Source organism: Ramlibacter paludis (assembly GCF_022012305.1).
Taxonomy (GTDB): domain Bacteria; phylum Pseudomonadota; class Gammaproteobacteria; order Burkholderiales; family Burkholderiaceae_C; genus Ramlibacter; species Ramlibacter paludis.
Map to the genome: position 1 here is coordinate 55,159 of NZ_JAKLTM010000005.1, position 53,098 is coordinate 108,256.

The 53,098-nt window shown below is 67.2% G+C and carries 60 protein-coding genes (2 of these 60 running past the window's edge); 36 read left to right on the forward strand and 24 right to left on the reverse strand.

Going from position 1 to position 53,098, the window contains the following annotated elements; all coding sequences use genetic code 11:
• Positions 1-684: the 3' portion of a LysR substrate-binding domain-containing protein gene (locus LZ009_RS17245; protein WP_275699200.1), read on the forward strand. It extends 207 nt beyond the left edge of the window; 684 of the gene's 891 nt are visible here — the last part of the coding sequence; its start codon lies off the left edge, out of view; it ends in the stop codon at positions 682-684.
• Here the strand turns inward: LZ009_RS17245 and LZ009_RS17250 are convergent.
• Positions 679-2,679, reverse strand: coding sequence for an acetoacetate--CoA ligase (locus tag LZ009_RS17250; RefSeq protein ID WP_275699201.1), 2,001 nt, complete (start codon positions 2,677-2,679; stop codon positions 679-681). The two genes, LZ009_RS17245 and LZ009_RS17250, sit on opposite strands and share 6 nt — an antisense overlap.
• A 54-nt stretch (positions 2,680-2,733) precedes the next feature.
• On the opposite strand from LZ009_RS17250, the gene LZ009_RS17255 reads away from it, so the two are divergent.
• The 4 genes from LZ009_RS17255 (at position 2,734) to LZ009_RS17270 (ending at position 6,249) form a co-directional block, all read left to right on the forward strand.
• Entirely contained in the window at positions 2,734-3,336 is a 603-nt protein-coding gene (locus tag LZ009_RS17255; RefSeq protein WP_275699202.1) for a TetR/AcrR family transcriptional regulator, read from the forward strand.
• A 196-nt stretch (positions 3,337-3,532) separates the two neighbouring features.
• Positions 3,533-4,417, forward strand: coding sequence for an alpha/beta hydrolase (locus tag LZ009_RS17260; protein ID WP_275699203.1), 885 nt, complete (start codon positions 3,533-3,535; stop codon positions 4,415-4,417).
• Positions 4,418-4,479: 62 nt separating this feature from the next.
• Positions 4,480-5,817, forward strand: coding sequence for a solute carrier family 23 protein (locus LZ009_RS17265; protein ID WP_275699204.1), 1,338 nt, complete (start codon positions 4,480-4,482; stop codon positions 5,815-5,817).
• A gap of 9 nt (positions 5,818-5,826) precedes the next feature.
• On the forward strand, positions 5,827-6,249 hold the full coding sequence (locus tag LZ009_RS17270; protein WP_275699205.1) for a hotdog fold thioesterase: 423 nt from the start codon (positions 5,827-5,829) through the stop codon (positions 6,247-6,249).
• 6 nt (positions 6,250-6,255) lie between these two features.
• Here the strand turns inward: LZ009_RS17270 and LZ009_RS17275 are convergent, their stop codons facing one another.
• Entirely contained in the window at positions 6,256-6,816 is a 561-nt protein-coding gene (locus LZ009_RS17275) for a cob(I)yrinic acid a,c-diamide adenosyltransferase (protein ID WP_275699206.1), read from the reverse strand.
• A 140-nt stretch (positions 6,817-6,956) separates the two neighbouring features.
• On the opposite strand from LZ009_RS17275, the gene LZ009_RS17280 reads away from it, so the two are divergent.
• Entirely contained in the window at positions 6,957-7,490 is a 534-nt protein-coding gene (locus tag LZ009_RS17280) for an EF-hand domain-containing protein (RefSeq protein ID WP_275699207.1), read from the forward strand.
• A gap of 31 nt (positions 7,491-7,521) precedes the next feature.
• Entirely contained in the window at positions 7,522-8,946 is a 1,425-nt protein-coding gene (locus LZ009_RS17285; protein WP_275699208.1) for an FAD-binding oxidoreductase, read from the forward strand.
• 31 nt (positions 8,947-8,977) lie between these two features.
• Here the strand turns inward: LZ009_RS17285 and LZ009_RS17290 are convergent, their stop codons facing one another.
• Positions 8,978-9,751 carry a hypothetical protein gene (locus LZ009_RS17290; RefSeq protein ID WP_275699209.1) on the reverse strand — a complete coding sequence of 258 codons (774 nt, stop codon included), beginning with the start codon at positions 9,749-9,751 and terminating at the stop codon, positions 8,978-8,980.
• A gap of 105 nt (positions 9,752-9,856) precedes the next feature.
• On the opposite strand from LZ009_RS17290, the gene LZ009_RS17295 reads away from it, so the two are divergent.
• Both LZ009_RS17295 and LZ009_RS17300 read left to right on the forward strand, forming a co-directional pair.
• On the forward strand, positions 9,857-10,576 hold the full coding sequence (locus LZ009_RS17295; RefSeq protein WP_275699210.1) for a GntR family transcriptional regulator: 720 nt from the start codon (positions 9,857-9,859) through the stop codon (positions 10,574-10,576).
• A 3-nt stretch (positions 10,577-10,579) separates the two neighbouring features.
• Entirely contained in the window at positions 10,580-11,950 is a 1,371-nt protein-coding gene (locus LZ009_RS17300; protein WP_275699211.1) for an MmgE/PrpD family protein, read from the forward strand.
• Positions 11,951-11,953: 3 nt separating this feature from the next.
• Here LZ009_RS17300 and LZ009_RS17305 read toward each other — a convergent pair whose 3' ends face one another.
• From LZ009_RS17305 to mnmG, 6 genes are read right to left on the reverse strand one after another with little or no spacing between them, the layout of a single operon-like run.
• The gene (locus tag LZ009_RS17305; protein ID WP_275699212.1) at positions 11,954-12,877 is read right to left on the reverse strand and encodes a ParB/RepB/Spo0J family partition protein; all 924 of its coding nucleotides are present in this window, start codon (positions 12,875-12,877) and stop codon (positions 11,954-11,956) included.
• A 4-nt stretch (positions 12,878-12,881) separates the two neighbouring features.
• On the reverse strand, positions 12,882-13,421 hold the full coding sequence (locus tag LZ009_RS17310) for an RBBP9/YdeN family alpha/beta hydrolase (RefSeq protein WP_275699213.1): 540 nt from the start codon (positions 13,419-13,421) through the stop codon (positions 12,882-12,884).
• Between the two features lie 33 nt (positions 13,422-13,454).
• Positions 13,455-14,255 (reverse strand): ParA family protein, encoded by an 801-nt coding sequence (locus LZ009_RS17315; RefSeq protein ID WP_275699214.1) that lies wholly within the window; start codon positions 14,253-14,255, stop codon positions 13,455-13,457.
• Between the two features lie 6 nt (positions 14,256-14,261).
• Positions 14,262-14,876 (reverse strand): LysE family translocator, encoded by a 615-nt coding sequence (locus tag LZ009_RS17320; protein ID WP_275699215.1) that lies wholly within the window; start codon positions 14,874-14,876, stop codon positions 14,262-14,264.
• A gap of 30 nt (positions 14,877-14,906) precedes the next feature.
• A complete protein-coding gene (rsmG, locus tag LZ009_RS17325) occupies positions 14,907-15,581 on the reverse strand; it encodes a 16S rRNA (guanine(527)-N(7))-methyltransferase RsmG (RefSeq protein ID WP_275699216.1) in 675 nt (224 codons plus the stop codon).
• Complete coding sequence (gene mnmG / locus LZ009_RS17330; RefSeq protein WP_275699217.1) at positions 15,578-17,536, reverse strand: tRNA uridine-5-carboxymethylaminomethyl(34) synthesis enzyme MnmG; 1,959 nt, start codon at positions 17,534-17,536, stop codon at positions 15,578-15,580. The genes rsmG and mnmG overlap by 4 nt, the downstream gene beginning before the upstream one ends.
• Positions 17,537-17,636: 100 nt before the next feature.
• On the opposite strand from mnmG, the gene LZ009_RS17335 reads away from it, so the two are divergent.
• Together LZ009_RS17335 and LZ009_RS17340 are read left to right on the forward strand one after the other, a co-directional pair.
• Entirely contained in the window at positions 17,637-17,891 is a 255-nt protein-coding gene (locus LZ009_RS17335; protein ID WP_275699218.1) for a YkgJ family cysteine cluster protein, read from the forward strand.
• A gap of 64 nt (positions 17,892-17,955) precedes the next feature.
• Entirely contained in the window at positions 17,956-18,714 is a 759-nt protein-coding gene (locus tag LZ009_RS17340) for a class II aldolase/adducin family protein (RefSeq protein ID WP_275699219.1), read from the forward strand.
• 94 nt (positions 18,715-18,808) lie between these two features.
• On the opposite strand, the gene LZ009_RS17345 is transcribed toward LZ009_RS17340, so the two are convergent.
• Together LZ009_RS17345 and LZ009_RS17350 are read right to left on the reverse strand one after the other, a co-directional pair.
• Entirely contained in the window at positions 18,809-19,666 is an 858-nt protein-coding gene (locus LZ009_RS17345; protein WP_275699220.1) for a transglutaminase-like domain-containing protein, read from the reverse strand.
• A gap of 96 nt (positions 19,667-19,762) precedes the next feature.
• Positions 19,763-21,037 carry an AsmA family protein gene (locus tag LZ009_RS17350; protein WP_275699221.1) on the reverse strand — a complete coding sequence of 425 codons (1,275 nt, stop codon included), beginning with the start codon at positions 21,035-21,037 and terminating at the stop codon, positions 19,763-19,765.
• A gap of 99 nt (positions 21,038-21,136) precedes the next feature.
• On the opposite strand from LZ009_RS17350, the gene gstA reads away from it, so the two are divergent.
• Together gstA and LZ009_RS17360 are read left to right on the forward strand one after the other, a co-directional pair.
• On the forward strand, positions 21,137-21,742 hold the full coding sequence (gene gstA / locus LZ009_RS17355) for a glutathione transferase GstA (RefSeq protein ID WP_275699222.1): 606 nt from the start codon (positions 21,137-21,139) through the stop codon (positions 21,740-21,742).
• Positions 21,743-21,852: 110 nt separating this feature from the next.
• A complete protein-coding gene (locus tag LZ009_RS17360) occupies positions 21,853-22,959 on the forward strand; it encodes an alkene reductase (protein WP_275699223.1) in 1,107 nt (368 codons plus the stop codon).
• Positions 22,960-22,963: 4 nt separating this feature from the next.
• Here the strand turns inward: LZ009_RS17360 and LZ009_RS17365 are convergent, their stop codons facing one another.
• Positions 22,964-25,168: a heavy metal translocating P-type ATPase gene (locus LZ009_RS17365; RefSeq protein WP_275699224.1), complete on the reverse strand. Its 2,205-nt coding sequence runs from the start codon at positions 25,166-25,168 to the stop codon at positions 22,964-22,966.
• 71 nt (positions 25,169-25,239) lie between these two features.
• Between LZ009_RS17365 and LZ009_RS17370 the strand changes: the two genes are divergently transcribed.
• Together LZ009_RS17370 and cueR are read left to right on the forward strand one after the other, a co-directional pair.
• Positions 25,240-25,437: a heavy-metal-associated domain-containing protein gene (locus LZ009_RS17370; RefSeq protein WP_275699225.1), complete on the forward strand. Its 198-nt coding sequence runs from the start codon at positions 25,240-25,242 to the stop codon at positions 25,435-25,437.
• On the forward strand, positions 25,434-25,835 hold the full coding sequence (gene cueR / locus LZ009_RS17375; protein ID WP_275699226.1) for a Cu(I)-responsive transcriptional regulator: 402 nt from the start codon (positions 25,434-25,436) through the stop codon (positions 25,833-25,835). The genes LZ009_RS17370 and cueR overlap by 4 nt, the downstream gene beginning before the upstream one ends.
• Positions 25,836-25,848: 13 nt before the next feature.
• Here the strand turns inward: cueR and LZ009_RS17380 are convergent, their stop codons facing one another.
• On the reverse strand, positions 25,849-26,202 hold the full coding sequence (locus tag LZ009_RS17380; RefSeq protein WP_275699227.1) for a hypothetical protein: 354 nt from the start codon (positions 26,200-26,202) through the stop codon (positions 25,849-25,851).
• Positions 26,203-26,412: 210 nt separating this feature from the next.
• On the opposite strand from LZ009_RS17380, the gene LZ009_RS17385 reads away from it, so the two are divergent.
• Entirely contained in the window at positions 26,413-26,940 is a 528-nt protein-coding gene (locus tag LZ009_RS17385) for a Spy/CpxP family protein refolding chaperone (RefSeq protein ID WP_275699228.1), read from the forward strand.
• A 79-nt stretch (positions 26,941-27,019) separates the two neighbouring features.
• Here LZ009_RS17385 and LZ009_RS17390 read toward each other — a convergent pair whose 3' ends face one another.
• Positions 27,020-27,430: a hypothetical protein gene (locus tag LZ009_RS17390; protein ID WP_275699229.1), complete on the reverse strand. Its 411-nt coding sequence runs from the start codon at positions 27,428-27,430 to the stop codon at positions 27,020-27,022.
• Between the two features lie 257 nt (positions 27,431-27,687).
• On the opposite strand from LZ009_RS17390, the gene LZ009_RS17395 reads away from it, so the two are divergent.
• From LZ009_RS17395 to LZ009_RS17415, 5 genes are read left to right on the forward strand one after another with little or no spacing between them, the layout of a single operon-like run.
• Positions 27,688-28,455, forward strand: a complete 768-nt coding sequence (locus LZ009_RS17395; protein ID WP_275699230.1) for an endonuclease/exonuclease/phosphatase family protein — start codon at positions 27,688-27,690, stop codon at positions 28,453-28,455.
• Between the two features lie 7 nt (positions 28,456-28,462).
• Positions 28,463-29,686: a cardiolipin synthase ClsB gene (gene clsB / locus LZ009_RS17400; RefSeq protein WP_275699231.1), complete on the forward strand. Its 1,224-nt coding sequence runs from the start codon at positions 28,463-28,465 to the stop codon at positions 29,684-29,686.
• Complete coding sequence (locus LZ009_RS17405; protein WP_275699232.1) at positions 29,683-30,633, forward strand: lysylphosphatidylglycerol synthase domain-containing protein; 951 nt, start codon at positions 29,683-29,685, stop codon at positions 30,631-30,633. Before clsB ends, LZ009_RS17405 begins: the two co-directional genes overlap by 4 nt.
• A gap of 10 nt (positions 30,634-30,643) precedes the next feature.
• A complete protein-coding gene (locus LZ009_RS17410) occupies positions 30,644-31,315 on the forward strand; it encodes a DUF4130 domain-containing protein (protein ID WP_275699233.1) in 672 nt (223 codons plus the stop codon).
• Positions 31,316-31,337: 22 nt separating this feature from the next.
• Positions 31,338-31,925 carry a UdgX family uracil-DNA binding protein gene (locus tag LZ009_RS17415; protein WP_275699234.1) on the forward strand — a complete coding sequence of 196 codons (588 nt, stop codon included), beginning with the start codon at positions 31,338-31,340 and terminating at the stop codon, positions 31,923-31,925.
• Here the strand turns inward: LZ009_RS17415 and LZ009_RS17420 are convergent.
• On the reverse strand, positions 31,821-32,225 hold the full coding sequence (locus LZ009_RS17420) for a hypothetical protein (protein ID WP_275699235.1): 405 nt from the start codon (positions 32,223-32,225) through the stop codon (positions 31,821-31,823). The two genes, LZ009_RS17415 and LZ009_RS17420, sit on opposite strands and share 105 nt — an antisense overlap.
• Before the next feature lie 173 nt (positions 32,226-32,398).
• Here LZ009_RS17420 and minC point away from each other — a divergent pair, with 173 nt between their 5' ends.
• The 5 genes from minC (at position 32,399) to LZ009_RS17445 (ending at position 35,346) form a co-directional block, all read left to right on the forward strand.
• Positions 32,399-33,109 (forward strand): septum site-determining protein MinC, encoded by a 711-nt coding sequence (gene minC, locus LZ009_RS17425; RefSeq protein ID WP_275699236.1) that lies wholly within the window; start codon positions 32,399-32,401, stop codon positions 33,107-33,109.
• A gap of 14 nt (positions 33,110-33,123) precedes the next feature.
• Positions 33,124-33,939, forward strand: coding sequence for a septum site-determining protein MinD (gene minD, locus LZ009_RS17430; protein ID WP_275699237.1), 816 nt, complete (start codon positions 33,124-33,126; stop codon positions 33,937-33,939).
• A complete protein-coding gene (gene minE / locus LZ009_RS17435; protein WP_275699238.1) occupies positions 33,939-34,205 on the forward strand; it encodes a cell division topological specificity factor MinE in 267 nt (88 codons plus the stop codon). Before minD ends, minE begins: the two co-directional genes overlap by 1 nt.
• 325 nt (positions 34,206-34,530) lie before the next feature.
• Positions 34,531-35,019, forward strand: a complete 489-nt coding sequence (locus tag LZ009_RS17440; RefSeq protein ID WP_275699239.1) for an SRPBCC family protein — start codon at positions 34,531-34,533, stop codon at positions 35,017-35,019.
• A 99-nt stretch (positions 35,020-35,118) separates the two neighbouring features.
• On the forward strand, positions 35,119-35,346 hold the full coding sequence (locus LZ009_RS17445) for a hypothetical protein (protein WP_275699240.1): 228 nt from the start codon (positions 35,119-35,121) through the stop codon (positions 35,344-35,346).
• Positions 35,347-35,351: 5 nt separating this feature from the next.
• Here LZ009_RS17445 and LZ009_RS17450 read toward each other — a convergent pair whose 3' ends face one another.
• Both LZ009_RS17450 and LZ009_RS17455 read right to left on the reverse strand, forming a co-directional pair.
• On the reverse strand, positions 35,352-35,576 hold the full coding sequence (locus LZ009_RS17450; RefSeq protein ID WP_275699241.1) for a hypothetical protein: 225 nt from the start codon (positions 35,574-35,576) through the stop codon (positions 35,352-35,354).
• A gap of 37 nt (positions 35,577-35,613) precedes the next feature.
• Positions 35,614-36,426: an SDR family NAD(P)-dependent oxidoreductase gene (locus LZ009_RS17455; protein ID WP_275699242.1), complete on the reverse strand. Its 813-nt coding sequence runs from the start codon at positions 36,424-36,426 to the stop codon at positions 35,614-35,616.
• Between the two features lie 211 nt (positions 36,427-36,637).
• On the opposite strand from LZ009_RS17455, the gene LZ009_RS17460 reads away from it, so the two are divergent.
• Positions 36,638-36,901 carry a hypothetical protein gene (locus tag LZ009_RS17460; RefSeq protein WP_275699243.1) on the forward strand — a complete coding sequence of 88 codons (264 nt, stop codon included), beginning with the start codon at positions 36,638-36,640 and terminating at the stop codon, positions 36,899-36,901.
• Here the strand turns inward: LZ009_RS17460 and LZ009_RS17465 are convergent, their stop codons facing one another.
• The gene (locus tag LZ009_RS17465; RefSeq protein ID WP_275699244.1) at positions 36,902-37,492 is read right to left on the reverse strand and encodes an NnrU family protein; all 591 of its coding nucleotides are present in this window, start codon (positions 37,490-37,492) and stop codon (positions 36,902-36,904) included. It abuts the gene before it with no gap.
• A 371-nt stretch (positions 37,493-37,863) separates the two neighbouring features.
• Entirely contained in the window at positions 37,864-38,043 is a 180-nt protein-coding gene (locus LZ009_RS17470; RefSeq protein WP_275699245.1) for a hypothetical protein, read from the reverse strand.
• A 129-nt stretch (positions 38,044-38,172) separates the two neighbouring features.
• On the opposite strand from LZ009_RS17470, the gene LZ009_RS17475 reads away from it, so the two are divergent.
• Positions 38,173-39,051 (forward strand): LysR family transcriptional regulator, encoded by an 879-nt coding sequence (locus LZ009_RS17475; RefSeq protein ID WP_275699246.1) that lies wholly within the window; start codon positions 38,173-38,175, stop codon positions 39,049-39,051.
• Positions 39,052-39,060: 9 nt separating this feature from the next.
• On the opposite strand, the gene LZ009_RS17480 is transcribed toward LZ009_RS17475, so the two are convergent.
• The gene (locus LZ009_RS17480; protein ID WP_275699247.1) at positions 39,061-39,954 is read right to left on the reverse strand and encodes a Tim44 domain-containing protein; all 894 of its coding nucleotides are present in this window, start codon (positions 39,952-39,954) and stop codon (positions 39,061-39,063) included.
• A 130-nt stretch (positions 39,955-40,084) separates the two neighbouring features.
• On the opposite strand from LZ009_RS17480, the gene LZ009_RS17485 reads away from it, so the two are divergent.
• Positions 40,085-41,560: a flavin-containing monooxygenase gene (locus LZ009_RS17485; RefSeq protein WP_275699248.1), complete on the forward strand. Its 1,476-nt coding sequence runs from the start codon at positions 40,085-40,087 to the stop codon at positions 41,558-41,560.
• Positions 41,557-42,666, forward strand: a complete 1,110-nt coding sequence (locus LZ009_RS17490; RefSeq protein ID WP_275699249.1) for a CMD domain-containing protein — start codon at positions 41,557-41,559, stop codon at positions 42,664-42,666. Before LZ009_RS17485 ends, LZ009_RS17490 begins: the two co-directional genes overlap by 4 nt.
• Positions 42,667-42,774: 108 nt before the next feature.
• On the opposite strand, the gene LZ009_RS17495 is transcribed toward LZ009_RS17490, so the two are convergent.
• Positions 42,775-43,734, reverse strand: a complete 960-nt coding sequence (locus LZ009_RS17495; RefSeq protein WP_275699250.1) for a Bug family tripartite tricarboxylate transporter substrate binding protein — start codon at positions 43,732-43,734, stop codon at positions 42,775-42,777.
• A 118-nt stretch (positions 43,735-43,852) separates the two neighbouring features.
• Positions 43,853-44,125 (reverse strand): hypothetical protein, encoded by a 273-nt coding sequence (locus tag LZ009_RS17500; RefSeq protein WP_275699251.1) that lies wholly within the window; start codon positions 44,123-44,125, stop codon positions 43,853-43,855.
• A 102-nt stretch (positions 44,126-44,227) separates the two neighbouring features.
• On the opposite strand from LZ009_RS17500, the gene LZ009_RS17505 reads away from it, so the two are divergent.
• Both LZ009_RS17505 and LZ009_RS17510 read left to right on the forward strand, forming a co-directional pair.
• A complete protein-coding gene (locus tag LZ009_RS17505) occupies positions 44,228-45,931 on the forward strand; it encodes an MBL fold metallo-hydrolase (RefSeq protein ID WP_275699252.1) in 1,704 nt (567 codons plus the stop codon).
• 139 nt (positions 45,932-46,070) lie between these two features.
• Complete coding sequence (locus tag LZ009_RS17510; RefSeq protein ID WP_275699253.1) at positions 46,071-47,837, forward strand: DEAD/DEAH box helicase; 1,767 nt, start codon at positions 46,071-46,073, stop codon at positions 47,835-47,837.
• 35 nt (positions 47,838-47,872) lie between these two features.
• Here LZ009_RS17510 and LZ009_RS17515 read toward each other — a convergent pair whose 3' ends face one another.
• Complete coding sequence (locus LZ009_RS17515; RefSeq protein ID WP_275699254.1) at positions 47,873-48,934, reverse strand: NAD/NADP octopine/nopaline dehydrogenase family protein; 1,062 nt, start codon at positions 48,932-48,934, stop codon at positions 47,873-47,875.
• Positions 48,935-49,026: 92 nt separating this feature from the next.
• On the opposite strand from LZ009_RS17515, the gene LZ009_RS17520 reads away from it, so the two are divergent.
• Positions 49,027-49,947: a DnaJ C-terminal domain-containing protein gene (locus tag LZ009_RS17520; protein ID WP_275699255.1), complete on the forward strand. Its 921-nt coding sequence runs from the start codon at positions 49,027-49,029 to the stop codon at positions 49,945-49,947.
• On the forward strand, positions 49,944-50,288 hold the full coding sequence (locus LZ009_RS17525; protein ID WP_275699256.1) for a hypothetical protein: 345 nt from the start codon (positions 49,944-49,946) through the stop codon (positions 50,286-50,288). Before LZ009_RS17520 ends, LZ009_RS17525 begins: the two co-directional genes overlap by 4 nt.
• Positions 50,289-50,561: 273 nt before the next feature.
• Here the strand turns inward: LZ009_RS17525 and LZ009_RS17530 are convergent, their stop codons facing one another.
• Positions 50,562-51,617 carry a hypothetical protein gene (locus LZ009_RS17530; protein ID WP_275699257.1) on the reverse strand — a complete coding sequence of 352 codons (1,056 nt, stop codon included), beginning with the start codon at positions 51,615-51,617 and terminating at the stop codon, positions 50,562-50,564.
• A 1,035-nt stretch (positions 51,618-52,652) separates the two neighbouring features.
• Here LZ009_RS17530 and LZ009_RS17535 point away from each other — a divergent pair.
• Both LZ009_RS17535 and LZ009_RS17540 read left to right on the forward strand, forming a co-directional pair.
• Positions 52,653-52,946, forward strand: coding sequence for a hypothetical protein (locus tag LZ009_RS17535; protein ID WP_275699258.1), 294 nt, complete (start codon positions 52,653-52,655; stop codon positions 52,944-52,946).
• 23 nt (positions 52,947-52,969) lie between these two features.
• Positions 52,970-53,098, forward strand: partial view of a DNA cytosine methyltransferase gene (locus LZ009_RS17540; RefSeq protein WP_275699259.1) — the beginning only. The gene runs 1,068 nt beyond the window's last position; 129 of the gene's 1,197 nt are visible here — the first part of the coding sequence; it begins with the start codon at positions 52,970-52,972; the stop codon falls past the right edge of the window.

Below are 53,098 nucleotides of genomic sequence, written 5' to 3' on the forward strand. Positions count from 1 at the left end.
CGGCCCTTCGCGCAGCTGCGCGAGAGCGCGCAGGAGGCGCTGGCGCAAGGCGCCGCCGTGCAAGGCACGCTGCGCGTGGCGGCGCCCTACGAGTTCGGCGCCCACCATCTCGCCGCGGTGGCCTGCCGCGTGATGCAGGACCATCCGCTGCTGAAGGTCCACATCGACGTGGAACATGCGCGCGTCGCGCTGTTCGAGCGCAACTACGACCTGGTGTTCACCGCGCTGGAGCACAGTTTCGCGCCGGCGACCGTCGTCACGCGCAGCGTGTATGCGCTGCAGCGCGGCGTGTTCGCGGCGCCGGCGCTACTGGCACGCCATGGGGCTGCGGCAACGCCCGAAGAGCTGGAAGCGCTGCCGCTGCTGGCGGGTGCGGACGAAGCGTCCTGGACGTTCACCGATGCGTCCGGTGCTGCGGCGTCGCTTGAGATGCGCAACCCGCGCCTGCGCAGCGGCAACGCAGGCGTGCGGCTGCAGGCCGCGATCGCAGGACTGGGCGTCGCACGCATCACTTCGACCTTCTGCGCGCAGGCCGTTGCCGAAGGCAAACTCGTGGCGCTCTTGCCGCAATGGAAGTGCGAGCCGCTGAAGATCCATGCCTTGCTGCCGGGCCGGAAGATGGTGCCGGCGCGGGTGCGGGCCTTCCTGGAGCGCCTCGAGGACGAGGCGCACGGGACGCTATGAAGCGCGTGCGCGCGCAAACGCGACGTACCAGTCCATGCAGCCCGGATTGGCCATCGCGTCGCGGTTGACCACCTTCTCCAGCGGCTGCCCGAGCAGCAGCTTCTTGACCGGCAGCTCCTGCTTCTTGCCGGACAGCGTGCGCGGAACTTCCTCCACCTGCACGATCTCGTCGGGCACGAAGCGCGGGCTGAGCGCGGTGCGCACGGCACCCGCGATCTTCGCCTTCATCGCCGCGTCGAGTGCGACACCCGGCCGCAGCACGACGAAGAGCGGCATGTAGCTCTCGCGCCCCAGGTATTCCAGGTCCACGACCAGCGAATCGGTCACCTCGGGCAGCGCTTCGACCGCGCTGTACAACTCGCTGGTGCCCATGCGCAACCCGTGGCGGTTGATGGTGGCGTCGCTGCGGCCGTAGATGATGCAGCTGCCGCGCGGGGTGATCTTCAGCCAGTCGCCGTGGCGCCAGACGCCGGGATAGGTGTCGAAATAGCTGGAGAGATAGCGCTTCTTGCCTTCGTCGTTCCAGAAGTAGAGCGGCATCGACGGCATGGGCTGCGTGCAGACCAGTTCGCCGACCGCGTCGATGACTGGTTCGCCCTGTTCGTTCCACGCCTCCACGGCGCAGCCGAGCAGGCGGCACTGCATCTCGCCCGGCACCTGCGGCAGTTCGCGGTTGCCGCCGATGAAGGCGCCGGCGAAGTCGGTGCCGCCGGAGATGTTGCACCACCAGATGTCCGGCACGCCGAGCGCCGCGAACTGCTGCGTCCCCCAGCGCTGCGCTTCCTCGGACAGCGGCGATCCGGTCGTGCCCAGTGCGCGCACCGTGCGCAGGCCGGGCAGCTGCGTGAGGTCCACGCCCGCCTTCATGCAATTGGCGAAGAAGGCGGCGCCGGCGCCGAAGAAGGTGACGCCCAGTTCCGCGGCGAAGCGCCACAGCACCGTCCAGTCCGGCCGCTCCTTGCTGCCGCCCGGGTTGCCGTCGTAGATGCAGCAGGTGGTGCCCAGCAGCAGCCCGGCCATCTGCGCGTTCCACATCACCCAGCCCGTGGAGCTGTACCAGTGGAAGCGCTCGCCGAAGTTGTTGGGGTCGTAGCTGCAGCCGACGTCGTTGTGCAGGTGCGCCAGCGCCATCATCACCAGCATGGCGCCGCCCTGCCCGTGGACGATCGGCTTCGGCAGGCCGGTGGTGCCGCTCGAATAGACGATCCAGAGCGGATGCTCGAAAGGCAGCCACAGCGGCTCGAAGGCGTCGACGTCCGGCCCGCTGCGCGAGACCGCCTGCGCGTAGTCCTCGTGCGGCGGCAGCGCGGCGCCGCTGGTGCCACCGAGGTTGCGCACCACCATCACCTGGCGCACCGAAGGCAAGGCGGCCTGCAACTGCGCGACCACTTCGCCGCGATCGAAGTCGCGCCCGCCGTAGCTCACGCCATCGCAGGCGATCAGGACCGCCGGCTCGATCTGGCGGAAGCGATCGAGCACGGCGTTGGTGCCCATGTCGGGCGCGCAGATGCTCCAGACGCCGCCCAGGCTGCTGACCGCCAGGAAGGCAACCATCGCCTCGGGAATGTTGGGCAGGTAGGCCGCGACGCGGTCGCCGGGCTGCAGGCCGCGCGCCTTCAGGTGCAGCGCCAGCGAGGCCGCCTGGCGCCGCAGTTCGGGCCACGTGAGTTCGCGCTGCCGCCCTTTCTCGTCGCGGCTGATCAGCGCCGGCAGGCCGGCCGCGTCCGCCGCCTCGACGTGGCGGAACACCTGGCGCGCGTAGTTCACCTGGGCGCCTTCGAACCAGCGCGCATCGGGCATCTTTCCCGCGACGACCGAGCGATGCGGCGTTGGCGACTGCAGGCCGAGGTAATCCCAGACGCTTTGCCAGAAGGCCGGCAGGTCGCGCACCGACCACTCCCACAGGGCCTGGTAGTCGGCGAAGGCCAGCCCGCGCTCGGCGCGCAGCCAGTCCTGGTAGCGGCGGATCTGCGGAATGTTGGGTACTGCGCTCATGCACGGCAGGCTAACGCAACTTGCCTTTTCGCACATGCGTGCTAAGATGCACGCATGGACGCCAAGACCCAGAAGAGCGAACTGACGCGCGCCGCGATCGTCGGCGCCGCGCTGGATCTCGCCTCGGCCGAGGGCCTGGAGGCGATCTCGCTGCAGGGCGTGGCGGACCGCATCGGTCTCTCCAAGAGCGGCGTGTTCTCGCGGGTCGGTTCGCGCGAGGCCTTGCAGAAAGCCGTGATCGAGGAATTCGGTCGCCGCTTCATCGCCGACGTGTTCGTGCCCGCCATGCAGCAGCCCAAGGGCCTGCCGCGGCTGAACGAGATCATGCGCCGCTGGATCGTGCGCACCCGCGACGTCGACAGCCAGCAGGGCTGCCTCTACACGGCCGGTGCCTTCGAACTGGACGACCGGCAAGGGCCGCTGCGTGACCTGCTGCTGGAAGAAGTGACGCGCTGGCGTGCCGCCCTGCGCCGCACCGTCCTGCAGTGCGTGGAGGCCGGCCACCTGCAGCCGGACACCGACGCCGAACAGCTGGTGGGCGAGATGTACGCGCTGGTGATGGGACAGGTGCACGACACCCGCTTCCTGCGCGATCCCCGCGCCGCCGACCGGGCCCAGTCGACCTGGGCCCGCCTGCTCTCGACCTACCAGCGTTAGTTGCCCGCGAATGTCCCTGCGTGTTTTGCTTCGCCCTCATTTCGCACAAGCGTGCGAGGAAAGGAAAGTCCCATGGCCACCCTCCTCCTTCTCCTGATCGCCTACGGCGGCTGGCGCAGCGTGCGTGCCGCGCTGGCCACCTTGCGCGAGCTGCCGCGCAGCAACGAAGACATGGTCTTCTTCTAAAGGACTCCGCATGCCCCGAACTCCCGTCGAAGCCACCGCCGGCTACTACCAGGCCAGCACCGGCATCCGCCTGTTCCGCCTCGCGCTCACCACCTCCCAACGCGTGTGGCCTGCGCTCGCCGTGCGCGCCGCGGCGCGCCTGTTCGCCACGCCCTTGCCACCCAAATGGCTGAACCGGCGCACGGCTTGGGATGCCGATTGGCAGGTCGAACAGTGGCCCTTCGAAGAAGCGAGCCTCACGGTGTACGCCCAGCGCATCGCGCCGCAAGCGCCGGTGGCCTTGCTCGTGCACGGCTGGGGCGGGCATGCCGGCCAGCTGAAACTGATGGCGGAGGCGCTGGCCAGCCACGGCCTGCGACCGGTGCTGCTGGAGATGCCAGCGCACGGCCGCAGCGCCGGCACGGTGAGCAACCTGCCGCAGTTCGCGCGCGCCATCGAGTACGCGGTGGGGCGGCTGCGCCAGCAAGGGCATGAAGTGCGGCTGCTGGCTGCGCACTCGCTGGGCGCCAACGCGGCGGCCTTCGCCATCGCCCGCGGCGCGCCGGTGCAGCGCCTGGCCTTGCTGGCGCCGCCGGCTTCGCCGCGCGAGTACACGCGCTACTTCGCCCACGTGTTCGGCCTGAGCGAAACCACGCGCGCCGCGATGCAGCGCCGCTTCGAGGAGCGCGAGGCGATCCTGATGCCGCAGTTCGAGCCGGACAGCGTCGCCCCGCGGATCCGCCAGCCTGCGCTGGTGGTGCATGACCGCGGCGACAGCGTCAATCCCTTCCGCGACGGCCAGGCGTTCGCGCATGCGATCCGCGGGGCGACGCTGGTGGCGACGGAGGGCCTGGGCCACCGGAAGATGCTGAAGGACCCGGGCGTGATCGCACGCGTGGTTGCCTTTGCCCTTTGATCGCCTTGCCTCCCGCGCCCAATCCTCCTAGCATCCGGGCACTTCAAAACGAGGAGAGTGCGATGGGGATGTTCGACTGGACGGAACGGCCCGCGGCCGTGTTGCAGCAAGGCGGCGTGATCGCGCCGGACGAGCGGCTGCCCTGGCCGCAGACGGCGGCGATGGGCGTGCAGCACGTGATCGCGATGTTCGGCGCCACGGTGCTGGCGCCCATCCTCATGGGCTTCGACCCCAACATCGCCATCCTCATGAGCGGCGTGGGCACGCTGCTGTTCTTCCTGGTGACCGGCGGCAAGGTGCCGAGCTATCTCGGTTCCAGCTTCGCCTTCATCGGCGTGGTGATCGCCGCGACGGCCTACGCGGGCACGGGCCCCAACGGCAACATCGGCGTGGCCTTGGGCGGCATCATCGCCTGCGGCATCGTCTACGCCCTCATCGGCTTCATCGTGCATGCCGTGGGCACCGGCTGGATCGAGCGCTTCATGCCGCCGGTGGTGACCGGCGCGGTGGTGGCCGTGATCGGCCTCAACCTCGCCAGCATCCCGGTCAAGAACATGGCGGCCAGCAACTTCGACAGCTGGATGCAGGTGGTGACCTTCGTCTGCGTCGGCCTGGTCGCGGTGTTCACGCGCGGCATGGTCCAGCGGCTGCTGATCCTGATCGGCCTCATCCTGGCCAGCGTCGTCTACGCGATCTTCACCAACGGCCTGGGCATGGGCAAGCCGATGGACTTCAGCGGGATCGCCAACGCCGCGTGGTTCGGCGCACCCGGCTTCGCGGCGCCCGTCTTCAGCGGCCCCGCGATGCTGCTGATCGTGCCGGTGGCCATCATCCTGGTCGCGGAGAACCTGGGCCACATCAAGGCCGTGACCGCCATGACCGGCCGCAACCTCGACCAGTACATGGGCCGCGCCTTCATCGGCGACGGTGTTGCCACCGTGGTGAGCGGCATGGCCGGCGGCACGGGCGTGACCACCTATGCCGAGAACATCGGCGTGATGGCGGCCACCAAGATCTATTCCACCGCCGCCTTCCTGTTTGCCGCCGCCTTCGCCATCGTGCTGGGCTTCTCGCCCAAGTTCGGCGCCGTCATCCAGGCGATCCCGCTGCCGGTGATGGGCGGCGTGAGCATCGTGGTGTTCGGCCTGATCGCCACCGCCGGCGCCAAGATCTGGGTCGACAACCGCGTGGACTTCTCGAAGAACAAGAACCTGATCGTGGCCGCCATCACCCTGGTGCTGGGCACCGGCGACTTCACGCTCAAGTTCGGCGGCTTCGCGCTGGGCGGCATCGGCACGGCGACCTTCGGCGCGATCATCCTGTACGCCCTACTCAATCGCGATGAGTCGCAGGGCGTGAGCGTCGCTGACGCGCCTTCGGTCGAGACGACGGCGCGCTAACATCGCCGCATGGCCATCTGGAAACGTCCGATCTCCGTCGAGGAACTCACCACCATCCACGTGGGGACCGCGCCCGAGTTCCTCGGCATGGAATTCCTCGAGGTCGGCGACGACTACATCATCGGCCGCATCCCGGTCGACCAGCGCACGCGCCAGCCCTATGGCCTGCTGCATGGCGGCGTGAGCGTGGTGCTGGCGGAAACGCTCGGGTCCTGCGGCGCGATCTATTGCTGCGAGCCCGGCTTCCGCACGGTGGGCCTGGACATCAATGCCAACCACCTGCGCGGCGCGACGCAAGGCTGGGTCACCGGCATCACCAAGCCGGTGCACATCGGGCGCAGCACGCACGTGTGGGCCATCGAACTGCGCAATGACGCGGGCGAATTGACCTGCGTGTCGCGCATCACCATGGCGGTGCTGGCGCCGCGCTAGCCGGGTCTACTGCGACGCCTTCAGGCGCTCGCTCTTCCAGTACACGTCGTCGCCGCCGTTCATGCGGTTGCACACCCGCGCCAGCACGAACATCAGGTCCGACAGCCGGTTCAGGTACTGCCGCGGCGCCTCGCGCAGTGTTTCTTCGCGCCCGAGCGCCACCAGGGCGCGCTCGGCGCGGCGCGCAACGGTGCGGCAGACATGAGCCTGCGAGGCCGCGCGGTTGCCGGCCGGCAGGATGAACTCCTGCAGCTTGGGCAAGGTGGCGTTGTGTTCGGCCAGCGCCGCGTCCAGGGCGGCCACGGCCTCGGGCTTGAGCAGCTCGAAGCCCGGGATCGACAGCTCGCCGCCCAAGTTGAACAGCTGGTGCTGGATCTCCACCAGCAGCTCGGGCACGCCGGGGGGCAGCTGCTCGCACTGCAGCAGCCCGATGTGCGAATTCAGCTCGTCGACCTCGCCCATGGCGTGCACCCGCAGGTGATCCTTGGAGACCCGCGTGTTGTCTCCCAGGCCGGTGGTGCCGTCGTCGCCGGTTCGGGTTGCGATTTGCGTCAGCCGCTTGCCCATGCTTGCTCCTTGTCGCTGCCATTGTGGCTCAGGCTTGTCGGCCCGCGTCTGCCGCCTCCTACAACAGCTTGCTCCGCCGGCGGCTGGGCAGCTTGCCGGCCGCGGACCATCCTGCCAGCAGTAGGAATCCAGGAGTCACCATGCCTCATCTGTCCCGCCTGGCCGCCGCGCTCTCGCTTGCGCTGCTGGCGACCACGTCCGTCTACGCGCAGAGGGCCCAAGTGGCGCCCTCGGCCGCGCCCAAGGCCTCGCCCAGCGCGATCGTCAACCAGTCGTCGCCCAACCCGGCGGGGCTGCGGCCCTTGCTGCCCTCCGGCCTCACCGCCGGCAGCGGCGCAGCCGTGGCCACCGACCCGAACATCGCTGCGGCGGCGCCGATCAGCGACGTCGGCTCCTCGATGCCCGGCAGCGACGCCGTCAACGCGGCCGCCGCCACCACCGTCATGGGCGCGGGCGGCTCCCGCGGGCCGGCCCAGTACCTGGGCAGCGGCAACCCCGGCTTCAGCGCCATCGACATCGCGCGCTCCTTCATCACGGCCGACGGCAACCGCGACAACGAACTCACCGAAGCCGAAGCCCGCCGCCTGAGCATCTCGATGATGTCCTTCCAGGAGATGGACCGCAATTTCGACGGCCGCGTCTCGCGCTCGGAGTACGAAGACTCCTTGCGCTGACCGGACTACACTGGGCGCGTTCGGAGACAACATGAACGCACCCACCGCCCTCAACCACCTGGTGCCGGAAGTCCACCAGCGTGACGTTCCCGCTGCGCTGATCGCCGCACTGAAGGCCCGTTTCGCCGAGCGCTGCTCCACCGCCATGGCGGTGCGCGAGCAGCACGGGCGCGACGAGTCGTCCTTCCAGGTCCCGCCGCCGGCCGCGGTGATCTTCGCGGAGAGCACGCAGGACGTCGCCGACGCGGTGCGGCTGGCCAGCGAACACGAGACGCCGGTGATTCCCTTCGGCGTCGGTTCCTCGCTCGAGGGCCACCTGCTGGCGGTGCAAGGCGGCATCAGCATCGACGTGTCGCGCATGAACAAGGTGCTCGCGATCAACCCGGAAGACCTGACGGTGACCGTGCAGCCGGGCGTGACGCGCAAGCAGCTGAACGAAGAGATCAAGAGCACCGGCCTGTTCTTCCCGATCGATCCGGGCGCCGATGCTTCGTTGGGTGGCATGAGCGCCACCCGTGCCAGCGGAACCAACGCCGTGCGCTACGGCACGATGCGCGAGAACGTGCTGGCGCTGGAAGTGGTGACGGCCAGCGGCGAAGTGATCCGCACCGGCACGCGCGCCAAGAAGTCCTCGGCCGGCTACGACCTCACGCGCCTGTTCGTCGGCAGCGAAGGCACGCTGGGCGTGATCACCGAAGTGACCTTGCGCCTGTACCCGATTCCCGAAGCGATCTCGGCGGCGATCTGCTCCTTCCCGAGCATCGAGGCCGCGGTGCGCACCACCATCCAGGTGATCCAGCTGGGCGTGCCGATCGCACGGGTGGAGCTGATCGACCACAACACGGTGCGCATGGTCAACGCGCACAGCAAGCTGGGGCTGCGCGAAGAGCCGATGCTGCTGATGGAATTCCACGGCTCGCCCGCCGGCGTGCAGGAACAGGCGCAGACGGTGCAGGAGATCGCCAGCGAATACGGCGGCAACGCCTTCGAGTGGGCGGCGACGCCCGAGGAGCGTACGCGGCTCTGGACCGCGCGCCACAACTCCTACTTTGCCGCGGTGCAGTCGCGCCCGGGCTGCAAGGTGATCTCCACCGACACCTGCGTTCCGATCTCACGCCTGGCCGACTGCCTGCTGGATTCGGTGGCCGAGGCCGATGCGAGCGGCATCCCTTACTTCCTGGTCGGCCACGTCGGCGACGGCAACTTCCACTTCGGCTATTTGCTCGATCCCAACGACCCGAAGGAACGCGAAGTGGCGGAAGGCCTCAACCACAAGCTGGTGAGCCGCGCGCTGCAGCTGGAAGGCACTTGCACCGGCGAGCACGGCGTGGGCCTGCACAAGATGGGCTTCCTGGTGGACGAAGCGGGCGCGGGCGCGGTCGACATGATGCGCACGATCAAGCGGGCGCTGGATCCGAAGAACATCATGAATCCGGGGAAGATCTTCGCGCTGTAGACGGCCCCTTGTCATCGAGGGCTGACAAGCATCAGAGGTCGCTGATCTTCCACTCCTCGTTGACGCTGCGGAACGCCACGGCGGTGACACGGTTGTCGTCGCCCGCAGCCAGCGCCTCCTTCAGGTAGTCGTCGCCCCACTGCACCTTGAAGTCGCGGATCGCGAGCCCGATGCGGCGCAGGTCCTCGTCGCTGACGGTGGCGATGCGCTTGCGCCAGCGTAGTTCGGCGTTGCCGTGCAGGCAGTCGAGGGCAGCAGCGCGATCCGCCGCACGCAACGCTTCGACGAAACGGGCCCAGGTCTTTTCCACGCTGGCGTAACGCGGATCGGGCATGCGCGCCATCGGCTCCAGGCCGCGCAGCCACTCCTCGCTGCAGGCCTGCGGCGGCATGCCACCGGCGCCGCGCCGGTATTCGCGCACCTTCGCGGCCAGCAGCGCCTTGTGCGCCGTCAAGGTCACCCCATGGCGCACCTTCCAGGCCTGGTACAGCGGGGCGGCGCGATCGGCGAAGCCGGGTTCGTCGGCGCGGCAGCGTTCCAGCAAGGCGGTCATGTCCAGCACCTCGCGCATGCGGCGCGTCGGGATGGGCGACAGCGGGTCGGGCGTCGCGGGCTTGGCGACGTTGGAATGCACGGGGGCCGGTGCCGCCGGCGCGGGCGGCTCCGGCGGGCCGTCGGCGCAAGGCAGTTGCTGGAAGCTCAGCCGGCCATCGGTTTGCAGGCACTTGAAGGTCTCGGCTCCGGCGCTGGAGGCGCCAAAGGCCAGGACGGCAACGAGCAGGTAACGCGGGGACAGCACTCTCATCGGATCGCTCCGGTCAAGCAGTGCGGCCATCCTAGAACGCCGGACTGTGGCTCTGCCAGACCGCTGCTCGCCCGACCGGCGGCTAACGTATACAATATTTCGGATATGTTGCCCTGGGAATCGACCTCCGAGCCGGACACGGCACTTGCCGCGACCGTCCGCGCCACCTCGCTGGGCAAGCTGGTGCGGGACGACGTGCTGGGCATGATCCTGCGCGGCGAGATCAAGCCGGGCGAGCGGATCAACGAGCCCGACGTCGCCGGCCGGCTGAACGTCTCGCGGGTCCCGGTGCGCGAGGCGCTGCGCGAGCTGGAAAGCTCCGGCCTGGTCGAGGCGCGCAAGCACGCCGGCGTCTTCGTCCGCAAGCTGGGCGCCGAGGAAGTGCGCGGGCTTTACGAGCTGCGCGCGCTGCTCGATGGCTTCTGCGGCCGGCGCGCCGCCACCCTCCCCGGCTCCGAGCGCACCGCCTTGGCCGACGCCCTGGACGCCTCGGTCGCCCGCATGCAGGAAGCCGTGGACCAGGGCAGCGTGAGCGCCTACTACGCCGAGAACCTGCGATTTCATTGGCTGACGGTGGAAGCCGCGGGCAACGCGGCGCTCACCGAGACCTACCGCAACATCGTGCAGAAGCTGCACCTGGCCCGCCTGACCACGCTGGCGCAGGACACCGGCATGCGCACTTCCATCCAGTGGCACCGCGACATCGCGGCCGCCCAGCGCGCGGGCGACGCCGAGCGCTGCGAACGCCTGCTGGCCGACCATGTGCTGGACGCGCACCAGCGCCTGGCCGCCGGCAACGACTCCCCTTCCCCCACCGAACCCTAGACCATGGCACGCAATACCCAAGTCCCCGCCGACCACAACGCGCCGGCGATCACCCGCATCCTGGCCGAATACGTCGCCAAGCATCCGTCGCGTGGCTGGAACGACGCAGTCGATCACGAAGCGCACCGCACCTTCCTCAACTGGCTGGGTTGCGCGGTCGGCGCGGCGAAACATGAAGCAGCCGATGCGGCCATCGCGGCGGTCAACGAACTGCAGCCGGCACCGCAGGCGACCATCGCGGGCCGCAGCGAGCGGGTCGACATGGCCAGTGCCGCGCTGGTCAACGGCATCACGTCGCACACCTTCGACTTCGACGACACGCACCTCAAGACCATCATCCATCCGGCCGGCCCGGTCGCGTCCGCGCTGCTCGCGCTGGCGGAACACAAGGGCATGGGCGGACGCGAGGTGGTCGATGCGCTGGTGCTGGGCATCGACGTCGCCTGTCGCCTCGGCAACCTGGTCTATCCGGAACACTACGACCGCGGCTGGCACATCACCGGCACCACCGGCATGCTGGGTGCGGCCGCGGGTTGCGCGCGCCTGCTGAAGCTGGACGCGCAGCAGACGCAGATGGCGCTGGGCATCGCCGCCTCGCAGCCGATCGGCCTGCGCGAGCAGTTCGGAACGATGACCAAGCCTTTCCATCCGGGCGGCGCCGCCCGCGCGGGACTGATGTCCGCGCTGCTGGCCGCCAAGGGCTTCACCGCGAGTCCGCGCGCATTGGAAGCGCCGCGCGGCTGGGCGCAGGTGGTGTCGACCAAGACCGCGTGGAACGAAGCGACCGACGAACTGGGCGAGCGCTTCGAGATCTCCTTCAACAGCTACAAGCCCTTTGCCTGCGGCATCGTGATCCACCCGAGCATCGACGCCTGCGTGCAGCTGCGCGAGCGCGGCGTGCGGCCCGAGCAGGTCGAGCGCATCGAGCTGAAGGTGCATTCGCTGGTGCTGGAACTCACCGGCAAGAAGGAACCGGCCGACGGCCTGCAAGGCAAGTTCAGCGTGTACCACGGCTGCGCGGCCGGCCTCACTTTCGGCCGTGCCGGCGAGGACGAATACCACGACGACATCGTGACGCGGCCCGACATGGTGGCGCTGCGCCGCAAGGTGGTGGCCACGGTGGACAACAGCATCGACGAGGCCAGCGCCGACGTGACCGCGGTGCTCACCAACGGCGAGCGCGTGCACATCTTCGTGGAACATGCCATCGGCTCGCTGCAGAAGCCGATGACGGATGCGATGCTGGAGGGGAAGTTCAGCAGCCTAGCCGAGCCGGTGCTCGGCGCGGCGAAGACGAAGCAGTTGATCGCGGCGTGCTGGGGACTGGGCCAGGCCTCCGACCTGCGCGCGCTGGCCGCGCTCGCCCGCCCCTGAGGATCAAGCCCTCAGCTTGTCGATCAGCCCGTTCAGTTCGTCGAGCGAGCCGAACTGGATCGCCAGTTCGCCGAGCTCCTCGACCCGCCCGTGCCGCTTGACGCGCTTCTTCACGCGCACGTCCACCTGCGCGGTCAGCAGGTCGGAGAGCTCCTCCTCGATGCGGCGCAGGTCGCGTGACTTCTCCTTCTTCGGCTTGGGCGAGACCAGGCTGAACTCGGCGCCGATCTTCTTCACCAGGCTCTCGGCTTCGCGCACCGACAGCTTCTTCTGCGCGATCTGGTTGGCGGCGGTGATCTGCGCCGCGCGCTCCAGCGCCAGCAGCGCGCGCGCGTGGCCCATGTCGAGGTCGCCCGCCATCAGCATGGTCTGGACCGGGTCGGCAAGGTTCAAGAGGCGCAGCAAGTTGGACGCCGCGCTGCGCGAACGTCCCACGGCCTGCGCCGCCTGTTCGTGCGTCAGGCCGAACTCCTTCACCAGGCGCTGCAGGCCGTGCGCTTCTTCCAGCGGATTCAGGTCTTCGCGCTGGATGTTCTCGATCAGCGCCATCGCGGCGGCCGCTTCGTTCGGCACGTCGCGCACCAGCACCGGCACGCTGTCCAGCCCGGCCAGCTTGGCGGCGCGGAAGCGGCGCTCGCCCGCGATGATCTCGTACTTGCCGGCGTTCTCGCCCTCGCCCAGCCTGCGCACGAGGATGGGCTGCATGATGCCCTGCGCCTTGATCGACTCGGCCAGCTCGTAGAGCGCGCCCTCGTCCATGTGCGTGCGCGGCTGGTACATGCCGGGCACCATGTCCACCAGCATCAGCGAAGCCGGCGTGCCGGCGTTCGCGGCCGGCGCTTCGCCGGCGTGGCCGCCCTCTTCCACCTTGGGTCCCAGCAGCGCTTCGAGGCCGCGTCCGAGGCCCTTGGGTTTCTTCGTCACCATCTCTTTAGTCTTTCATCAGGTCCTGCAGCAGGACATGGCCCTCGGGCCAGCTTGCGAGTCCGGAGTCGGCGTTGATGTGGCCGCACTCGCCGTAATCCATGAACTGCGCGTTCCACGCGTACGCGAACAGGCGGGCCCGCTCGAATTCGCAATAAGGGTCGTTGCGGCTGCCAAGCAGCACCGCCGGAAAAGGCAGGGCCTGCAGCGCGATCGGCGACCAGCTCGGAATCTGGTCGCGGATCTCCGGCCGTTCGACGTCACCCGGCGCAACGAGCAGCGCCGCTTTCACCCGATGCGTGTTCTGCGAATGCGCGGCCCAGGCAGCGGTGAGGATGCAGCCGAGGCTGTGCGCAACCAGCACCGCGGGCTCGTCGCATTGCAGCAGCACTTCCTCCAGCCGCGCGATCCAGTCGCCACGCAGGGGCTTCATCCAGTCGTGCTGCTCCACGCGCGTGTAGCCATGGCGCTCCTCCCACAGGGTCTGCCAGTGCCTGGGCCCGCTGTTCTCCCAGCCAGGCAGGAGCAGGACGTTGGAAGGCTTCATGCGCTACAAATCCAGGAGCAACAGATTCAAGCCTCAGGCGGCCTGGCGCTTCATGCCACCGATTCGGTCGACCATCTCGTTGGCGAACTCGATGAAGGCCTGGCTGCCGCGCGCGGACGGGTCGAAGGCCACGCCCGGCAAGCCATAGCTGGGGGCTTCGGCCAGCCGCACGTTGCGCGGGATCACGGTGTTGAACACCTTCTCGGCGAAGTGCGCCTTGAGCTGGTCGCTCACCTGCTGCTGCAGCGTGATGCGCGGATCGAACATCACGCGGAGCAGGCCGATGATCTCCAGGTCCTTGTTCAGGTTGGCGTGCACCTGCTTGATCGTGTTGACCAGGTCCGACAAGCCCTCGAGCGCGAAGTACTCGCACTGCATCGGGACGATCACGCCGTGCGCCGCGCACAGGCCGTTCAGCGTCAGCATCGACAGCGAGGGTGGGCAATCGATCAGCACGAAGTCGTAGTCGGAGGCAACCTTGGCCAGCGCCTCCTTCAGCCGCCGCTCGCGCCGGTCGACCTCCACCAGTTCGACTTCGGCGCCGGCCAGTTCGCGGTTGGCGCCCAGCACGTCGTACGCGCAGCCGGCTTCGATCAGGCGATCGCTGCGCACGCGCGCTCCGGCGATGGTGGCCGACTCGAGCAGCACGTCATAGACCGTGAGCTTGAGCGCGCGCTTGTCGACGCCGGAACCCATGGTGGCGTTGCCCTGCGGATCGAGGTCGATCATCAGCACGCGCTGGCCCACCTTGGCCAGTCCGGCGGACAGGTTGACGGTGGTGGTCGTCTTGCCGACCCCGCCCTTCTGGTTGGCGACGCAAAAGATCTTGGCCATGTTTGTTTACTTGCTGACCGCGAGCTTGATGCCGAAGCCGATGAGGAAGACGCCGGCCAGCTTTTCGAGCACCCGGCCGATGAGGGGATTGGCGCGCATGCGCTCCGCCAAGAAGTGCGTGAGCAGCACGGCGGCGAGGCCGTAGCCGAAGGTGAGCACGGCGATGGTCGCGGCCATCACCCCGAAAGTCAGCATGCCCTGGTGGCGGGTCGGATCGACGAACAGCGGGAAGAAGGCCATGTAGAACACGATGGCCTTGGGGTTCAGCAAGGTGATGAAGAAGGCCTGCCTGAAATAGTGGCGCGGCTGGATGTTGAGCACCGGCTTGGCGCCGGGCTTGGCCAGCAGCATCCGGGCGCCGAGCCAGGCCAGGTAAGCCGCGCCCAGCCACTGCACCGCGTGGAAGGCCGCCGGGTAGGCAAGCAGCAAAGCGGCCACGCCAGCCACTGCCGCCCACATGAGCACCTGGTCGCCGGCGATGATCCCGAAGGTCGCGCCCAGGCCGCCGCGGATGCCGCCCTTGCTGGTGGAGGTGATCAGCGCCAGGTTTCCCGGTCCCGGAATGGCGAGAAAAACCAGGATCGCGGCAACGAACGCGCCGTAGTCAGCAACGCCAAACATGGGGGAATCCTCCGGGGATGAAGGCTGAGTTTACAGCCCGTCCACCGGCTGGCCTGTGGCGCTTTCCGCACGCAGCGGTTTGCGCATCCAGACGATGCAGCGCTCGGCGTCCAAGCCGGGCACCTGCAGCTGTTCCACGTGAAACACCTCAGCGGTTCCAGCCAACTCGGCCAGCTCGGCCTCGGGGTGCTTGCCCTTCATGGCGAGCCAGACGCCGTTCTCCGCCAGTGCCTCGGCGGACCAGCTCACGAAGTCCGGCAGCGAAGCAAACGCGCGCGAGCTGATCACGTCGTACGGACCGGCCAGGTTTTCGACCCGGTCATGCACACCGCGCAGGTTAAGAAGCTGGAGCTGGGCCGCCGCCTGCTGGATGAAGGCCGCCTTCTTCCCGACCGTGTCGACACAGTCGACCTTCAGCGCGGGGCAGCAGATCGCGAACACGACGCCCGGCAATCCCGCGCCCGACCCGACGTCCAGCAGCCGCGCCGGCTGCTCACCGACTTGGCGCTGCAGCGGACCGACGGCCGCCAGGCTGTCCAGGAGATGCTGGCTCAGCATGTCTTCCGGGCGGACCGCGGTTAAGTTGTAGACCTTGTTCCACTTGGCGATGAGGTCGAGGTAGCTGAGCAGCTTGGCAACCTGGGCATCGTCCAGGCTCAATGCCAGCTGCGCCAACCCGGCGCGCAACTCCTGCTCGCGGCTCATGCGTTTGCCGCAGCCTGCCCGGCCTGGTTAGCCGCTTCCGTGAAGCCCTTGAACTTGTTCTTCTTCAGGTGCACCAGCAGCAGGGAGATGGCCGCGGGCGTCACACCCGAGATCCGGGAAGCCAAGCCCAGCGTCTCCGGGCGGTGCTTGTTGAGCTTCTGGCGCACCTCGATGCTCAGCGCGGGCACCTGCATGTAGTCCAGCTCCGCCGGCAACTTCAGGTTCTCGTAATGGGCGGCGCGCATGACTTCGTCCTTCTGCCGCTCGATGTAGCCCGAATACTTGGCCGCGATCTCGATCTGTTCCACCACCGGCGCGTAGAGCTCACCCAGGGTTTCACGTGAAACATCCGCGCCAGCCCACTTCCCGGACTCGAGCGACATCAGGCTTTCGTAGGCCACGTCGGGGCGGCGCAGCAGCTCGCCCAGGTTGTATTCATGTTCCATCGACGTGCCGAGGACCCGCTGCGCCTCGGCGGCGGACACGATCCTCGGGTTCACCCAAGTCGCCTTCAGCCGCTCTGTTTCACGTGAAACAGCGTCGCGCTTGCGGCTGAACGCATCCCAGCGGGCATCGTCCACCAGGCCCAGGCGGCGCCCGGCTTCGGTCAGCCGCAGGTCGGCGTTGTCCTCGCGCAGCTGGAGCCGGAACTCGGCGCGGCTGGTGAACATGCGGTACGGCTCGGTCACGCCCTTGGTGATCAGGTCGTCGACCAGCACGCCCAGGTAGGCCTGATCGCGCGACGGCAGCCAGGCGCTCTCGCCTTTCACCTGCAGCGCCGCGTTCACGCCGGCGAACAGGCCCTGGGCCGCCGCCTCTTCGTAGCCGGTCGTGCCATTGATCTGGCCGGCAAAGAACAGGCCGGTGATGGCACGGGTCTCGAAGCTGTTCTTCAGCCCGCGGGGATCGAAGTAGTCGTACTCGATCGCGTAGCCGGGCCGCAGGATGTGCGCGTTCTCCAGTCCCGGCAGTGTCCGCACCAGGCCGAGCTGGATGTCGAAAGGCAGGCTGGTCGAGATGCCGTTCGGATAGAACTCGTTGGTGGTCAGGCCTTCCGGCTCCAGGAACACCTGGTGGCTGTCCTTGTCCGCGAAGCGATTGATCTTGTCCTCGACGCTCGGGCAGTAGCGCGGGCCGACGCCTTCGATCTTCCCGGTGAACATCGGGCTGCGGTCGAACCCCGATCGGATGATGTCGTGGGTGCGCGCGTTGGTATGCGTGATCCAGCACGGCACCTGCTTCGGGTGCATGGCCGCGCTGCCCATGAAGCTGAACACCGGCACCGGGTCCAGGTCGCCGGGCTGCTCCTCGCACTTCGAGAAGTCGATCGTCCGGCCATCGATGCGCGGCGGGGTGCCGGTCTTCAGCCGCCCTTGCGGCAGCTTCAGCTCTTTCAGCCGCGCCGACAGCGACACCGCCGGCGGATCGCCCGCGCGGCCAGCCGCATAGTTGTTGAGCCCGACGTGGATCTTCCCGTCCAGGAAAGTGCCCGCGGTCAGCACCACCGCCCTGCCCCGGAAACGGATCCCGACCTGGGTCACGGCGCCCACCACCCGGTCGCCCTCCACCATCAGGTCATCGACCGCCTGCTGAAAGAGAGTGAGGTTGGGCTGGTTTTCCAACCGCCGGCGGATCGCCGCCTTGTAGAGAATGCGGTCGGCCTGCGCCCGCGTCGCGCGGACGGCCGGCCCCTTGCTGGAGTTGAGGATGCGGAACTGGATCCCGCCCTCATCCGTAGCGATGCCCATCGCGCCGCCCAGGGCATCGACCTCTTTCACCAGGTGGCCCTTGCCGATCCCGCCGATCGACGGGTTGCAGCTCATCTGCCCGAGCGTCTCGATGTTGTGGGTGAGCAGCAGGGTCTTGCAGCCCATGCGGGCGGAAGCCAGGGCAGCTTCCGTCCCGGCATGGCCGCCGCCGACCACGATGACGTCGAATTGTTCTGGATAAAGCATGAGGGGAGACGCCGGATCCGGGCGCGGGGCGGCCTGCTGGCCGAAAGGGCAAGATTTTACTTCGTGGAATGAATCCCTGCACCCGTGGTCCAATCCCCGCATGGACTGCCGACCGGGCTGCGGCGCCTGCTGCATTGCGCCCTCGATCACCTCGCCGATTCCGGGCATGCCGCTGGGCAAGCCGGCGGGCGTGCGCTGCGTCCAGCTCGACGAGGCCAACCGCTGCCGCTTGTTCGGCCGGCCGGAGCGGCCCGCCTTCTGCGGCGGCCTGCAGCCGCAGGCCGAGATGTGCGGCAGCAGCCAGGCGCATGCGATGCACTGGCTCACTTCCCTGGAAACCCTCACCCGGCCTTGAGCACGCAAAGGTGACAGGCTTTGGCGCCGGCGGCGACTACCATCCGCATCCGGAGGTGCCCCCCATGAACATCGCGTCCCTGAAAGAAGTCGTCAGCGAGCAGGAGTGGCAGTTGCGCGTCGAGCTCGCCGCCGCTTACCGCCTCGTTGCCATGTACGGCTGGAGCGATCTGGTCTTCACCCACATCAGCGCCCGCATCCCCGGACCCGAGCACCACTTCCTGATCAACCCCTACGGGCTGATGTTCGACGAGATCACCGCCTCGTCGCTGGTGAAGGTCGACCACGCCTGCAACAAGATCATCGACTCGCCCTTCCCGGTGAACCCGGCGGGCTTCGTCATCCACAGCTGCATCCACGAGGCGCGCTCCAATGCCGGCTGCGTGCTGCACACCCACAGCCGCGCGGGCGTGGCGGTGAGCGCGCAGAAGAAGGGCGTGCTGCCGATCAGCCAGCAAAGCACCTTCGTGCTGTCCTCGCTCGCGGTGCACGACTACGAAGGCGTGGCGCTGCGCGACGAGGAGCGGCCGCGGCTGCAGGCGGATCTCGGCGACAAGAACTTCCTGCTGCTGCGCAACCACGGCCTGCTGACCGTGGGCCCAAGCATCCCCGAAGCGTGGCTGTCGATGTACACCTTCGAGAACACCTGCCGCATCCAGATCGATGCGCTCGCTGGGGGCGGCGAGCTGACCTACGTCGATCCGCGGATCATGCAGGGCATGGAGAAGGTGCTGAAGACGGTGACCGCGGGGCAAGGCGCGGGGATCGCGTGGCCGGCGTTGTTGCGGCGGCTGGATCGGACGGATCCTTCGTACAAGACGTGAGCTTGGGTGGTGGGGTCGCTGTCGCGAACCCACCCTACGAATTCACCGCATGCTCCGGTGTAGGGTGGGTTCGCGAAGCGACCCCACCACTGCATCAAGCGGCCGCGAGCTGCATCCGCGAAAGCGCCGGCGCCGGCGTGGGCGCCGGCACCCCGCGCGGCCGCGGGTCGTGTTCCAGCACCATCACTTCCTTGCGCGTCATCTGCACCTGGCCGAACATCGTGCTGAAGGCGACATCCTTCGCGTCCCGGCCCGTGCCGATGCGCACCAGGCGATCGACCGGCGCCATGCCGGTGGGATCGAACAACACCCACTCGCCATCCAGCCACGCTTCGAACACGGCATGGAAGTCCTGCGGCGGCTCGTCGAACCAGACATAGCCCACCACGATGCGCGCCGGGATGTTGAGCCCGCGGCAGAAGGTGATGCCCAGGTGCGCGAAGTCGCGGCAGACGCCGGCGCGCTGCGCCAGCACTTCCTGCGCCGTGCTGTTGCTGTTGGTGCTGCCCGGCTTGTAGGTGATCTCGGTGCGGATCCACTCGGTGATCGCGCGCACGCGCGCATACCCGGACGGCAGGTGCCCGAACATCCGCACGATCTCGTTGGACAGCAGGTCCGACTCGCAATAGCGCGTGGCCAGCAGGTAGCGGAACACGTCGTCCGGCACCTGGCCCACCGGCCGCTCGACCAGCGTGGTGTCGGGTTCGACCGTGTGCGTTTCCACCTCGGCCTTGTAGTTCACGAGCAGCGGTCCCGGCTGCGCATCGAAGCGCAGGAAGCGGTTGCCGCTGCGCGGATCGGTATAGCTGCGCGGCATCACGCCCGAGGAGATCGCGAGCTTCTCGCTCAGGATCTTCTGCGTGGGCCAATGGGCTGCTTCGATGTTGAAGCAGAAATGGGTGGGCGATTGGACCTGGTACTCGAGCACCGTTTCCACGGTCGACAGGTGCATGCCTGGATCTCCGACGATGAGAAGAGGAAAGTCCCATCGTAGAGATACGCCAGGGCGGCGCGATAGTCTGCCGCCCTTGCGCGGTGTAGGACGCTGCTACCTCCCGAAGAGGCCGCGCAGTTTCTCGCCCAGGCCGTCGCCGGCGGCAGCGCCCGCCGCCGTGCCGACGCCCGGTGCCAGCAGCGTGCCGAGCGCCGCGCCGGCGATCGCACCGCGCGTCAGCGTGACGCTGGGCTCGTCCACCGTGCCACCCACGGCCAGCGGCACGCCGACGGCGCCGCGCGTGGTCGACAGGTCCACCACCAGGCGTCCGCTCAAGGCGCGGCTCGCCGTCATCGCGACGTTGCCGGTGGCCGACAGGCCGCCCGAGCTCGCCACCAGGTTGGTCAGCTGCGCGGCCTTGCCCTGGGTCGCGACCTGGCCGGCCAGCGTATCCAGCCGGGTGATGCCGCCGCGGTTCATGCCCACGGTCTCGACCGCCTTCGCGAGGTCGATGCCCATGACGATCGCATCGCGCACCGTGAAGCGTGTCTGCGTCACCAGCGCGTCGACCACCTGCCCCGGCTCGCGGAATTCGGAGCGCAGCGTGGTCTGCGCCTGGATCTTGCCGGTCAAGGGCTTGCTGGGTGCGGTCAAGGCGCTCACCTCGACGTTCTCGGTGCTGAGCTGGCCCGACAGCACCTGCACGCCAGCCGCCTTGCCCGGATGCAGTTGCAGCTTGCCGGCGATGTGGCCGCCGCCGATGTCGATGCGCAGCGGCCACTGGTCGCCCTTGCGCTCCACCTTGCCATGCGTGCCGGCAAACCGGCCCGCCACCACCCTGAAGGAAGCATCGTCCAGGTAGCCGTCGCCGCCGAGGTCGGCCTTGGCGTCGACGGTGATGCGCTGGCCCTTCTCGTCGACCCAGGTGATGTCGTCCAGCACCACGCTGCGCGGCCACACGATGGGAGCGCCCGGCGTGCTGGGCTGCTTGCGCGCGGCCGACGCCGCCTTGCTCTTCTTCTGCATGGCCGCGCCGAGCGCCGAAATCGAAGTCGCCGGCAGCACGGCCTTGCGCACCACCAGCGTCGAGATCTCCAGCCGGCCGGCCAGCAGGCCGGTCCAGACCGGACGCGCCTCGACCCGCTCGACCGTCAGGGGCGGCTGCGTCTGCAGGCGGACCTGGTCCGCCGCCACCGCCGGCAGGGGCCACAGGTCGATCGACAGGCGGCCCAGCTTGAGCGGCACGCCCAGCGCTGCCGTCGCCTCCTTCTCCACCCGCGCGCGGAAGTCATCGGTGCGCAACCAGTACTGCAGCGCCATGGCCACGGCAACCAGCAGCAGCGCGAAGGCGGCCAGCGTGATCGCCAGCCATTTGAGGAGTCGTCCCATGGCCCTATTGTCCCTACGCTCGAGCCAGGCCACGCCAAGCAGGAATTCCGGCCTGCCGCTAGCATCGATTTCTTCACGGTTCACAACAAGGAAACTCCAATGAAGCTGTATTACTCGCCGGGCGCCTGCTCCCTGTCGCCCCACATCGCCCTGCGCGAAGCGGGCATCGCCTTCGAGCCCGTGCTGGCATCGACCAAGTCGCACAAGCTGCAGGACGGCACGGACTACTACAGCATCAATCCCTTGGGCTACGTGCCCATGCTCGAACTCGACGACGGCACGCGCCTGCGCGAAGGTCCGGCGATCGTGCAGTACGTCGCCGACCAGGCGCCCACCAAGAACCTGGCACCCGCCAACGGCACGCTGCCGCGCTATCGCCTGCAGGAGTGGCTGACCTTCATCGGCACCGAGATCCACAAGAGCTTCTCGCCGCTGTTCAATCCCGGCATGCCGGAAGAAGGCAAGAAGATCTACCGCGACCGCATCGTCAGCCGCCTGGAATTCGTCGACAAGGAACTGGCCGGCAAGCAGTACCTCACGGGCGACCACTTCAGCGTGGCCGACGGCTACCTGTACACCGTGACGCGCTGGACGCAGCCGATGAAGATCGACATCTCGGGCTTCAAGAACCTGTCGGCCTTCATGGAGCGCGTGAGCCAGCGGCCTGCGGTACAGGAAGCGTTGAAGGTCGAAGGGCTCAGCTAAGCGAACGCACCTTCCTTCGCCATGTCATCCCGGGCTTGACCCGGGATCCATGCCCCTTTGTCCCGGAATCCTGGATTGCGGGTCAGGCCCGCAATGACAACACAGACTTCATGAAATCACTCTTCGACCCCGTGCAGGTCGGCGCCCTGCATTTGCCCAATCGCGTCGTGATGGCGCCGCTCACGCGCAATCGCGCCCCCAACGCCATTCCCACGCCGCTGATGGCGGAGTACTACGCTCAGCGCGCCTCCGCCGGCCTGCTGATCACGGAAGCCACGGCCATCAGCCACCAAGGCCAGGGCTACGCCGACGTGCCCGGCCTCTACGGCACCGAGCAGCTCGATGCCTGGAAGCGCGTGACCGACGCGGTGCATGCCAGGCACGGCCGCATCTTCACGCAGCTGTGGCACGTGGGCCGCGTCTCGCACACCGCGCTGCAGCCCGAAGGCAAGGCGCCGGTCGCGCCCTCGGCCATCACGGCCAAGACCAAGACCTACCTGATCCAGGACGGCGTCGGCAGCTTCGTCGCCACCTCGGAGCCGCGCGCGCTCGACGCCAGCGAGCTGCCCGGCATCGTGCACGACTTCCGGCACGCGGCGCGCAACGCCATCACCACCGCCGGCTTCGACGGCGTGGAGGTGCACGGCGCCAACGGCTACCTGCTGGACCAGTTCCTGAAGACCGGCGCCAACCAGCGGCGCGACGACTACGGCGGCTCCATCGAGAACCGCGCACGCCTGCTGCTGGAAGTGATGCGCGCGGTGGTCAGCGAAGTGGGCGGCGCGCGCGTCGGGCTGCGGCTGTCCCCCGTGACGCCGGCCAACGACATCGTCGATGCCGATCCGCAGCCGCTGTTCGAATACGTGGTGCGCGAGCTGGCGCCGCTGGGCCTGGCCTACCTGCACATCATCGAAGGCGCCACCGGCGGCCCGCGCGAAGTGGACGGGCGACCCTTCGACTACGAAGCGCTGCGCAAGGCCTGGCGCGCGGCCGGCGCCAAGGGCGCGTGGATGGTGAACAACGGCTACGACAAGCCGATGGCGGAGCATGCGGTGGTGGCCGACGAAGCCGACCTGGTCGCCTTCGGCAAGCCCTACATCGCCAACCCCGACCTGGTGGAGCGCCTGCGCGCCAGTGCGCCGTGGAACGAGCCGGACAAGGCGACGTTCTATGGCGGTGGGGCGAAGGGCTACACGGATTACCCGACGTTGAAGTAGACCGTCATCCCCGCGCAGGCGGGGAATGACGCAGCGACCAGCGCTTCAACAACAGCGCATTCGTCAACACGCTCACGCTCGACGCCGCCATCGCCGCACCGGCCACCACCGGACTCAGGTAGCCCAGCGCCGCCAGGGGAATCCCGGCGACGTTGTACGCGAAGGCCCAGAACAGGTTCTGCCGGATCTTGTGCACGGTGCGGCGCGAGATGTCGAGCGCGCCTTCCACCAGCCCCACGTCGCCGCGCATCAGCGTGATCCCCGCTGCGTGCATCGCGACGTCGGTGCCTGTGCCCATCGCAATGCCGACATCGGCGGCGGCCAAGGCGGGCGCGTCGTTCACGCCATCGCCCACCATCGCCACGACATGGCCGCCGGCGCGCAAGGCCGCCACGCGTGCGGACTTGTCGCCCGGCAGCACCTCGGCCTGGATCTCTTCCGGCGCCAGGCCCAGCCGGCGACCCATGACCAGCGCCGCGGCCCGGTTGTCACCCGAGATCAGCACCAGCCGCAATCCGCGCGCACGCAGCGCCGCCAGCGCCTCGGCGGCACCCGCCTTCGGTTCATCGGCAAATGCCAGCAAGGCACGTAGCGCCAACCCGTCGGTCACTCGCTGCACCAGCGCCGAAAGCGTGGCGCCCTCGCCTTGCAGCCGATCGACTTCGTCTCGCACCGGCTCCAGCGACACGCCGAGCTCCTGCATCCAGCGCAGGCTGCCGATCAGGTAGTCGTCGGCTTCGGTGCCGCGACCCGGCACGGCACGCACCGCATCGGCGGCAACCACCGACAGCCCACGCTCCTGTGCCGCCGCGACCACGGCCCGCGCCAGCGGATGCTCGCTGCCGCTCTGCACGCTGGCGGCCGCGGCCAGCGCGGTCGCTTCATCGACGCCGGGCGCGGCAACAAAGGCGACCAGGCGCGGCTGTCCCACGGTCAGCGTGCCGGTCTTGTCGAAGGCCACGGTGTCGACGCGATGCGCCAACTCCAGCGCCTGCGCGTCCTTCACCAGGATGCCCTGGCGCGCGGCAACACCGGTGCCCGCCATGATCGCCGCCGGCGTCGCCAGTCCCAGCGCACAAGGACAGGCGATTACCAGTACCGCTACCGCATGCACCAGCGCCACCTCGATGCCCGACCCCGTCAGCAGCCAGCCCGCCAGCGTGATCGCCGCGATGGCGAGCACGACGGGAACGAACACCGCGGCCACCTGGTCCACCAGGCGCTGGATCGGCGCCTTCGCCGCCTGCGCGTCCTCGACCAGCCGGATGATGTGGGCCAGCACGCTCTCGCTGCCGACCGCCGTCGCCTGCAGCACGACGCGGCCTTCGCCGTTGATGCTGCCGCCGGTCAGGCGGGCACCCACGCCCTTGGCCACCGGCAAGGGCTCGCCGGTCAGCATCGATTCGTCGACCTGGGTCTCGCCCTGTTCGATGACGCCGTCCGCCGGCACGCGCTCGCCGGCACGCACCGCGAGTCGGTCGCCCGCCAGCACTTCGGCGAGCGGCAGGTCCGCTTCGCTGCCATCGCGTTGCAGCACATGCGCCGTCTCGGGCCGCAGCGACTGCAGCGCGCGGATCGCCGCCGTGGTCTGCCGCTTGGCGCGTGCCTCCAGCCACTTGCCCAGCAGCACCAGCGTGATGACCACCGCCGAAGCCTCGAAGTACAGGTGCTGCTGGCCGCGCGCCAGCCACAGCCACATCGACAAGGTCCAGCCCGCCGAGGTGCCGATGGCCACCAGCAGGTCCATGTTGCCGCTGCCGGCCTTCAGCGCATGCCAGCCGGCGCGGTAGAAGCGCGCCCCGAGCAGGAACTGCACGGGCGTCGCCAGCAGGAACTGCAGCCAGGCGGGCAGCGCCGCATGCATGCCGCCCAGCATGGGCAGAAGCAGCGGCAGCGACAGCACGGCGCCGGCGGCCACCGGGCCGAAGCCGGCCCAGGGCGACAGGTCCTCGGTCGCGGCCGCCTCCACGGCGCGCGGCTCGTAGCCCGCATTGCGCACCGCGCGCCGGATCCGCGCCTCGGCATCGTCCGACGGCGCGAACACCACGCGCGCCGATTCGGTCGCCAGGTTCACGGTGGCGTCCTGCACGCCCGGCACCTTCTTCAGCGCGCGCTCGACGCGGCTCACGCAGCTGGCGCAGGTCATGCCGCCGACGCCCAGGTCGAGCGTGCTGGCGGAAGGGAGGGCGGATGTGATCGTGGTGTCCATGGGCGAATCCTGAACCTTGCCATCATGGCAAGGTCAAGCCCCTACCGGCAAAATGACCTTACCATGGCGCCATGAACCAGACATTCCAGGTACAAGGCATGAGCTGCGGCCACTGCGCCAACGCCGTCACGCAAGCCGTCAAGTCGCTCGATCCGCAGGCCGAGGTGAAGGTCGACCTCGCCAGCGGCAAGGTGGACGTGCAGTCGCAGCAGGACCACGCGGCGATCGCGCGCGCCATCGAGGAAGAAGGCTACCGGGTCGCGACGTGAGCTGGCCGGTCAACATCGGCGAGGCGGCGAAGCGCTCGGGCGTGTCGGCCAAGATGGTGCGGCACTACGAAGGCCTCGGGCTGCTGCCGCGCGTCACGCGCACCGATGGCGGCTATCGCCAGTACAGCGAGGCCGAGGTGCACACCCTGCGTTTCATCAAGCGCGGGCGCGATCTCGGCTTCTCGATGGAGGAGATCGGCGAGTTGGTGGGGCTGTGGCAGAACCGGCGCCGCGCCAGCGCCAACGTGCGCAAGATCGCGCAGAAGCACGCCGACGACCTGGGGCAGAAGATTGCGGCGATGCAGGAGATGCGCAAGACGCTCGCGCACCTCATTCACTGCTGCCACGGGGACGAGCGACCGGACTGCCCGATCCTCGAGGACCTCGCGAAGACTTGAAACGTGAAGTGCGTTAGCGGGGCTTCATCCCCGACCCACGCTCGATCGCGTCGATCTCTTCCTTGGTCAGCGGCCGCGTCGCGAGCCGCGCGGGGCCGGCGCCCATCGAGCGCGTATCCGGCGCACCGGGCGCGCGGGCCAGGGCTTCTTCCATCTGCTGGCGCTGGGCCAGCACCGGTTCGTCCATCAGGATCACGGCGCCGGAGCTGGTGCGCTCCTGCGCGGGCAGCGGGGCAGCGTCGGACAGGACGGTGGGTTGGGGCTGGGTTGCAGCTGCGGCCTGGGCCTGGGCCTGGACTGCGCCACTGAAGAACAGTGCGGCCGGCAGCGCCAGGGCTGCCGCTCGCACGAAAGCCGGGTACCGCATGGTGCACTCCTTCGTCGATTGGTTGACTTGCACTGTGGCGTCGGGCCGGCCCCTTGGCTGTAACTCGGCGCGCCAGCTTGGCGTAGGAAGGAATCGACCCAGCCTGTCCGCCGGAAATGGCCGGTCTTTACCTGCAGGAAACGTCGTCGGAACGGCTGGGTTACAGAGGGCGCCCAGACTTCGTCCATGCCAACCCAAGGAACCTCTTCCATGAAAAGCCTCCACAAGCACCTGCTCACCGCCGGCCTGCTCGCCGGCCTCGCCGCCTCCGCCTTCGCCCAGACCGCCGCCCCCGCGCCCATGCCCGGCCGCGACGGCCAGCAACTTGCCCATCGCCAGATGGACCCGGCCCGCATGCAGGAGCACCGCGCCCGCATGGAACAGCGCATGGCTGAACGCATGGAGTTCTTCAAGTTCAAGCTGAAGATCACGCCGGCGCAGGAAGGCGCCTGGACCGCCTGGACCAGCGCCATGAAGCCGGCCGCCAACCGCCCGCAGCGCCCCGACCGTGCCGAACTCGAGCGCCTGACCACGCCCGAGCGCATCGACCGCATGCGCGCCCTGCGCACCGCGCGCCAGGCCGAGAACGACAAGCGCATGGACGCCACCAAGGCGTTCTACGCGACGCTGAATGCCGACCAGAAGAAGACCTTCGACGCGGCCAGCCTGCAGATGCTGCAGCACCGTGGCGGCGGTCGCGGCGGCCATGGCGGTGGCATGCGCCACCACCACGGTTAAGAAGAAAAAGGGTCCGTCCCGCTCTTGTTGTGTGTGAGAGAAGCAAGCCCGGCACCCGCCGGGCTTTTTTCATGGCGCCTTAGTTCATGGTCGCCGCGTTGGGGACGCCATTGCTCATGGTGCTCGCTTCGCCGGCGCGCTGCGGGACGTTGCTGGTCTCCGTGGCGCTGTTCAGGTAGCCGTTCCAGCTGTTGTCCAGCGGGTAGGCCGGCACCAGGTAGTAGCTGCTGCTCGAGGGGTAGCCGTAGGTGATCACGGACGGATAGGTGTACGTGTAGGTCGTCACGGTCGACGGGCCCGCACCCATGATCATGGTCGCGTTGTAGCCATCCGGGTAGGGCGAGTTGGTGGTGGCGGCGTTCGGCGCGCCATTCGTCATCGTGCTGGCTTCGCCGGCCTGCGTCGGCGAGTCGAAGGTGTCGGCCTGGGCAACGCCCGCGACGGCAACGATACCGGCGGCGATGAGGGCGGAGAGGGTGGTCTTGCGCATGAGGAACTCCATGTCTTGATTGGTGAAGGCCGGCTGTGCGCCGGTGGCATGCAACCAAGTTAGGGACGCTCGCATCCCGGCCGTATCGGACACGCGTTACAGCCGCCGTAGGACCTCCCGGGTCGGCCGTGGGACCCGGGCACCGGGCCCGCGCCGCCCGGGTAACAGGCCACAGCGAATTGGCCTTCCGTCCTACGGTGGCGCCATAACTGGGCCGTTACAACAAGTCTCCCCCCAATAACGAGGCGCCAGAGAACATGAGCGAGACTGTGCCGTCAGCCCCGCAGCTGACCGTGATGACGGTCAACATCCACAAGGGATTCACGTCCTTCAACCGCAAGTTCATCCTGCCGGAGTTGCGCGACGCCGTGCGCAAGGTGGGCGCGGACGTCGTGTTCATGCAGGAAGTGCTGGGTACGCACGAAGACCACGGCAAGAAGATCGAGGAGTGGCCCGAAGCGCCGCACTACGAATTCCTCGCGGACAGCATCTGGCCGCAGTTCGCCTACGGCAAGAACATGGTCTACCCCAAGGGGCACCACGGCAACGCGATCATGTCCAAGTTCCCGATCGTGGAGTACCGCAACCACGACGTGTCGATCGCCGGACCCGAGAAGCGCGGCCTGCTGCATTGCCAGCTGCAGGTGCCGGGGCACGACCAGCAGGTGCACGTGATCTGCGTCCACCTGGGCCTGGCCGAAAGCCACCGGCAGCAGCAGCTGGAGCTGCTGGTGGAGATCAGCCACACCGAAGTGCCGGAGGGCGCACCGCTGATCGTGGCGGGCGACTTCAACGACTGGCGCCGCCGCGCCAACGACATGCTGCTCAAGGGCGCCGGCCTGAAGGAAGTGTTCGTCACCGCCTATGGCGAGCCGGCCAAGACCTTCCCGGCCATCTTCCCCATCCTGTCGCTGGACCGGATCTACGTGCGCAATTGCTCCGTGCACCTCCCCGTGGTCCTGCCACGCCGTCCCTGGTCGCACCTGTCGGACCACGCGCCGCTGGCGGCCGAGATCCATCTGTGAGGACGCGATGGAGAAGCGCTGGATCCCGGGCAACCAGTTCACCTTGCTGGAAAACGGCGAGGAGTTCTTCCCGCGCGTCTTTGCCTGCATCGCCAACGCGCGGCGCGAGGTCATCGTCGAGACCTTCATCCTGTTCGAGGACAAGGTCGGCCTGCAGCTGCAGGAAGCGCTGATCGCGGCGGCCCGCCGCGGCGCGCAGGTGGACATCACCGTCGACGACTGGGGCTCGCCCGATTTCTCTTCCCGCTTCCTCGCCGCCCTGCGCGAGGTCGGCGTGCGCGTGCACACCTTCAACCCCGGCATCCGCCCCTTCGGCTGGCGGCCGCACCTGCTGCGGCGCATGCACCGCAAGATCGCGGTGATCGACGGCGAAGTGGCCTTTGTCGGCGGCATCAACTATTCGGCCGACCACCTGGGCGACTTCGGACCCGAGGCCAAGCAGGACTACTCGGTGGAGATCCGCGGCCCGCTGGTGGCCGAGATCCACCGCTTCACGCACACCGCCCTCGCCGAGGGCCAGCGGCACCAGCGCCAGCAGCGCCAGTGGTGGCGCTGGCGCCGGCAATGGCGCAAGACGCCCGACGCCCTGCCCGCCGCCGGCGGCGCCGACGCCATGTTCGTGGTGCGCGACAACCGCGCGCACCAGGACGGCATCGAGCACCACTACCGCCTGGGCATCCGCGCGGCGCAGAAGCGCATCGTCATCGCCAACGCCTACTTCTTCCCCGGCTACCGCTTCATCCGCGACCTGCGGCAGGCGGCGCGGCGCGGCGTGGACGTGCGGCTGATCCTGCAAGGCCAGCCCGACATGCCCTTCGTGAAGACGGCGGCCGAGATGCTGTACCACCACCTGCTCAAGGCCGGCGTGCGCATCTACGAATACTGCGACCGGCCGCTGCACGGCAAGGTGGCGCTGGTCGACGACGACTGGGCCACGGTCGGCTCGAGCAACCTCGACCCGCTGAGCCTGTCGCTGAACCTCGAAGCCAACGTCATCATCCGCGACCGCGCCTTCAACCAGGAGCTGTCGGCGCGCCTGGACAAGCTGATGTGCGAAAGCTGCAGCCGCATCGAGCTGCCCCAGGTCGGCGAGCTCAAGGGCTGGGCCTGGGTGCGCAGCTTCCTGGCCTACCACTTCACCCGCCGCTACCCGCGCTGGGCGTCGTGGCTGCCGCGGCATGTGCCGCGCCTGATGCCGGCCGTCTCGCAACCGGCACTGGACAAGCCATGATCCGCAAGCTGATGGCGCAACCGTGGTGGCCCTGGGCGAAGCGCATCGTCGGCTTCGCCTTCATCGCGGTCGTCGTCGCGCTGCTGGTGCGCTACGCCAGCACGGTCGACTGGCAAAAGGTCAAGGAAAGCATCCTGGAGCTGCCGCGCAGCGTGCTGCTGCAGGCGCTGGCGTTCGCCATCGTCAGCCACCTGATCTACAGCCTGCTGGACCTGGTCGGACGGCACTACACCGGGCACAAGCTGTCCAAGCGCAAGGTGATGCAGGTCAGCTTCACCAGCTACGCCTTCAACCTGAACCTCGGCTCGCTGGTCGGCGGCATCGGCTTCCGCTACCGGCTCTATTCGAAGCTCGGGCTGCGTCCCGGGCAGATCACGCGCATCGTCACCATGAGCATGATCACCAACTGGATCGGCTACGTCCTGCTGGCCGGCGTGGTGTTCAGCTTCTTCCCCTTGCAGCTGCCCCCGAATTGGGGCATCGACAGCGAGGAGCTGCGGCTGGTCGGCGTGGCGCTGCTGGCCGCATCGGTCGCCTACTTCGGGATGGCTGCCTTCGCCAAGACGCGCAGCTTCAAGATCCGCGGCGTCGAGGTCTTCGTGCCCTCGCTGCGGATGGCGCTGGCGCAGCACGGCATCTCCTGCATCCACTGGATGACCATGGCCGCCGTGCCCTGGGCGCTGCTGCAGGGCCAGATCGACTATCCCACCGTGCTCGCGGTGTTGCTGATCGCCGCCATCGCCGGCGTGATGCTGCACATCCCCGCGGGGCTGGGCGTGACCGAAGCCGTCTTCGTCGCGATGCTCTCGCACCGCGTGCCCGAACACCAGTTGATCGGTGCGCTGCTTGCCTTCCGTGCCTTGTTCTATCTCCTGCCGCTCGTGTGCGGCGCGCTGATGTACCTCAAGGTCGAGGTCAAGGCGCGAAAACAGGCCGCGGCGGCCTGAGGCGCAGCCCATGGACGCACGACTCCACGGCGCGACCGACCTGGCCGGATTCCGCGCCGATGCCGTGCAACTGCTGGCGCAGCAGGTGCCGCCGGAAGACGTGCACTGGGTGATCGATGCCGATGCGGAAAACGGCTTCTCCGATTCGCAATCGCCGCAGGCCAGCCGGCCGCGCAACGTCGCGCGCGCGGCCTCGGCCATCATCCCGGCGTCGTTCACGCGCCTGTGCGAGTTCGTGGTGCTGCACCGGGACAGCGAACGCTACGGCCTGCTCTATCGCCTGCTCTGGCGCCTGGTGCACGAGCCGGGGCTGCGCAACGATCCCGTCGATACCGACATGCTGCAAGCACAGCACATGGCGCACGCGGTGCGGCGCGACATCCACAAGATGAAGGCCAACCTGCGGCTGCGTGCGGCCCACGACAAGCGTGGCCAGGAATGGCAGCTGGGAAGCTACGAGCCCGCGCACCACGTGGTGGAGACGGTGTCGGCCTGGTTGGCCAAGCGCCTGCCGGCCAGCCATTGGGCGCTGTTCACGCCGACTCGCAGCGTACGCTGCGTCGATGGCGAGCTGCTGTTCGGACCCGGCATTCCCGCCGCGCAGACGCCCCCGCTGGGCGCACCCGAACAGGAATGGCTGGACTGCTACCAGCGCGTTTTCGCTCCACACGACGATGCCTGACCAGCGTGGGGGTCCCGACGGCTTGACGTCGCTGGACCAGTTGAAGGCCCGCACCATGGCCTGCCGCGAATGCCCCATCGGAGAGTTCGCGACGCAATCGGTGATCGGCGAAGGCAAGCTCAAGCCCAAGCTCATGCTGGTGGGCGAGCAGCCGGGCGACCAGGAAGACCTGCAAGGTCATCCCTTCGTCGGGCCCGCCGGCAAGCTGCTGACCCGTGCCCTGGAAGACGCCGGCATCCAGCGGGCGCAGGTCTTCGTCTCCAACGCCGTCAAACACTTCAAGTTCGAGCTGCGCGGCAAGCGCCGCATCCACAAGAGCCCCGCGGTGCGCGAGATCGTCGCTTGCCAACACTGGCTGGAGGACGAGATCGCGCTGGTTCAACCGGCAGCCCTGGTGGCGCTGGGTGCGAGCGCCGCCCGCTCGCTGCTGGGGCGCGCGGTGCCGGTCATGGCCAACCGCGGGCAATGGCTGCCCCGCGCCGACGGGCGCGAGGTCCTGGTGACCTTACATCCGTCCGCGCTGCTGCGCGTCGATCCCGAGGATCGCGAGACGGCGATCGAAGCGTTCGTCGCGGATCTGCGGCAGGCACAGCGGCTTTTCCGTCGTTGAGTTGGTCGGCAGGTCGGCGCAGGCCACCGGCGGCAGCGGCGCCATCTGCTCCTCGATCACGCGCGGCTTGCGCAAGCTCAGCGCGGCGCCGTCGGAACCCTGCAGGCCGATGCCGCCTTGCGGCGGACCCGCTTGGGCGCCCTGGCCGGCTTGCGCGCCGGCCAGCGCGGGGCGTCCTTCGAAGGCGGCGGCAGCGTTGGTGCTCTGGCCCGCGGCCTCGAAGGCCAGCAGTGCCAAGGCGATCACGAGAGCGACGCCTATCCAGTGGGTGGGGTGGTGGCGAAAGTGGGAAATCATCATGGGGCGGCTCCTGTCCTGCGACCAGTGTGGACCGGGCGCCGGCGAAAGCAAGGAAGGCTGCGGTGACAGTGCGGGTAGGAGCGGTCTTGCGCGGCCGGTACGATTGGTTGTGATTTGGCCGGTGGGCCCGCTCCTGCACTGATAAACTCCGCGCGCTCTCCCACTCTGCCTCGATGACCGTTGCCCTCGCAGGACGCGCGCCTGCCTCGTTCGAAATCAAGAGCGCCACGCTGCCCCTGGTGGCCCTGCTGCTCAAATCCCCCGACCTCGCCTTGCTGGAAGAAGAACTGCGCGCGCGGTTCGGCGACCTGCCGGAGTTCTTCGACAGCGATCCGATGGTGATCGACCTCGGGCCGCTGAAGGGCGAAGGGGACGTGGAGTTTCCCAGGCTGCTCGAATTGCTCAAGGCGTACCGGGTGAACCCGATCGCGGTGCGCGGGGGCAGTGAAGGGCAGATGGAAGCGGCGATACGCAGCGGGCTGGCTGCTGCGCCCGAAGCCGCCCCGCACCCCAGCCCTGTGCCCAAGGGGGAGAAGGAGCAGGTCCCCACCAGCGCCTTGGTCATCGACCGGCCATTGCGCTCGGGACAACAGGTCTACGCCAAGGGCCGCGACCTCGTCGTGTTGTCCATGGTCAATCCCGGCGCCGAAGTGATTGCCGACGGCCACATCCATGTCTATGCACCCTTGCGCGGCAAGGCGATCGCCGGCGCGCGCGGCGACGCGCAGGCGCGCATTCTTTCGCTGTGCCTGGAGGCCGAGCTGGTCTCCATCGCCGGCGTCTACCGCACCACCGAAACCGAGCTGCCCGCCACCGTGCGCGGCAAGCCAGCCCAGATCCGCCTTGTCGACGACAAGCTGGTGATGGACCCCCTGAACCCCTGAAGGACCCCCACCCCATGGCAAAGATCATCGTCGTCACGTCCGGCAAGGGCGGCGTCGGCAAGACCACCACCAGCGCCAGTTTCGCCAGCGGGCTGGCCTTGCGCGGCCACAAGACCTGCGTGATCGACTTCGACGTCGGCCTGCGCAACCTCGACCTCATCATGGGCTGCGAGCGCCGCGTGGTCTACGACTTCGTCAACGTGATCCACGGCGAGGCCACGCTGAACCAGGCGCTGATCAAGGACAAGCACATCGAGCACCTCTCGGTGCTGGCCGCCTCGCAGACGCGCGACAAGGAAGCCCTGTCGAAGGACGGCGTGGAGAAGGTACTGAACGACCTGGCCGCCATGGGCTTCGAATACATCGTCTGCGATTCGCCCGCCGGCATCGAGACCGGCGCGCTGATGGCCATGCACTTCGCCGACGAGGCGCTGGTGGTGACCAACCCCGAGGTGAGCTCGGTGCGCGACTCCGACCGCATCCTCGGCATGCTGGCCAGCAAGACCAAGCGCGCCATCGACGGCAAGGAGCCCATCAAGGAACACCTGCTGATCACGCGCTACAACCCGAATCGGGTCGACGCCGGCCACATGCTGTCGCTGGAAGACATCCAGGACATCCTGCGCATTCCGCTGATCGGCGTGATCCCGGAAAGCGAGGCGGTGTTGCAGGCCAGCAACCAGGGCACCCCCGCAGTGCACATGAAAGGCACCGACGTGAGCGAGGCCTATCAGGACGTCGTCGCCCGCTTCCTGGGCGAGGACAAGCCCTTGCGCTTCGTCGACGCGCAGAAGGCCGGCCTCCTCAAGCGCCTGTTCGGGAGGAAGTGATGAGCCTGCTGACCTTCCTGCTGGGCGAGAAGAAGAAGACCGCCAGCGTCGCCAAGGAGCGGCTGCAGATCATCCTGGCGCACGAGCGCAGCGGCCGCAATCCGGGCGGCGCGCCCGACTACCTGCCGGCGCTGCAACGCGACCTGGTGGCCGTGATCAGCAAGTACGTGAAGATCGACCCGAGTCACCTGAAAGTGAACGTCGAGCGGCAGGACAACCTGGAAGTCCTGGACATCAAGATCGAGCTGCCCGAGGTGGCACGCTAGGAGCCTGGGCGGCAGAGAAACGGGCTCGCGTTGGGTCTGCAAGGGGGTGGAGGCAAGGCGCGAAATCGGGTCAAGCCTGGCCGGCTTGACCCGATTTCGCAACGCCGCATACGCCCCCTTGCAGGCCCAACCCTTCGGGCCGGTGCCTGTAATCGCGCCATGCGTTGTTGCGGCCTCCTTGAGTGGTTCACCACACGGCGTCGGCCGCGCCTAGCCTGACGCGATCACAGACACCGGCGCGAGCCCGTTTCTCTGCCGCCCAGGCTCCCACCCTGTCATTGTTGCCAGCTTGACAGGGATGCCGTGTCAAGCGAAAAATGCAAAGATGAGCTCCGATGTTGTCGTGCGGGTGTCCCATCGCTACAGCGCTTCCGCTGAGCGGGTGTTCGACGCTTGGCTGACGCCGGGGCAGGCTTCCCGCTTCCTGTTCCGCACCCGCACCGGCAACGTGATGCAGTGCGAGATCACGCCCGAAGTCGGCGGCGGTTTCACCGTCACCGATCGCCGCCCCGCCGCCGATGGCGACGAGAGCGTCTTCGACGTGGTGCACATGGGCAAATACGTGGAAATCGACCGGCCCAAGCGCCTGGTGTTCGATTTCAGCGTCCTGACCTTCGGTTCCGACGATTCGACCCGGGTTACCGTGGAAGTGGCGCCCTTGGGCCCGCTGGCCAGCGAACTGACCGTGACCCACAACCTGGGCAGTTCGAATCACGCCCGGAGCATGGAAGAAACCACCCGCAAGGGCTGGGATTCCATGCTGACGACGCTCGAGCGGGAGTTGTTCCCGCGCCGGGTCGGCGTCCAGCTCTGAGCGTCGCAAAACGAGAACATTCGTGTAACTGTTGCTGCGCCGCCGCATTTGTCATACGAATGCAAGATTTGCGTCAGCGCCCGGCGCAGAATGGCGGCCATGACCACCGTCACCGACCCGTTCACGCCGGGTAGCGTCGTGGCCGCATCGCTAACCGCGGCGGCTGTCGATGCCTTCGATCCCGTGCTGCGCCGCATGCTGGCCGGCACCCAGGTCTTCATCAAGCAGCCCGACGGGCGCTGGCGCCCGCGCGGCTGCCAGCTCGGCCTGGCGCAGTGCTTTGCCTTCGAAGACCTGGAAGCGCCCGTCCAGCGGGCGACTGCCTAGGAAACTTAACGCCGCGGCGACGACTTGTCGCCCTGGTTCGGCCCGCCCTGGCGCATGTGCGTCTGGTTGTTGCCGATCAGGTTGTCGCGGTCATGCCGGCTGTTGGGCGTGCGCCGGCCTTCGTTCTTCTGCGTGGCCTGGGCCTTGCCCAGCTTGTTGGTGTCGTTCACCGACTTGCCCGACTGCGGGGCCTGCTTGTCCTGCTGCTGGCTTTTGTAGCGATGCGTCATCTGTGCGTACTCCTTTGCGCGCGGTTGAAAAACTTCTTCATTCGGGATGGCTGCGTCCCGTGCCCGGCGCCACCTGGCGCCTATGCATCTCTGCCAGCGCCTGCGCCGGCAGCACCTTGCTGAGGGCCAGCTCCAGCCGGTTGCGGAACCCCGCCACCACGTCGGCCTCGCCCTTGAGCATGGCCTCGAAGCCCAGCTTGGCCACTTCGTGCGGGTCGGCCTTGGGGCCGGTATTCACCTTGGTGTCCAGCATGTCGGCACGGACGAAAAAGTCGGTGTCCGTCACGCCGGGCAACAGCAGGCTGATGGTCACCCGCGTGTTGTTCAATTCGTTGCGCAAGGCCAGCGCGAAGGAATCGATGAAGGCCTTGGTGCCGTTGTAGACGGCCTGGAAGCTGCCAGGCTGGAAGCCGGCGATCGATCCCGTGATCAGGATGCGGCCGTTGCCCACGCCCTTCGCGCGGTCGGTCATGCGCCGCGCAACGTGCTGCACCAGCTGCAAGGTGCCGGTGATGTTGGTGTTGATCACATGCAGGATGTCGGTGAAGTCTTGGTCGAGGAAGGCGCCGCCGAGCCCATGGCCGGCATTCGCCATCAGCGCATCCACCTGCCGCTCGCCGATCGCGGCTATGAGCGCCTGCACGCCGTCGCTGGTGGCCAGGTCGACCTGCACCGCCGTCACGTGCGCACCGAGCGCCTCGAAATCCATCACCGCTTCCGCGAGCGGCGTGTCCGCCGCCACCACGAGGTCGTAGCCGTGCTCCGCGGCGATCTTCGCCAGGTTGTAGCCGATGCCCGACGAGGCACCCGTCACCACGGCCAGCAGCCGCGTGGCCTTGAGATCTTCCATTGGGTGCTTCCTTGTGAAGAGTGACAGGTTCATTCTGGGAAGCGATCGCCGCGGTGGCTGTCAGACAGCGGCTCGCGTACTGCATCCTCTTCGCATCACAGCTTGCGCGCGGGTACAGGGCCGCGCAACTGCCCTTGCGGGCGGCTGCGATGCGAACAGCCGCCAACACTTGTTACCTCGACGGCTGCGCCAATGCGCTTAGAGTGATTGCATGGCACGCACCTTGTCCGCCCAGGTCGCGGCAACCGTCCGCCCCTGGGGCCTGCTTACCGCCATCGCCCTGGGCTACGCCGCCTACACGCTGCACACCGGAATGCCGGAACGCACGCGCCACATCGCCGCGCCCCGGCTGCCCTCGCTGTCGTCGCTGCAACTGCCCGAAGCTCCACGCTTCGTGCTCAAGTGCCTGCAGGACGGCGTGGTCACCTATTCCGATCGGCCTTGTCCCTCGGCCGACGTGCTGCTGCTCCCGTAGCTACAGCGTGCGCCCCATCGGCGCGATCCCCAGCCAGGCGGCGTGCAGCCAGAACGCGAACACCGCCCAGGCGACGACGCCGATCACCACCGTCACCGCCGTGCGTCCTGCCGTCCCCGCCGGATAGACCGTGCCTTCGCGCCGATCGCGCCGGCGTGCCGCGCTGAAATCCAGCACCGCCCAGAGCAGGAAACTCCCGAACAGCACCAGGTCGGCCAGCGTGTTGTTCGCCACCAGGTGGGCCAAGGCCCACAACTTCACGCTCAGCACCATCGGGTGGTGCAGCTTCGCCTTGAGCTGGTTGCCCGGCACGTAGGCCGCGGCGAGCAGCACGAAGGCCACCAGCACCAGCAGCCCCACCGCGTGCGCCACCCAGGTCGGCGCGTGCGGCCACAGCACCGTCGGATCCTGGCGCGCCTGCCGGAAGCCCCACAGGACCAGCCCGAACCCGAGCAACGAGACCACCGTGTAGCCGCCCTTCCACGTGCGCTCGCCCACTTTGGCCAGCATTGCCGTGCGCCAGCCTTCGGCGAAGACGCGCACCGAATGCGCACCCAGGAACAGCACCAGTCCCACCACCAGCGTCAGCATCTGCAAACCCCTCCGTCGACCTGAGGGGCGGATTCTGCGCCGATGCGCAAAGGGCACAAGAGGCCTGCGGCCGACCGGCTGTTTTGGTTGGCGGCTGTCTTCTCTTGTTTTCTTTGTTTAAAGATAGCAGTAGTAGATAAGGGAGCACCCGCGCTGTGGACAACCGCGAATTTCCCTTTTGCCATCAAGCACCTGCGTGCGGTGGAGCACTGTGGGCAGCCCTGCTTTTCTGCTGTACCGCCGGCAGGGACAACTTCGGCTTACCCGGCCGTGGTGTGGATAAGGCAGAGGTTGTGCCGGAACGCTCCACAGCTTTGTCAGGCCAAAAAAAATCTGCCCGCAGGCAGATTTGTGGTGCGGCGCAGACGCCTTCAGTTGTTTTGCGACGGGCTGTCGGCCGGCAGCAGGAAGAGTTCGTCCCATTCCGATTCGGCGGCGGCCAGCCGGTCTTCGTCGACCAGGATCACCGTGTCGGGCGGCGCGACGACGGTGTCGGACCAGTGGTGTTCCAGCTTGCGGCGGCTCGGGAGAAGGCGGTTGAGGTTGAACATGGGCGGCGGGAAGGTTGTGACTGGATGTGAAGAGTGTCGGCATCGGCAACCGAACCCGCCAGTCTCGATTACGCTAGGGCGATGTAAGCAATTCGCTTAAGGTCCGGCCGCCGAGGCACACTCGCCGCCATGACCGCGCCCCTGAACTACCGGCACCTGTATTACTTCTGGGTCGTCGCCAAGGAAGGCGGCATGGCGCGCGCGGCGGCGCGGCTGGACATGGCGGTGCAGACGGTCAGCGCCCAGGTGCGCCTCTTGGAACAGGCCTTGGGGCACTCCCTCTTCAAGCCGGCCGGACGCGGGATCGTCCTCACCGAAGCGGGCGTCGCTGCGATGGCGCACGCCGACCAGATCTTCCAGCTCGGGGAACAGTTGCCGGCCGCCGTGCGCGACGCCGCGACCGGCCAGGGCCTGCGGCTGGCGGTCGGCATCTCCGACAGCATGCCCAAGCTGGTGGTGCGGCACCTGCTGCAGCCGGCGGTGGAGGATCCGCGCGTGCGGCTGCTCTGCCACGAGGACGAATTCGATCGCCTGCTGGCCGACCTGGCACTGCATCGGCTGGATGCGGTGCTCTCCGATCGCGCTGCGCCGCCCAATCCGAACCTGCGTCTCTACAGCCACGCGCTGGGCGAGGCGCCGATGGCCTGGTTCGCGCCGGCGGCGATGGCGAAGAAGACGAAGAAGCCCTTCCCGGCTTGCCTGGCCGACTTGCCGGTGCTGCTGCCGACGGGCCATGCCGCGGTGCGGCCGCGGCTGGACCAGTGGTTCGAGCGGAAGGAAATTCGCCCGCGGATCGCGGGCGAATTCGAGGACAGCGCGCTGCTCGCGGCCTTCGGCCGCAGCGGCATGGGGGCGTTTCCTTCCTCGCGCTGGTCGAACGCGGAGCTGCTGAAGGATCCGGGGCTCAAGCTGCTGGGGGAGACGCCCGAGGTGGTGGAGCATTTCCACCTGATCTCGGCGGAGCGGAAGATCCAGCACCCCTTGGTGCAGCGTTTGTTGCAGGGGTGAGCGGCCGCGTCAGTTCTGCTGGATCCCGGCGATCACCCAGCCACCGAAGCCTGCCTTCGGCTTCACCAGGTGCCAGGTCTCGTCCAGCGACTCCGGCACCGCGCCGTGCTGGTCGCGGGTGCTGCCGGTGAAGCGCACGCTGACGATGTAGCGGTCGCTTTCCTGCGCCACGTCGAGCACTTGCGCTTCGAGGCCGAACACCTCGGTCTTCTGCTGCGCATCGCCGCGCTCGCTGATCTCGGCCCGCGCCACTTCGAACATCTCCGGCGTCAGGTAGTCGCGCAGGCGGTCGAGGTCACGCGCATCGTTCGCGGATTGCAGGGCCATGAACTGGTCCTTGGCATTGCGCACGAAAGCCGCGGTGTCGAAGTCGGCGGGGATGTTGCCGACCTGCGTGCCCGTATGCAGGCCCGAGCCGATCATCGAGCCGCCGGCCTGGCGGAAGGCCACGTCCTGCGCGGGTTGCGGCCGGCCCAGGTTGCCGACGCCGCCGGCGCCCGCGAGGCCGCCGCCTTGCGCCATCGCGCGCTTGCGCATCACGAAGGCAAACAGGGCCAGCGCCGCCATCACCAGCAGGCCGATCATCAGCATGTTGCCGAAGGCTTCACCGAAGCCGAGGTGCGAAGCCAGCGCGGCCAGGCCGAGGCCGGCGGCGAGGCCGGCGATCGGGCCCATCCAGCTGCGCTTGGCCGGCGCGGCGGCCGCAGCGGCAGCGGGAGCCGTCGCAGCAGCACCGGCCGTAGGCGCGGTCGCCGGCGAGCCGGGCGTGGCTGCGGGCGCGGTGACGTTCGAGCGCTGCATGCCGGCCGACTTGCCGCCACCCAGGCGCTTGGCTTCGGCATCCATGGCCACCGTCAGTCCCAGCGACAGGACGATGGCCATCAGGGCAAGTGCTTTTTTCATGAGGGTCTCCTGTGAGAGGTATTCAGGAGAACGACGGTAGCTGGCAAAGGCCGCAGGAAAAAGCAGCGTGAAGCTTCAAGTCGCTCAGGAAAAGCCGAACCCCGCCCACTGGTTATCCTTGCTTCTTCCGATGAATTCCCCGACTCCCCTTCCCCCCGCCGGCCTCGCCGCCCTCGAGGCCCGCCTGCGCCAGGACCTCACCTGGCTCAACCTTCCCGCCAAGCGCTGGGTCCCGCCGCAAACCAAGGACGGCCAACCGGTACTCGAAGTCGCCATCATCGGCGCCGGCATGGGTGGCCTCGCGCTCGGCGCCTCGCTGGCGCAGCTGGGCATTCCCGCCACCTTGTTCGACCGCGCACCTGCCGGCTTCGAAGGCCCGTGGGCCACGACCGCGCGCATGGAAACGCTGCGCTCGCCGAAGGAACTGACCGGCCCGGCGCTCGGCATGCCGGCCCTCACCTTCCGCGCCTGGTTCGAGGCGCAGTTCGGCCTGGAAGCCTGGGCCGCGCTCGACAAGATCCCGCGCCTGCAATGGGCCGACTACCTGCGCTGGTACCGTCAGGTGCGGGGCCTGGACGTGCGCAACCAGCAGCGCGTGACCGACGTGCGGCCGCGCGCCGACGGCGTGGTCGAACTGCATCTGCAGGACGACGCGAACGCAGCACGTTCGTATGTCGTTCTCGCCCGCCACGTCGTGCTGGCCACCGGCCGCGACGGCCTCGGCGGCCCCAAGCTCCCCGAGTGGGCCGAAGCCCTCCCGCGTGAACGCTGGGTCCACTCCAGCGAGACCTGGGACGGCGAACGTTTCCGCGGCCAGCGCGTTGCCGTGATCGGTGGCGGCGCCTCCGCCATGGACGTCGCCGCGACCGCACTCGAAGCCGGCGCCGCGCGCGTCGACCTCTTCATCCGCCGCAAGGTGCTGCCCACCGTCAACAAGGGCAAGGGCATCGGCAGTCCCGGCATGGCGCACGGCTTCCGCGCTTTGCCCGACGAGTGGAAATGGCGCTTCCGTCATTACATCAACGCGCAGCAGGTGCCGCCGCCGCAAGGCAGCACCCTGCGCGTGTCGCGCCACGCCCATGCGCACTTCCACATCGGCACCGGCGTGCTGGGCGCGAGCGTGCGCAGCGACGGCGCCCTCAAGCTCGAGACCACGCAAGGTCCCTTGGCAACCGACGCCGTGATCTTCAGCACCGGCTTCCGCCTCGACTGGGCGCTGCGCCCCGAGTTCGCCACCATCGCGCCTTGCGTGCGCCTCTGGCAGGACCGCTACAGTGCGCCCGCCGGCGAGGAAGACACCGAGCTCGCCGAATCTCCCGACCTCGGCCCGATGTTCGAGTTCCAGCCGAAGCAGCCCGGCATGTGCCCCGGCCTCGAGCGCGTGTACTGCTTCAACTTCATCGCCGCGCTTTCGCACGGCCAGGTCTCGGGCGACATCCCGCAGATCAGCGACGGCGCCGAACACCTGGCGCGCGGCCTCGCGGCCAGGCTGCTGGTGGAAGACGCGCCGCTGCACTTCGCCACCATGCAGCGTTACGCCGAGCCCGAACTGCAGGGGCACGAGTGGACGCCCGCCACCTTTCCCGCCTACGACGGCAAGCCATGAACTTCACCGACGACCTGATCGACGCCCTGGTGCCGCTGCGCCCGGGCCAGCCCGCCCACACCGTGCGCCACCAGCGCGACAAGGTGGTGGCCGCCACGCAGGCCTGCCTGCGAGCCGTGTTCGACCCCGCCCTGCCCGGCATGCCGCTGGGCGAGCGCCTGCTGGCCGCCGCCACCGTCGCCGAACTCAGTGGCGGGGCGGCGCTCGCGGCCTGGTACCGAGGGCAGCTGGCCACGACGCAGCCGCCGCAACAAGGTCCGCGCCTGGATGCGATCCTCACCTTCGCTTCCACGCTGGCCACGCGCCCGGTCGAAGGCGATCGCGAAGCGATCCTGCGCCTGCCCGCTGCGGGTCTCGCCACGGCCGATGTCGTCACGCTGGGCCAATTGATCGCGCTGGTGACCTACCAGGTGCGCGTGATCGCGGGCCTGCAGGCGCTGGCCGCCGAGGGCCAGGGCGACGTCGCGCCGCCCCAGGCCGACGCCGAACCCTTCGTGCATCCGGCCAACCTGCCGCCGCCCGGCGAGCCGCTGCGCATCCAGGGTTTCACCAGCGCCACGCTGGGCTGGAAGGCCTGGCTGCCCACGCTGCCGCTGGAGCAGGCCACGCCGCGGCAGTTGGAGATCCTGAAGACCAGCCATCCCAAGGCGACCAGCTCCGACTACTACATGACGCTGATCTGGCAGCCGGAGATCCTGGAGCAGCGCTCCATCGTCTTCAACGCGATCATGTACGCGCCCGGCGGCCTGTCGCGCGCCGAGCGTGAGCTGGCCAGCACGGTCGTGTCGCGCGTCAATGGCTGCGTGTACTGCGGCTCGGTGCATGCGCAGCGCTTCGAACAGCTGGCCAAGCGCAACGACGTGATCGCGCAGGTGTTCGAGGAGCCGGCGACGGCGGGCACCAATGCGCGCGAGCGCGCCATCGTGCAGGCGTCGATCGCGCTCACGCAGGATGCAGCGGGCTTCGGCGCGGCGCAGCTCGCGCCGCTGCGGGCGGCGGGGCTGACGTCACTGGAGATCCTGGATTGGATTCACGCCGTCGCGATTTTTGCGTGGGCGAATCGGTTGATGCAGAACCTGGGGGAGCCGGTGGAGGCGGGGGTTTAGCCTGGCGGCGAGCCGCGGTTCGCAAGGCTCACCACGGCCTACGGGGACCAAACCAAGCCTCGTAGGCCGTGGTGAGCGCGAAGCCGAACCGCGGCTCCCCGCGCAAACTCATTCGCCCTTGATGTTCCCCTGCTTGATCACCCGCGCCCAGCGCTGATAATCCTCCGCCACCACCTTCTCCAGATCCGCCGCGCCGCCGCACATCGCCAGCGCGCCCAACGTCTTGAAGCGCTCCTGCGTTTCCGGCAACTGGCAGATCGCGGTGAACTCCGCGGCCAGCTTGTCGACGGTGGCCGCGGGCGTCTTCGCCGGCGCCATGATGCCGATCCACACCGGCACCTCCAGGCCCTTGATGCCGGTCGCCTGGCCCACCGTGGGCACGCCCGGGAAGTTGGGCAGCGGCGCGCGGGTGAAGGTGGCCAGCACGCGCGCCTTCTTGTCCGCCACCATCGGCTCGATCGACGCGGAGCTGGTGACCATCATCGCGATCTGCCCGCCCAGCAGGTCGACCATCGCCGGGTTGGCGCCGCGGTAGCCTACGTGCGTGAACTGCACGCCGGCCGCCTGCGCCAGCAGCTCGCCGGTCAGGTGCGACACGCTGCCGTTGCCGCTGGAGCCGTAGGTCACCTTGCCCGGGTTGGCCTTGGCATCCTTCAGCACGTCGGCGATCGACTGGTAGGGGCTCTGCGCGCGCACGCTCAGCGTCATCGGCGTGTCGCCGATCAGCGCCACCGGCACGAAGCTCGTGCGCGCGTCGTAAGGCAGCTTGGGATTCAGGTGGGGCGCGATGGTGAGGGCGCCGCCGGTGGCGAGGAAGAGCGTGGTGCCGTCGGGCGCGGCCTTGGCGACGAAGTCCCCCGCCACCACGCCGCTGGCGCCGGCCTTGTTGTCGACGATGACGGAGGCCTTGGTGCGCTCGCCGAGCTTGGTCGCGAGGTAGCGGCCCAGCACGTCCTGCGCGCCGCCGGCGGCAAAGGGCACGACCAGGTGGATGGTCTGGCCGGCGGGCTGGGCCTGGGCTGCGCAGGCGAAGATGGCGGCGGCGAGGAAGGTGGCTAGGGTCTTCATGCGTTGAGCATACCGCCTACGGTTGTCATCCCGGCCTTGAGCCGGGATCCAGCGGCGCGGGGGTGATTGATCCCTGGGCTGCATAACCTATCAATTCCGCACTGGCAAAGGGACCGGCTCATTGCGCTTGCGATTTCGGAACCCCTTGGGTGCCAGCCTCTTTGGATTTGAGGCTTACCCAATAGCCTCCATCCACCTTCGAGAGCACAAGGTTGGTGTACATCTGAACCATGTCGAGCAGCCCGGAATGGCCGAATGACGATGCAGACCGTGGCGCCCCGCTCGCGGAGTTTCCGGCACAAGTTGCTGCGACGGACTTTGCGCCATCCTTGGCCTCGTGCACTGTGTCGTAGGCCGCCCGTGATACCGTAATGTTTTCTGTCTTCTCCATAAAACGTATTCTAGGAACCGTCCCTTCGCGAGACTTCCATCGGCTTGTCGTTCCGTTGTTTTAAGGACGGCAGGTCGTCAAAAAGTACTTGGAGGTTTCCAGATGATGGTCCGATTTTTGGGTCCGGTAGGCAAGGTCACTGGCTCCTGCACTTGGCTGTGGGACGATGACCGCGGGTGGAATTTCCTCGTTGATTGCGGTATGCAGCAGGGGGAGCCTACGGCGGCGCAATGGAACAAGCTGGAGGTTCCATTCGATCCGAGGACGATCCAGTTCGTGGTTCTCACGCACGCGCATATCGACCACTGCGGCCTCCTCCCATTGCTCTATAGGAAGGGCTTTCACGGCAGTGTCTACTGCTCACGGGAGACCGCGCGTATCGCTGCCCTGTTGCTCAAGGATGCCGCCAGGCTTGGCGGAGTCGAATACTCAGAAGCCGACGTGGATCTCATCCAATGGCACGAGCCTGGTTCGGGCCAACTTCTGGGCAAGTTCCATCCAGTTGCCGAGGACCTCTTCCTTCGCTTCTTCCGGGCAGGTCACGTCGTCGGGGCTTTGTCGGTCGCCGTCCACTGGGGGCCGCCCCGGCGAGGCGAGCAACGGAGCATCGCGTTCTCCGGGGACCTCGGGCCGAATGCCGAGGATCGCGAGAGCCTTCCGTTCCTGCGCCACCGGATGGGCGTTCCCGGCTGCGATTTCGCCGTCGTGGAGTCCACATATGGTGGGAAGGTGCGCCCCTCTATCGATCAGGATCCCGCTGCCCGACGCGAACGGCTGCGCGCCCTCCTGGATCGCGCGATCGATCGATCGGGCGTGCTCCTGATTCCAGCCTTCTCGTACGGCCGCACTCAGGACGTCCTATTTGACCTGCACTGGCTTGCGGCGGCATCGCCGGAACGCTATGGCGCCATCCCGCTGTACTTGGACTCGCCTGGAGCAAGACAGATCAACCGAGTGTTCCTGGAAGCGCTCGAGCGCACCGAGTGCAATGGTTCCAAGGGAAAAGTGCGACCGCTCTGGCTCGGCAAGCAGATGTTCGCCTGGTTCGGCCTGGATGATCGAAATGCCGACCATGTGAAACGAGTCATAGATATCTGCAAGATTACTTTGGGACACCAGCAGGATGTCGGCGGCGTTGCCAGAGACCAGGGGAACGCCTTCGCGCGGTCCTGGAAGTCAGTGATGCGAACCCCTGCCAACCGAGAACACCTTGCCGAAAAGCTGGAGACCGCTGGGCCCGCGGTGCTGGTCGTCAGCTCGGGTACTTGCGATGGAGGCCCCGCTGCATTCTGGCTGCCGAAGCTGCTTGGAAGTGACCGGCACACAGTTGCATTGGCTGGCTTCTGTAGCCCGACGACGATCGGCGGCCGGCTGCTGGCACTTGCTGCCGTGCCTGATCAGGAACGTAGTCGACTTTCTGAAAGCCTTCACTGGAAGGACGGCGCTGAATTTGCGCTGGCCGCCGTGCGCGCAGGGATCGCGCAACTGGATGGCTACTCTGCACACGCTGACCAAACTGGGCTCGTCGACTGGCTCTTCGGATCCCATGCCGGTCAGACGGTCGCGGCTGGAAAGATTGTGTTCATCCAGCATGGAACGGATGCAAATCGGACGGCGCTCCAGGCGGCGATCGCGACTCGCGCTGCTGCGGAGTACGTTTCCCTCCAGTCCGTTCTGCCTCGGTGGCAATCCACCTACGATCTGGATCAGGCTGGGGTGGAAATCCCGTCTGCCGAGGAAATGGCTGCCCTCGAGGAAAAAATTGCTGAACTGCAGGAACGGCGCCGGCGCTTGGGCGGACGGTGACGGTCCCTGCAGGTAGAGGGGGTGAGTTCGATTTCTGGGCGACGCCCCTTGCCTCCAGCCCGCTGTTCATTGATCATCGCTGGCGGAGGAAAAGCAGTTGGCAGTATTAATCCCTGCGCTCGGTGCGTGCGTAGCACGCATGACTTCGGGCGAGCGCCGCTTGGCAGAACGGCTGGAACAGAAACTTGATCACGATTACTTGATCTGGTACGACGTACCTGTCGGCCCGATGCGCACGCATCCAGACTTCGTCGTCATCCATCCCCAACGCGGCATCCTGATCCTGGAGACCAAGGACTGGAAGCTTGAGACCATCGTCAAAGCTTCCAGACAGGCCTGGGACATCGCACCCGACGGCCAGCACAAGGTCGTCAAGAATCCGCTCGAGCAAGCTCGGCATGGCGCCATCCAGGTGGTGCGCGCCTTGGAACAGGACGTGCAACTGATCCAGCAAGACGGTCCGCACAAGGGAAAGTTGGCATTCCCTTGGGGTCACGGAGTCGTCTTCACGAACATCACCCGCAAGCAGTTCACTGACGCGGGCTTGCACCAGGCCATCGACCCGCACTACGCGATCTGCAAGGACGAGATGCTCGAGTCCGCCGAGGTCGAGGAATTCCAGCAGCGCCTATGGCAAATGTTTCCGCATTCTTTCGGCTCGGCGATGTCGCCCACGCAGCTTGAACGCGTTCGCTGGATCATGTTCCCCGAAGTGCGGATCCCCTCGCAAAGCGGGCTGTTCACGGAAGATGGCCAGGACGACCTGCCGGACATGATGCGCGTTATGGACCTCCAGCAGGAGCAGCTTGCTCGCAGCCTTGGAGATGGCCATCGTGTGATTCATGGCGTGGCCGGTTCCGGCAAGACCATGATCCTAGGCTATCGAGCTGAACACCTGGCCAAGTGTCCGTCGACCAAGCCCATCCTCGTTCTTTGCTACAACAAGCCTCTTTCGCAGAAACTCGAAGCGACGTTCGCGGCGAAGGGCCTCGCGGAGCGCGTCCATGTGCGCAATTTTCACAAGTGGTGCCGCGACCAATTGGTGGACCACAAGCAACCGGTGCCGGAAGGCTTTGGTGACAAGGTAATGAAGGCCATTGTGGACAACGTCATCAGCGGCGTCGCCAAGTCCCAAATCCCATCCGGGCAGTACCAAGCGGTCCTTATCGACGAGGGGCATGACTTCCATCCCGAGTGGCTGAAGCTGGCCACGCAGATGGTCGACCCGGAGACCAATAGCGTCCTGGTCCTGTACGACAGCGCCCAGGACATCTATGGGAAGAGCAAAGACCGCGGGTTCAGCTTCAAGAGTGTCGGAATCCAGGCCGCTGGTCGGACGACGATCCTTCGGATCAACTATCGCAATACTCGCCAGATCCTTCAGACGGCTAGTGTTGTCGCGGCCAAGTTCCTCAGTCCGCAAGAGCAGGACGACGATGGCGTGCCGGTCGTCAAGCCCCTGAGCTGTGGTCGTGATGGGCAGCAGCCCTTGATCATCCGCCTGTCAAGCGTCGCAGCCGAACCTTCCAAGATCGCGGAAGTACTGGCGAGTGCCCACGAGGATGGCCACCCTTGGGGCGACATGGCGGTGCTCTGCCGGAAGACGACGCAGCTGGCGGAAATTGGACAGGCCCTGAAGGCGCGCAAATTGCCTCACCAGGTGCGGACCAAGTCAGGGGGGTATGACCCGCGGGCCGATAGCATCAAGGTGATGACCATGCACGGAAGCAAGGGGTTGGAGTTTCCTGTGGTGGCGCTTTGCGGCGTCGGGCAAATGCCTGGCGCCGGCGAGGACGAGAAAGAGGAGGCTCGCTTGTTTTACGTGGCTGCGACCAGGGCAATGCAGAAGCTGGCGATTGCGGCGTGTGACACTGGCAAGCTCATAGAGGAAATTTCGTCCGCTTGAGCTTCGCGCGAGGCGGCCGCGCCCTTGGTGGGCAATCAGCTTCGCACGCGGCGTAATAGGGTGCTTGGCGTCTCGTCTCGCAGACGCAGCGGGCCGACGAGATCGTTCTCCGCCGCCAAATCGCGTCCCAGCACCAACCCGCTCGCCTCCACCACCGTCCGCGTAGCGGGCATGTCCACGCCCACGATCTCCCCCAACACCACCTCGAACGCCAACCCGAACGGAATGTCCTCGCTGAGATACCGCGTTCCCACATCCGTCGGCCCCGGCGGCCCGCCCCGCTTCGCATGCAGCTCCGCTGCGATCTCCGCGAGGGTCTCCGCCGTCGCGCCGAACGACTTCGCAAAGTGCTCCTCGATCGTCCGCACCTTCACGCCGAACGCCGTCGCCAACGCCAGCCTTTCCGCATCGAGCCGCGCAATCACCGCCGACACCTGCGGCGTCATGTAGTGGTACTGCGGCCAGTGCTCGGCGCGCTCGATGCGCGTCCAGTTGAACAGCGCGAGCGGCCCGTGCGCGACCGGGTTGACGTTGGTCAGCACCGTTTCCAGGCAATGCGCGTGCGCAATGAACACGTCGCCGAACAGCGCACGGCACAGCGCCATCGCCTCCGCGCTGCGCGCGTGCGGCAGCGTCGACAAGCCCAGCTCCTGTCGCTTCGCATTGATGCGCACCTGCGCCTCGCCGCTGCGGCGGGCGGTGAGCACGGTGGTGCCCAGGCTCGCCACCGTGATGTCCAGCCCGCGCGCCGCCGCCTGCTCGAAGAGATACAGCGCCGACAGCGAATTCATCGAGCTCACGATCACCGTCTGCCCCGAGCGCAGGTACGGCAGCACGCGGTCGATCACGGGGCGGTGGCCGTTGAGCGGCAGGGCCAGCAGCAGCACATCCGCCGCGGCCGCGAGCTCTGCCGGATCGTCGGCCACGCACACCGCCAGCTCCGCCTCCAGCAGGCCTTCGCAGCGCAGCGGTTCGTGCTTCAAAGCGCTGGCGCCCTGCCCGCCCGGCGACCAGACGGTGACGGCGTGGCCGGCGTGGGCCAGCCAGGCGGCGTTGGCCAGGGCGATGGCGCCGCTGCCGAGGATGGAGATGTTCATGGCGAGGGCGATTCTCGCCTGCCGCGCGGGCTCCCCAGCGCCGCCCGCCTGCGGTATCTTTGGGCCGTGCCCGTTCCACCCGGGAGACCCGCGTGAAATTCAAGGACTACTACGCCGCGCTCGAGGTGCCGCGCGACGCCGACGCCGACGCCATCAAGAAGGCGTACCGGCGGCTGGCGCGCAAATTCCACCCCGACGTTTCCAAGGAGCCCGAAGCCGAGGCGCGCTTCAAGGAAATCTCCGAGGCCTACGACACGCTGCGGGACGCCGAGAAGAAGGCCGCCTACGACGCGCTCGGCCAGCGCCGCCCGGGCGAGGAATTCACCGCGTCGCACGACTGGCGCGAGCAGTTCGACCCTGGCGCCTTCGCCGGCGGCTTCTCAGACGACATCGACCTCTCCGACCTGCTGGACGCTCTGCGCGGCCGCCACGGCGGCGCCGGCGCCCGCGCGCGCGGCCCGCGCCCGGGCCAGGACTACGACGTGGAGGCCGCCCTCAGCCTGGAGGACGCGCACCGCGGCACCACGCTGCACTTCGACCTGCAGCGCCCCGAGGGTCCGCAGACGCTGGAGGTGACGGTGCCGTCCGGCGTGGCCGAGGGCCAGAAGCTGCGCCTGCGCGGCAAGGGCGCCCCGGGCCGCAACGGCGGGCCCGACGGCGACATCTACGTGCACATCCGCCTCAAGCCCCACCCGCGCTACCGCGTCGAAGGCCGCAACCTCTACTTCGACCTGGCGCTGGCCCCCTGGGAAGCCGCGCTGGGCGGCCCGGTGCAGGTGCCGACGCTGGACGGCGACGTGATGCTGACCGTGCCCGCGGGGACGCATTCGGCGCAGAAGCTGCGCTTGCGCGGGCGCGGGCTCGGGTCCGGCCAAGCGGCTGGTGATCTGTACGCCGTGGTGCACATCGATGTGCCGGGGACGCTGACGGCACGCGAGCGGGAGCTGTTCGAGGCGTTGGCGAAGGAGAGCGGGTTCAAGCCCCGCAAGGACGCGCAGGAGGTGAAGTCATGACTGAAGCGGTGGAACATCTTCAGGGTGGGGAGCAGGAACTGCTGCCGGCGGATGACTTCGAGCGGACTTCGGGGTTGACGAGGGGGCAGGTGCGGGAGTTGGTGGAGTATGGGCTGCTGAAGCCGCAGCAGCGGGATCTGGAGACGGCGCTGTCGTTGCGGGAGGCGCGGAGGCAGGGGAAGGATTTCGACTTTGACCTGTTCACGATCGGGCTGCTGGCGGGGTACCTGCGGCGGATCGAGCAGTTGCAGATCGAAGTGGGACAACTTCGGGCGGAGCGGCCGGCGCGGACGATTTACTCCGAGGTCTCATTCACTTCGATCGAGGTGAGGAAGGTGTAGTTGCAGGGCCTGCTCATGTGGGGCAATTTGTAGGCCCTTCGTGCACGCACGTATACCTTCAACCTGAAGCTATGCAGGGAGCGTGGCAGGAACGCTCCATGCCTCTCTCGCCAAGAGGTCTGCCGGCGTGGCCGCTACTGGTGCTTTGGTTGGGTGGCGTCAGCCGGTGCTGCAGATGATTGCGACTCTGCCGGCTTCGTCTCCGTCGGAGCTGCGGCAGGACTCCGCTCGGGGACTTTAGCGCGCACCTGCTTTCCTACGAATTGGCCCGTTCTATGACTGTTCTCGCTCACTGTCCGCCCACTCCTCGTATTCACCAATTACTGCGTCGGACAGATGTTCTAGATACTTAAGCTCACCGATCTCACGTACCCGGTCATAGGAAAGGTACGTGCACATCTCGCGCAGTGCCCGGCCCTCCAAAAGGGAGAATACAGGGCGCTGAATCTCGCGAAGGACTTTTTCACGCCGCTCGACTCCAGCAACGATATGCAGCTTGACGTTGATGTTTGGCTGTAGGGCTACCAGATCTGCCATACGGAGCAGGCCGGAGTAGACGGAAGTGGTGTGCTCCACTTCGAATGCGCGGACGATAGATCGCCTCCGCAACCAGAGAACGTCGATCTGCTCGATAGTCGCGGTGGTAGTAGAGTCATAGCCGAGCGGAAGCGCGTTTAAGAGCTCGCCTGGGCCTGGAGTCCAAGCCTTCAAAACTCGGCTTCGATCGGAGCGAGGTAGCCAAATTGAAAAGCCCATCTGAGTTCCGATATGCGCCAGAAGGGCTTGGATCTGCATTGACTCACGGATCTCCTCAGCGACGCTACTATCGCCTATAGCCATCGCCATGACTTCTGCATCGTCATCAGGCGGAGCTGGCACAGAGACGTTGACACTCCCTCCTGGCAGATTAACCGTGTGCTCGCTGCGCCACAATCCTTTAACGGTCGAAGAATAGAAGAACGCGGTTACTGTACGAGCAGAAGACGGCAGGTCGAGTTGCATTGCCGCCCACAGGATGATGCCGTTTGTGCTCGCAATGCGATTGCCAATCGACGCTTCGTTCCAATCGAAAGGAAGGTCCATGCCCAAGTAGTCGATGACTAAGCGTCTGTCATTAAGAGAGATCATCGACAGATTCTTCGCGGGAGACCACGCTGCAAGCAGCGCACCGATTGCATTACCGCTCGGGCCTGTAAGATGATTTTTCTGTCCGGCATTGAGCCTATAGAGCTCGTCAATGGCGGCCGCCTTGCGCTGCGTGTCGTCTTCGGAAAGAACGCGATCGACCGCCGCTCCAAGTTCCTTGTGCGCATGAAGTTCGTTGAACATGCGCCTCCAAGCACCCTGCGGGATCATCGCGCGGGCGACGGCTTGACTCCCCGCAGAGTTGCCTTTTGCATTCCGATCCAGAATCCTAATGATCTGGTCACAGTCAGAGGCGGAGATCGGCTCCGTGTCGGGAGCCATGATCCGGTCAATCCAGAAGGACCTAAACCGACTTGATTGGTCTAGCCACACACTGTCCATGGTAGTGGCGTCATATTTGGCAAGGAACGCTGGCACTTGCCCTCGAAGTTCAGACACTTGATTCATGAGGCTCACAACGCCGTAATGGCTAAGAGTTCGTTGTCGGTGGCCATGGGCATCAATTACCTATGCGCTGACTCATTGAAGATCCCTTCCAGGATTCGTTGAAACCCTCCGCGTACCTTCGCGCATCCTGGGGAGTGCTCTAAATAGAGCAATGTATATGGTACGGATTTTGCGCCGTACAGTGCCCATCACGCCATTGTTCATGAATCTGCTCCGACCTATAGTGAGGATTGAATCGCCGCATCTTCCGCCTGCCGCACGTGGTCTATGCTGAGGCGGCAGTATTGGAGCCATCACTTTGCGGCCATCGATTGAGGCACTTTAGGGTTGCCAACGCTTTCAAGAGGCGCGGCGATGGGACCGCTAGCCCAAGCGTGTTAGCGGTGTGCCCGTAGTCTAAAGAGGGACAATCGGCGCGGCCGCGAAAGTTGTTGGGAAGCGACGGCGGCCGCGATTTGCGGGCGCCCATCTTGGGACCCCCCGCTCAGAGAGCGTGGCCGCGAGTGCCATACTCACGGCTCACGGCTCACGGCTCACGGCTCACGGCTCACGGCTCACGGCTCACGGCTCACGGCTCACGGCTCACGGCTCACGGCTCACGGCTCACGGCTCACGGCTCACGGCTCACCGAACGGGACACCTGTCCTGTTTGGGAAATCGACGGCATCCGAAGTCGAAGGCGCATCGATCCGTATCGCCCCTCTGCCGAGAAGCGTGCGGCGCCTCTAAAATGAGTTCCTTTTATCACTCTTGGTGGCAGTGGAGAGAACAATGGAAATCAAGCTAGACGCCATATCGCCCGTGGTCTATTCGTTGATGAGGGCAGGCGCTTTGGCAGAGGTCCGCCGGCAACTTGCCAACAAGAACGAATACCGTGAAAAGATTCCAACAGTGCAAGACACCTTTGTTGTTTTCCGCGGCGTCACTAAAGTTGGGATCATTCCCCGCGATAAAGTTGCAGAACTCGGTGCGAAAGCCCTAATCGGCAAGTGCAGAATCGTTCGCATGGAGCAATCCAGTAATACGGTGATCATTGAAATACCACCTAAGAAATCTGCAAGCTAACTAATGGCCAATACTGGAAAGTTATGAATACGGCGGTTCCGATTGTTGTCGATCTGTTTGCCGGTGCAGGAGGAATGAGTGCAGGTTTCGTGGCTGCTGGATTTCGAATTGCCGCTGCGCTCGAATCTATCCCCGTCTTTGCAGCTACGCAC

Bases quoted from the DNA above. Each gene is read 5' to 3' on its own strand.
- LZ009_RS17485 (WP_275699248.1), top strand. From the start codon at position 40,085: ATGAATTCCCCGACTCCCCTTCCCCCCGCCGGCCTCGCCGCCCTCGAG.
- LZ009_RS17505 (WP_275699252.1), top strand. From the start codon at position 44,228: ATGATGGTCCGATTTTTGGGTCCGGTAGGCAAGGTCACTGGCTCCTGC.
- LZ009_RS17320 (WP_275699215.1), bottom strand. From the start codon at position 14,876: ATGTTTGGCGTTGCTGACTACGGCGCGTTCGTTGCCGCGATCCTGGTT.
- LZ009_RS17495 (WP_275699250.1), bottom strand. From the start codon at position 43,734: ATGAAGACCCTAGCCACCTTCCTCGCCGCCGCCATCTTCGCCTGCGCA.
- LZ009_RS17350 (WP_275699221.1), bottom strand. From the start codon at position 21,037: ATGGGACGACTCCTCAAATGGCTGGCGATCACGCTGGCCGCCTTCGCG.
- LZ009_RS17270 (WP_275699205.1), top strand. From the start codon at position 5,827: ATGGCCATCTGGAAACGTCCGATCTCCGTCGAGGAACTCACCACCATC.
- LZ009_RS17490 (WP_275699249.1), top strand. From the start codon at position 41,557: ATGAACTTCACCGACGACCTGATCGACGCCCTGGTGCCGCTGCGCCCG.
- minE (WP_275699238.1), top strand. From the start codon at position 33,939: ATGAGCCTGCTGACCTTCCTGCTGGGCGAGAAGAAGAAGACCGCCAGC.
- LZ009_RS17260 (WP_275699203.1), top strand. From the start codon at position 3,533: ATGCCCCGAACTCCCGTCGAAGCCACCGCCGGCTACTACCAGGCCAGC.
- minC (WP_275699236.1), top strand. From the start codon at position 32,399: ATGACCGTTGCCCTCGCAGGACGCGCGCCTGCCTCGTTCGAAATCAAG.
- LZ009_RS17385 (WP_275699228.1), top strand. From the start codon at position 26,413: ATGAAAAGCCTCCACAAGCACCTGCTCACCGCCGGCCTGCTCGCCGGC.
- LZ009_RS17515 (WP_275699254.1), bottom strand. From the start codon at position 48,934: ATGAACATCTCCATCCTCGGCAGCGGCGCCATCGCCCTGGCCAACGCC.
- clsB (WP_275699231.1), top strand. From the start codon at position 28,463: ATGGAGAAGCGCTGGATCCCGGGCAACCAGTTCACCTTGCTGGAAAAC.
- LZ009_RS17290 (WP_275699209.1), bottom strand. From the start codon at position 9,751: ATGAGAGTGCTGTCCCCGCGTTACCTGCTCGTTGCCGTCCTGGCCTTT.
- LZ009_RS17340 (WP_275699219.1), top strand. From the start codon at position 17,956: ATGAACATCGCGTCCCTGAAAGAAGTCGTCAGCGAGCAGGAGTGGCAG.
- LZ009_RS17530 (WP_275699257.1), bottom strand. From the start codon at position 51,617: ATGTTCAACGAACTTCATGCGCACAAGGAACTTGGAGCGGCGGTCGAT.
- mnmG (WP_275699217.1), bottom strand. From the start codon at position 17,536: ATGCTTTATCCAGAACAATTCGACGTCATCGTGGTCGGCGGCGGCCAT.
- gstA (WP_275699222.1), top strand. From the start codon at position 21,137: ATGAAGCTGTATTACTCGCCGGGCGCCTGCTCCCTGTCGCCCCACATC.
- LZ009_RS17450 (WP_275699241.1), bottom strand. From the start codon at position 35,576: ATGACGCATCGCTACAAAAGCCAGCAGCAGGACAAGCAGGCCCCGCAG.
- LZ009_RS17445 (WP_275699240.1), top strand. From the start codon at position 35,119: ATGACCACCGTCACCGACCCGTTCACGCCGGGTAGCGTCGTGGCCGCA.
- rsmG (WP_275699216.1), bottom strand. From the start codon at position 15,581: ATGAGCCGCGAGCAGGAGTTGCGCGCCGGGTTGGCGCAGCTGGCATTG.
- LZ009_RS17460 (WP_275699243.1), top strand. From the start codon at position 36,638: ATGGCACGCACCTTGTCCGCCCAGGTCGCGGCAACCGTCCGCCCCTGG.
- LZ009_RS17250 (WP_275699201.1), bottom strand. From the start codon at position 2,679: ATGAGCGCAGTACCCAACATTCCGCAGATCCGCCGCTACCAGGACTGG.
- LZ009_RS17390 (WP_275699229.1), bottom strand. From the start codon at position 27,430: ATGCGCAAGACCACCCTCTCCGCCCTCATCGCCGCCGGTATCGTTGCC.
- LZ009_RS17305 (WP_275699212.1), bottom strand. From the start codon at position 12,877: ATGGTGACGAAGAAACCCAAGGGCCTCGGACGCGGCCTCGAAGCGCTG.
- LZ009_RS17345 (WP_275699220.1), bottom strand. From the start codon at position 19,666: ATGCACCTGTCGACCGTGGAAACGGTGCTCGAGTACCAGGTCCAATCG.
- LZ009_RS17335 (WP_275699218.1), top strand. From the start codon at position 17,637: ATGGACTGCCGACCGGGCTGCGGCGCCTGCTGCATTGCGCCCTCGATC.
- LZ009_RS17480 (WP_275699247.1), bottom strand. From the start codon at position 39,954: ATGAAAAAAGCACTTGCCCTGATGGCCATCGTCCTGTCGCTGGGACTG.
- LZ009_RS17410 (WP_275699233.1), top strand. From the start codon at position 30,644: ATGGACGCACGACTCCACGGCGCGACCGACCTGGCCGGATTCCGCGCC.
- LZ009_RS17395 (WP_275699230.1), top strand. From the start codon at position 27,688: ATGAGCGAGACTGTGCCGTCAGCCCCGCAGCTGACCGTGATGACGGTC.
- LZ009_RS17440 (WP_275699239.1), top strand. From the start codon at position 34,531: ATGAGCTCCGATGTTGTCGTGCGGGTGTCCCATCGCTACAGCGCTTCC.
- minD (WP_275699237.1), top strand. From the start codon at position 33,124: ATGGCAAAGATCATCGTCGTCACGTCCGGCAAGGGCGGCGTCGGCAAG.
- LZ009_RS17380 (WP_275699227.1), bottom strand. From the start codon at position 26,202: ATGCGGTACCCGGCTTTCGTGCGAGCGGCAGCCCTGGCGCTGCCGGCC.
- LZ009_RS17475 (WP_275699246.1), top strand. From the start codon at position 38,173: ATGACCGCGCCCCTGAACTACCGGCACCTGTATTACTTCTGGGTCGTC.
- LZ009_RS17465 (WP_275699244.1), bottom strand. From the start codon at position 37,492: ATGCTGACGCTGGTGGTGGGACTGGTGCTGTTCCTGGGTGCGCATTCG.
- LZ009_RS17455 (WP_275699242.1), bottom strand. From the start codon at position 36,426: ATGGAAGATCTCAAGGCCACGCGGCTGCTGGCCGTGGTGACGGGTGCC.
- LZ009_RS17255 (WP_275699202.1), top strand. From the start codon at position 2,734: ATGGACGCCAAGACCCAGAAGAGCGAACTGACGCGCGCCGCGATCGTC.
- LZ009_RS17360 (WP_275699223.1), top strand. From the start codon at position 21,853: ATGAAATCACTCTTCGACCCCGTGCAGGTCGGCGCCCTGCATTTGCCC.
- LZ009_RS17265 (WP_275699204.1), top strand. From the start codon at position 4,480: ATGGGGATGTTCGACTGGACGGAACGGCCCGCGGCCGTGTTGCAGCAA.
- LZ009_RS17275 (WP_275699206.1), bottom strand. From the start codon at position 6,816: ATGGGCAAGCGGCTGACGCAAATCGCAACCCGAACCGGCGACGACGGC.
- LZ009_RS17315 (WP_275699214.1), bottom strand. From the start codon at position 14,255: ATGGCCAAGATCTTTTGCGTCGCCAACCAGAAGGGCGGGGTCGGCAAG.
- LZ009_RS17295 (WP_275699210.1), top strand. From the start codon at position 9,857: ATGTTGCCCTGGGAATCGACCTCCGAGCCGGACACGGCACTTGCCGCG.
- LZ009_RS17405 (WP_275699232.1), top strand. From the start codon at position 29,683: ATGATCCGCAAGCTGATGGCGCAACCGTGGTGGCCCTGGGCGAAGCGC.
- LZ009_RS17420 (WP_275699235.1), bottom strand. From the start codon at position 32,225: ATGATGATTTCCCACTTTCGCCACCACCCCACCCACTGGATAGGCGTC.
- LZ009_RS17535 (WP_275699258.1), top strand. From the start codon at position 52,653: ATGGAAATCAAGCTAGACGCCATATCGCCCGTGGTCTATTCGTTGATG.
- LZ009_RS17280 (WP_275699207.1), top strand. From the start codon at position 6,957: ATGCCTCATCTGTCCCGCCTGGCCGCCGCGCTCTCGCTTGCGCTGCTG.
- LZ009_RS17370 (WP_275699225.1), top strand. From the start codon at position 25,240: ATGAACCAGACATTCCAGGTACAAGGCATGAGCTGCGGCCACTGCGCC.
- LZ009_RS17500 (WP_275699251.1), bottom strand. From the start codon at position 44,125: ATGGAGAAGACAGAAAACATTACGGTATCACGGGCGGCCTACGACACA.
- LZ009_RS17285 (WP_275699208.1), top strand. From the start codon at position 7,522: ATGAACGCACCCACCGCCCTCAACCACCTGGTGCCGGAAGTCCACCAG.
- LZ009_RS17510 (WP_275699253.1), top strand. From the start codon at position 46,071: ATGACTTCGGGCGAGCGCCGCTTGGCAGAACGGCTGGAACAGAAACTT.
- LZ009_RS17365 (WP_275699224.1), bottom strand. From the start codon at position 25,168: ATGGACACCACGATCACATCCGCCCTCCCTTCCGCCAGCACGCTCGAC.
- LZ009_RS17300 (WP_275699211.1), top strand. From the start codon at position 10,580: ATGGCACGCAATACCCAAGTCCCCGCCGACCACAACGCGCCGGCGATC.
- LZ009_RS17310 (WP_275699213.1), bottom strand. From the start codon at position 13,421: ATGAAGCCTTCCAACGTCCTGCTCCTGCCTGGCTGGGAGAACAGCGGG.
- LZ009_RS17525 (WP_275699256.1), top strand. From the start codon at position 49,944: ATGACTGAAGCGGTGGAACATCTTCAGGGTGGGGAGCAGGAACTGCTG.
- LZ009_RS17470 (WP_275699245.1), bottom strand. From the start codon at position 38,043: ATGTTCAACCTCAACCGCCTTCTCCCGAGCCGCCGCAAGCTGGAACAC.